The following is a 57,671-nucleotide window of genomic DNA, read 5'->3' on the forward strand; positions in this document are numbered from 1 at the left end:
AACAACGTCGTCATGTACTAATGTGGCAGTATGTAGTAATTCGATTAGAGCTGCTCCTCTGTAAGTTTGGTCTTGAACTTCACCAGTTGCACCTGCGGTAAGAAACACCATAATTGGACGCATCTGTTTACCTTTGCTTTTCACAATATAGCTCATAATTCTATCAAGAAGTGCCACATCAGATTTCATATACTGACGGAACTTCTTTTCAAATTTGAGCATATGCTCTTGCACAGGACGCTGGAAGTCGTGTATTTTTTTTGACATATCCTCTATCTTGCTATCGGAACGTAGGCTACTTTTTTCGTTTCGAAGAAATCTTCTTCAAACATATCCGACATATCCATTAGCTTATATTTTTTCTTGTTAAGCTTTGAGAATTCTTCCGTTAGATCACCACCTTTTAAGCAGATAATTCCATTATTCCACTCATGACCTTGTTGGTGAGAAACCTTTGTTCTAACCCAACGATATAAAACGTCGATTCTAGTTACTGCTCTAGAAACTACAAAATCATATTCGCCATCCACTTTTTCTGCTCTTACCTGTTCTGCTACAACATTAGTTAACCCAACTGCTTTTGCAATTTCGTTCACTACGTTGATTTTTTTCCCAATAGAATCAACAAGGTGGAATTTCACTTTTGGGAACATAATCGCTAAAGGTATACCAGGGAAACCTCCACCAGTACCTACATCCAAAATTTCACTTCCTGGCTTAAATTGGATCACATTTGCAATACTTAATGAATGTAGTATGTGACGTTCATATAAGTTTTCAATGTCTTTTCTAGAAATTACATTTACTTTCTCATTCCACTCCGCATATAAATCTTGAAGTTGTGAGAATTGATGTTTTTGTACATCTGTTAAATCTGGAAAATACTTTAATAAGATATCAATATTAGCCATTCTATGAAGTATCTTTTTTTCTGCCTTAGTGATTACTTTTATTACTAAATATTTAAGGAAGATGTTTTCACATCTCTTTTTCTCAAATATCTTCCAAAACTAATATTTTTAACTGATGTACCCCTAACTTTTTCCAATTCCTTTAAATACATTTTCTATTTTTTTCAGATTAAGGATCATATTCTTCCTATTTTCCTTGAAATAATACTACAATGTCAGATTCTTCTTAGAATATCTACTCAAATCTAATTTTACTTCTTTCCGTTACAATGTCACTTTGATTAATCATATTTTCGTTCGAGTTCTCCATATATTCCTATTCTTATAAAATTAGATTTTTTTCATTTTTAGTGTTTTCATTACGTCTACCTGTACATTTAGAATGAACAAAAAAAGACGGAGTGGTGTAATAAGGGCAAACAATTACTCGAATTAATGACCTATTGTATATGACCAACTTTACCACAGATATAAATAGCAGAACAGGAGTAATGACTATCAGAATGCGTGGATTTTTCCAACCAACAAAATTCACTGAGTTCTTAGAAGAGTCTTTAAAAAGTGTACAATCCAAAAAACCTAAAATTGTTGTCTTAGACGCAAGGTTTATTGAATCAGGTTGGATGAGTTCTAACCCTTGGATTGTAAGCTGGTTCCTACCAAAACTTGACCTTTTAAAAGTAAAAAACTTTGGAATTATCATTGAAGATGAATGTGACCCTTTTACCCGTTTCTCTGTAATTAACTTAGAAAATCTATTAGAAAACGAACCAAGTATAGCATTAAAAATATTTGAAACACCAGAGGAAGCAACTGTTTGGCAGAGAAATGCATCGAAGGTTGCATAAAAAGAAATTGAGTCATTAATAATTTTGGGTGGTTTGTTCACAGTTGCAAAAAACAGCTGTAAGGGATCTTCGGTCGGAGATCCCATTTTTTTTGTCTATTTTTGGCTACTCAACCATCTATCAAAATCAAACAAATGAAGAGTACGCCTACTGAAAAACTGATATTAGGAATTGACCCCGGAACGCAAGAAATGGGATATGGACTTATATTGGCTAAGGGTTCAAAACTTAGTTTGGTACAGTATGGTGTAATCCACTTGAAAAAATATGCTAACCATGCGATAAAACTTAGAAAAATCCATGAACGCATCATTAGTATTCTTGATGAATATGCACCTGATGAAGTAGCATTAGAAGCTCCTTTTGTTGGTCAGAATATTCAATCTGCTTTAAAACTTGGTAGAGCTCAAGGAGTTGCCATGTCGGCAGCACTTATTCGAGATATTCCTATTACAGAGTATGCTCCTAAAAAAGTAAAAGCTGCTGTAACCGGAAATGGCAATGCCTCTAAAGAACAAGTAGCCAATATGCTTATGAGTATGTTGAAATTTAAGATAGATGACAATACACTACTAGATGCTACTGATGCATTAGGTGTAGCCGTCTGCCATGCGTATCAAAAAGGAAACAATATCAATAAAGCAAAATCTTGGAATGCTTTTTTAAAGGAAAACCCCAATCGAATCTCAAAAATAAAAAAGCCCCGATAAATCAACTTATCGAGGCCTTTGCTTTATACGTTTAATATTTCATCGATGGATGAAAAATCTATTGTTGTTGACCTTGGTCTTGTAGGTTTAAAACCAATAACAAGAATATCATCCGTCTGTTTGTGTTCTGCACCCATCCATTCATCAATTTTCATGGCAATCAATGACTTTTGCTCATACATCGGTTTTTTAGCAATATCAGTCATAAGGTTTCTAAACGATTTCTTGTAGAATTTACGTCCTTCTTCTCCCCCAAACTGATCTTGGTAACCATCTGAAGACATATAGAATGAAAGAATTTCAGGAGAATTATTAAGATCAATCACATGTTCTTTAAAAGGTTCATATTGTTTCTTTTTGAACATATGACCTCCGATAGATTGTTTGTTTCCATCGATGGTCTCAATCGTATTTCCTTCTTCAGATTCTTTCACAACATATAGAGGGTGATGTGCTCCAGCAAACTTCAACTCGTTTGTTCTCTTATTGATGACACACATACCGATATCCATGCCGTCCTTATTATTCACCCTATCCTGTTTCAAGACAATACGAATACGAACATGTAACTCATCCAACAATTTGCCAGGTGAAACTATTTCTTGTGTATTGATAAGGTTTGATAGGATTTCCCTACCTAAGATCGACATAAAAGCACCAGGCACTCCATGCCCTGTACAGTCTGCTACAGCCATATAAGTAAGATCTCCTTTTTCTTCAAACCAATAAAAATCACCACTTACAATATCTTTAGGTCTATAGAAAACAAAAGCATCGTCAAACCTAGATCGTATTAAAGATATATTGGGTAATAAGGCCTGTTGGATTCTTTTGGCATATTGAATACTACTTGTTTGTTGTTGATTTTTCACCTCTAACTCTTCAAGAGCACCTTCAAGCAATGCATTTTTCTCCATTAATTGATTCCTGTGATCATGAAGCTGAACGGTCTTTCTATCCACCAATTCTTCCATATTCTGATAGTTAATTGCCGTATCTAATGCATTTACTGCATATACTACAATACTACCCAACATATTGATCTGTACATCTGAAAATGCATTAACATCTTCGCTATGCACTGCTAAAACACCAATTTTACTTGAAGAAGAAATCAAAGGAAGATAAATTAATGAGCTAATTTTTTCAGTCGTTAATACTGGTAAGAAGTGTTTCAACTCATTAGAGTTCATATAATCATTCGAAATGATCGGTTCCTGACGTTCGAAACACTGTACTCCTAAATGTGTAGATTCTGAAAGATTTCTTGAAAAAGCCATCTTCTCACCACTTGCACTAAAGCCTTGATAATGCATAATACCATCTTGATGAATACCAATTAGGAAAGAGCTAAAATCGAGTGTATTCAGTAAAGAGTGATAGAACTCTTGAATAATACCTTCTACTTTCAAGTGTCTACTTAATTTAGAGCCAATCTGACGAATCTGATCAATCTTTTCGTATGTCTCCGTAAGTTCAACTTGCTGTTCCTCTATCTCATTTCTTCTTTCATTCATTTTATTAATCATGAAATTGAAATCATCTGATAGATCACCTAATTCGTCTTTAGTTTTAATAGTATATAGCTCTCCTTGGAAGTCTTCTTCTACAATTTTTTGTATAGATTTCGAAAGTAAATTAATTGGCTTTCCTAATCTGCTTAATAAATAGAAAAGTAATAGTGCATTTACTGTTAGGATCGTTAGAGCAAAAGAGATTAAGACAACAATGTTTAACCTTTTCCAATATTGATCATATTCTTTAATCACTTCATTGATATTCACTAACTGATCTTCTACTCTAGCTAACTGATCGTTCAGGTTATCTTTAATTCCTGTTTTACCATAAAAACCTAGCTGTTCATCCAATGATACTAATTTCAGGAAATTCGTTTTGTATTTCTCCAAAGCACCAATAATGAATACTTTTCCATATTTATCTCTAACAGTTCTATTGATATCACTTTTTAAATCGTCAAGAACATCTACTAATTTAGATACATAACGCTTATCCTTTCTTAGAATATAATCTTTCTCATGTCTTCTTAGTGATAGAATCTTTACTTGATCTAAATCATACCCTGAATTCATAACACTATAAATAGATCTACGCATTTCACCTTCCGTACCATAACTTTTGAAGCCTCGCTCCAATTGCACATGGATCAAAGTATCGAAACTTTCTCTGTAAACAGCTAATGATTTCTCTAATTCTCTAAGGCTGGGAATGATGTCTGCATCTTGCACATAAGAATTCACATACATCTTCTCTAATCTTTCGTCAATTGCTTTAAGTGCTTCTTTATGACTAGTGATGTACCTGTTTTTTTTAGACTCATAAAATTTAGGGTTAATCGTCTCTGTCAATAAAAATGACTTTTGATCCGATTTTACCTCTTGAATTTTAGAAGTCATCCAACTTAAATCCGTTGATACTTGCTCTGCATTGATTGTAATATTTCTAATTGAAGCATACACTACAAACAATAAAAAGATAATAACAATGTTTGCCGCAAAAGACCAAATCAGTCTAGTTTTGATACTTTTGGCTTGTCGTTTTTGAGGAGTGAGTTTCATATAGCTAGTATGATTTATAATACTGGGATATACCCTTTATGTGCAATGATCTGCTGCCCTTTATCTGATAAAGCGAAATTGACAAAGTCTTGTACTTTTCGTTTATCAGAACCTCTGTAATAGAGGTACAGTGGTCTAGAAAGTGGATATTGCTTATTTAATGCATTTCTAAAAGATGGATAGACAAAATTTGATGGCTGGGAACTGATAGACAGCGGTTGTACCACTTCTTCTACATAGGCGATACCACAATACCCAATGGCCCCTCGAATTTTGCTAACTTTATCAACAACACCTGCATTGGAGTGAACCTCTTTTACATCGGCAGGTGATTTTTCTGATTGAATAACAACTGATGTCATAAACCCATAACTTCCTGAGTATTGATCTCTCGTTACCACTTGTATAGGTAAATCCTCTCCTCCTAATTCTGACCAATTTTTAATTTCTCCAGTAAAGATCCCTTTCAACTGTTTCATCGTTAATTTGTTGATCGGATTGGAAGGGTGAACAATAATAGACAGAGCATCGTAAGCGATTACTTTTTCTATCAATTGATCATAATTATTCTCTATATCAGTTTTCTCATTTGATCTTACTTTTCTAGATGATAGGGCAAACTCTGCTTGATATTCATCAAGACCTTTAAACCCTAATGAACTACCACCACCTTCAACCTCTAGTACTTGCTCTTCTGGAGTACCATAGTTGCTCGCTAAAGCTGCCATTAATGGAAGCATTGTATCACTGCCTAAACCATTTAAAGTATCCTTCTGTGCTATTGTAAATTGAATATTTAGGAGTAATAAGATAATCGTAGTAATGAATTGACGAGATAATTTAAGATTCATTGTCTTAGTATAGTTTGTTGTTCATCACAAAAATGGGCTATAAATATTAAGTTAATAAGAAGGAAAGTTTACGTTTTATTGATGTTTTCAGTACACTAATTGCACTATTGGAAGATAAAAAAGTAAAAATTTTAGCTAAAAACGGTATTTTTGTTACTTTAAGACGTGTAATTACATTAATTCAATATTAACAGAAATGAAATCTCTTTGGGTTTGGTTGTTTAAACTTTTTGGGTGGAAGATCGATGGGACGGTTCCTGAGGATGTAAAAAAATGTGTAGTAGTAGTGGGGCCTCATACCAGTTTTTGGGATTTTTTAGTGGGTGTTCCAGCAAGAGAGCTTCTAGGTTTTGAATCGAAATTCTTTATCAAAAGCTCTTTATGTGTTGGGCCATTAGGATGGTTTCTATTAAAATTAGGAGCAATTCCTGTTCACAGAAAAAAAGGCAATACAAGATTGGTTGATTTGGCAATTGAAGAGTATAATAAAAGAGATGAGTTAATTATTGCTGTAACACCAGAAGGCACTCGCTCTTATAATCCAAAATGGAGAACAGGGTTTTATCACATTGCAAATGGAGCAAAGGTTCCGATTGTTATGGCAGGCATGTGCTTTAAGACGAAGAGAGTGGTTATTGGTGAACGTTTCATACCGACGGGTAATGTGGATGATGACATAGTAAGAATCAAACGCTTCTTCTATAACTTTGTAGGAAAACACCCAGAAAAAGGAATTAGAAAAGAAGAAATCGAATAGTAAAAAGGTTGCATACTCTTAGAATATGCAACCTTCTTTATTTTTAGTTAGATGTCTTAGACTCTTCTTCCTCAATAACATTGTAAGGATAATAAATATCATCTGGATCGTTTGGATCATCTCTAAAGTCAAACTCCTCATCTGGAGTTGGGTCTTCTTCTTGACAAGATGAGACAAAAGTGAATGTCATGATCAATAATAATAACTTAAAAATGAATTTCATCGGTAGTTTAAAATTAGTATTCGTATAAATCTTTATCTATAGACACACTTCTGAAACATTGTGACATTACACTTAACAACCTATACAATTCATTAAGGTATTTAAAGAGAATAAAATCAAATAAAAAAGCCATCCTGTGTAGACAGAATGGCTTGATATATCCTTAGAAAAGAAGTTTTACTTTGCGTAAAGCTTCTCTCTTAATTCTTTAATTTGTTCTGAATTGATGTACTCATCATAAGGCATATGACGGTCGATAATACCATTTGGAGTTAATTCAATTACTCTATTACAAACGGTATGGATTACCTCGTGGTCATGTGATGACATTAAGATATTTCCAGGGAACTTCATCAATGAGTTGTTCAACGCTTGAATCGACTCTAAGTCCAAGTGGTTGGTAGGTGAATCTAAGATCAAGCAGTTGGCATCTGACAACATCATTTTCGACATCATACAACGCATCTTTTCACCACCTGATAATACAGATGACTGCTTGAAAATCTCTTCACCTGAGAATAGCATTTTACCTAAGTAACCTCTGATAAATGCTTCTGAAGTATCGTGAGAATATTGACCTAACCAATCTACTAAGTTTAAGTCATTTTCGAAGAATTCACCATGCTCTAAAGGTAAATAAGCCGTAGTGATTGTAACACCCCACTTAAATTCACCTTCATAATCTGTGTCATTCTCGTTTAAGATTTCAAATAAAGCCGTCATCGCTCTAGGGTCTCTAGAAATGAAAACGATTTTATCATCTTTCTGCATATTGAATTCAACATCCTTGAAAACTACGTCGCCATCAATTGACTTCGTTAAGCCTTCTACTTCTAAGATGTTATTACCTGCTTGTCTTTCTGGAGTGAAGATAATACCAGGGTATTTTCTTGATGAAGGCTGAATTTCTTCAACGTTCAATTTCTCCAACATCTTCTTACGAGAAGTTGTTTGCTTTGATTTAGCGGCGTTAGCTGAGAAACGAGCAATGAATTCTTTCAATTCTTTGATTTTCTCTTCAGCTTTCTTGTTTTGTTGTGCTTGCTGACGCGATGCTAATTGAGATGACTGGTACCAGAATGAGTAGTTACCAGAGAACAATGAAATCTTTTGGAAGTCAATATCTACTATCTGAGTACAGATCGAATCCAAGAAGTGACGGTCATGGGAAATTACCAATACCGTTCTGTCAAAGTTCGCTAAGTAATCCTCTAACCATGAGATTGTCTCTTGGTCCAAGTCGTTGGTAGGCTCATCAAGTAATAAGTTATCTGGCTTACCAAATAATGCTTGTGCTAAAAGAACACGTACTTTTTGCTTACCACTAAGGTTTGACATTGTTTGGTAATGCAAGTCCTCTGAGATAAACAAGCCACTTAATAAGTTGGCTGCATCAGATTCTGCGTTCCAACCATCAAGATCTTCGAATCTTTCTGTTAATTCAGAAATACGAATACCATCTTGCTCATTGAAATCCTCTTTTGCATAGAGTGTCTCCTGCTCTTTTTTGATATCCCATAATTCATCATGACCCATCATAACAGTATCCAACACTGTACAATCATCAAATTCGTGGTGATCTTGTTTTAAAACAGAAAGTCTTTCACCTTTACCAATAGATACACTTCCTCTAGTAGGATCTTGTGCACCATATAGAGTTTTCATGAAAGTCGACTTACCTGCTCCATTGGCACCGATAATACCGTAACAGTTACCTTCAGTAAATTTAAGATTGACATCTTGGAATAAAACACGTTTACCAAATTGAACGCCTAAGTTTGATACTGTAATCATTATATAATTATGAGATATTCAAATATTGGTGCAAAAGTATGTTTTTGTCCTTTGGTTTAAAAATTTGAGGTACAAATACTTTTGAATAAAATGTAATTATTTTTTTTAGCCAATAAATTCAGACTGACAATATTAGGTAAAAACGACCCCTTCAAAAGAATATAATTCTTAGTATAATCCTTATTAATAATAGACTAAACTAAGATTATTCATGTAGATTATGTTATCTGTAACCCTTTTAAAATATAAATTTTATAAGGTTTTGAAGTGGTAAACTTGGGTTAATCAATTTCAAACACCTAAATTGCCATATGAATGAGCAAATTGAAGTATTAATAAAAAAGTACAAAGACCTTTCTAAAGAGTCTGAGCATGAAGCTGCCGCAAAAATTACTAAAGAATTTGTCTCTGGTAAATATAGAGAAAGAGTAATTGAAGCTGCTTTTGAGATGTTAGCCGAAAGTGATAAATATGATGAAGACCATCCCCTCGGTGGTTACTATTATGTAATTTACGAGATGCTACACGCTGGTGCTTATTTATTAGCTAAAGAAGATAAAAGTTAAGAAAAAGATGGATCAAGAAAAAAAACCTGAAAATCAGATTAATATTGAACTTAGCGACGAAGTTGCTGAAGGTACTTACGCAAATCTAGCCATGATCGCACACTCAAACAGTGAGTTCGTGATTGACTTTATTCGTATGATGCCAGGTCTTCCAAAAGCTAAGGTTAAATCTAGAATTATTCTTACTCCTGAACATGCTAAAAGATTATATATGGCATTACAGGATAATCTAAAGAAATATGAAGCACAGTTTGGCCCAATAGGTAAAACTGAAGAAGCTCCTAAGTTTCCAATGAATTTTGGTTTAAGTAACCAAGATCCTCAATAAATAAAAAAGGGACATCCATTTTAAGGTGTCCCTTTTTTATTAACTCACTGGCAAACCATTTTTTACTGGTTTATCTGTGGTGAGTAATATAACATCCTGTCCGTCTCCTAAAGCCCCCAATAACAATACTTCAGACATAATACTTGCAATTTGCTTTGGAGGAAAGTTAACCACTCCTATTACTTGTTTCCCAATTATATCCTTTGGTTCATATAAGGCTCGAATCTGAGCTGATGTTTTTTTAATTCCTATTTCTGGCCCAAAATCTACTTTAATTTTCAGGGCAGGCTTTTTTACCTCTTCGAACACTTCGGCTTCAATGATTGTCCCTACTCTCATGTCTACCTTTGAGAAATCATTCCAATCAATCATTATTTCCTTATTATTTTTTTGATGGAACCGTCTTCATTTAATTTTGCTTCCACCTTGTTTAAAACTTTAGCTCCATAAGTATTTACCTCTCGGTACTCCATACTGACTTGAAGGTATTTTCCCTTTTCAAATACTGTTGTTTCAATATGTTCAAAAGAAGCTGGATCGTTCATAGAAGTCTTAAATTCATCAACAAAGGCGATAATTGAACCATCATCATCTAATAGGTTGACAATTTTTTCTTTCTGATTTATTTGCTCTGATAATTCAGCGACCATTTTACGGTTAAACTTCTCATCAACCTCAGCAATTTTATCTCTAGCATCATCAAATTCCTTTTGATCGATCAGGTTTTCTACTTCCTCGAGTTTTAATTCGTTTTCAAGAAGGTAGATTTTATCTTCTAATTGTTGTCTTTTCTTTTTGTTGTAAGTAGAATCAATTTTAGCAAAATAGACCTTAGATTTATCAAGGTTCCTTTCTTTTAGGTAAGTTTTCGTTTTGGTTACATTTTTTTCGATAAGAGCTTTGTCAAGTTTACTTCTTATCCCTGCCACTTCGTTGGGTTTATAATCTGCCGATACTAAATTTAGGTATTCTTTACAGGCACCATACCATTCTTTGGACAAACATACTTTCGCTTGTACCATTGCGGTTTCGTTCAACTGATTTGTTAGTATAACAACACTATCTTGTTTGAAATCACTTGATATAACATTGAGCTGAAGTTTTGCTTGTTGTAAACTTTCAATCTTACCTTGCTTGATAAATTTTTGGATACTTACAAATCGATCCTCATCAAATTGAAGCGTATTTTTTATCTCACCAGCAAAGAAAAAATACCCAAATATCCCTATTAGTATAAGAAATGAAACTAGAAAAAGTCTAATAATGAACTTAACCATTGATTTGTTCTTTTAGTATTAAAATTGATGCATGTTTTTAGTTTTCTGTAATATACATCTTTCAAAATACTTTAGACAAATGGATTTTTTAAAATCACACCTTGCTACATTTTTAATGATCAAAGTCACTGTTTAACTTATTTTAACTTTTAATAAAATCAATAAAAATGTCATCAAATTTAATTTTACAAATATTAAGTTATGACAAATAATATTATTGAAGACAAGATAAAGTATCTGTATATTTATATTATTTCTTTAAATTTTCATATTATTAGCCAAATTTTCTTAAAAATTCAAAAACTACCCATAACACTGATCACGCCTTTACTGTATGAATAATTCGACCTTAAACTTTGGAAGTTCCAATAAATTCCCCTTATATTTATAACATAAAGCAGCAATAAGAAATAGTTTTTGGGTTATTAAAGGAATTAAAAAGTTATCCGCGATGTGGATAACTTTTTTTGTTTTTACTCAAATGTGATCTTGTGTAAGTTCAATGCTGAGGCTGGTGCTACATACCCCAACTGAGTTTTATCTTCTGATGGTTCTAATGCTTTTTTGATATCCTCTAAAGTTAACTCTCCTTTTCCTAACATAAACAAAGTCCCTATCATAAGCCTTACTTGGTTTCTCATAAAACCCTTTCCATGTACATAGAAGATATAGCTCTTTTCAGGAAAGAAAGAGGCTGTAATATGAAGGTTTTCTTTTATCTCACAATAATCAATCGTTCTTTCCAGACTAACCCCTTCTTTGGGATGCTTACAAAATCTTCCAAAATAATGAGTCCCTTCATATAACTTTGCTCCCTCTTTCATTAATTCTAAATCTAGATCATGTTGAATACTCACCATGTAGGGAGCACAAAAGGGATGGATTTTTTCATTAAAAGTGAATAAGTATTGGTACTCTTTTGTTTTTGGGTCTTGAATGATATTAAACTTATCATCCACTTTTTTTATAGATAATGCTCTGATATCCTGAGGTAGATTATGGTTGAATAATGTAAAAAACTCTTCTTCATCTAACTCTTTCCATACGAACAGCTCAAATGCAGAATGATTAGCAGAAACATAGGTGTCAGTTCTGGATGTTCCCAAAGTTTTAAATTTTACTTCTCCACCCAATACAAAATTAATGGTCTTATTAATCATGCCTTGAACCGTTTTGAAGCCAGGCTGGATCATCCACCCATGAAACCTGTAACCAACATACTGAACCTCAATTAAATAATTATGTCTCTTATTTTTCATTATTTTTTTGATTTTTGATGACCAAAATTATCAGAATTATTTCACATAGCATGGTATCTTAAACAAACTATTTAAAATCATTAACCAACTAAAAAACTAATCAATCGTTCAATAGTATAAACCTTATATTTTTAATTCACTATGATTACTATAACTGATGGAAATTTTGACAGACTATGGGAAATTTATACTTCCTCTTTCCCACTTGATGAACAGCGTTCACAAAAAGATATTCTCCAACTGATATCTCATGGTCAACTTCAATTTAAGGGAATCGAAATTGACAATAATATTGTAGGTCTCATTGCCTTTAGAGTATTAGATAAATTCGTGTATATAGAATACTTAGCGATTGCTGAAGAAGCTCGAGGAAATGGTTTTGGAAAGAAGATCATGAGCTACTTTACACAGATGTACAAACATTACTGTATTATTCTTGAAGTTGAAGCTCCAAGCAATGAATTACAAAAGAAGCGTATCTCTTTTTATGAGCAATGTGACTTTCATTATAATGCTACTCATTTTGTCCAACCTCCACTTCAAAAGAATGGACGGGAAGTAGACATGAGGTTAATGTCTTGGCCTATTAAAATCGAAGATACGGGGTTTGATATGGTAAAAGAAACCCTACTAAATAGTGTCTACAACTTAGTAGCAGAATGATCCTACCATTAAAGTTGTTCCTTTTTGATCTTGAAGTTCTAAGTGATATCTGTTGTTGGCGTCAACACTTTCAGAACGTAAAACCTTAACTCCTCTATTTGGTAGTTTAACAGGTTTAATAAATTTGATACTAATATCAGATATCATTTTCCCTTCTTTAGTTTGAAGGAGTTCGTAAGTCTTAGCCAATTGTCCAAAGCCATGTAAAATTGTGCTTTTAAATGGTGTTGCCTTAGCGATAACATCCACCCAATGTAATGGATTCAGATCCCCTGTAAGTACGCCAAAATTAAACCCATCATTTTTGGCTACACTCCACTCTCCTACTTCAATTAAATTCTTTTCTACTTCTTCCCTTTTCGTTTTTTTCTTTTCTCGTTTGCCAATAATAAAAGCCGTATATAAATGTACTTCCAAAGCGATTGAAGACGAATCAACACCAGCTACCAATTTCTGATGTACCCTTGCTCTTCCATTGTCTTCTTTTATATCTACAATCTCCGTTCTAGCAAAAATGGGTTGGTTATCTTTTAACTCACCTAATACCTTTATATCTACACCTTGGTTAATCACTTTTGCCAATTTATAAGGAGTTTTTTCTAATAAGCTTAATCCAAAAGGCAAAGCATATTGGCTAAATATATGCGGAGGCAATATTCCTTCATAATTTCCGACAGTACCTCCACTCCAAGTAATATAACTCTCAATAAGTTTCTTTGATGGAGGATTTAGCAATGTTTCTTGTGGCAATAAATCATGTTTCTTGCTACTAGCTAAGAATGGTAATATTGTTTGTAAAAATGTTTTACCCACAATTTTCAACATCGGCTTCTGTTGAAGTAATAATGATTTATCGACTTTCATAGAGTTTTTTTTTCGTAAATATAAAAAAAGCATATGCTGAAAAACAACATATGCTTATCTATCCGACATCTATATAGTATTACAGAAGACTCTCCCAGCCTCCTGCATTATACACTTCTTTTACTCCAGCTGCTTCAATTAATGCCTTTGCCACTCCTGCTCTACCTCCAGAAAGACAACAAACAATTAGTGGTGAACCTAAATTTTTTACTTCATCCATTCTTCTTTGTACATCATTAACGGGTATATTGACTGCACCTTCTATATGTCCTTCATTAAACTCTGCCTCCGATCTTACGTCTAATAACGGCGTACCGTTATTCACTAACTCTCTATAATTCATGTTTTTATATATTTAAATAATATACTTCAAAGATAATTGAATGCTTTTTCATTGAGTGTAACAATTATCACATTGACAAAATTCCATTTTCATTTATTGATAAGTATTTACTTTCATAAACAGAAACATTGTTACCCTATTTATACTTTTGTGTGACTTATCGCATTTATCATTCACTCATTAAAAGTTTACAACCTTTTTTATTCTTTATGATTAAACGACTTATTCCTAGCTTCATTTTGGTAACACTGTACTATTTTAATGGTATAGCAAACGCACAAATCATCAATAAAACGTCAGAAAATATTAATAAAATAAAAACTGACTCTTCTTCATCTTTAATCGAAATTCAAAAAGAAGTTTATCCTTACCGATTCCCTATTTGGGGACAAAAAGTATATGATAGAGGTTATTCACTCCCATTGCCAATTGGTTTTAGTGCAGGTTACGTGAATAGCTCTATGGGTATGCACATTACCGATCTTGATGTTGGCTTTAAACCTGTCAATGAATTTCAACAAGATGAAAATGGGCAACCTATTTTAGATAAAGATGGCAACCCAAAAAAAGCACCTTATTTTGGTAAAAACCTTCCACAAGAAACTGTTGATAACATTGTAAAAGGTCCTATTTTAGATCAACTAAAAAATGATGTTACATTAGCTACAGCTACTGGTATGAACTATAGAATGGATATGTATATCCTTCCATTTATGAATGTTTACGGTATGGTGTCTGATGTAAAATGTACTACAGCCATTGGTTTAGGTGATATCTCTACAGAAACTTTCGATGCTCTTGCTTTTGGTGGTGGTGTAACGATGGCCTATGGATTTAAAGGATGGTTTGGTACTGTTGACGTGAACTACTCAACTACGGAAACAGATTTACTAGAATCGAACGTAATAGTAAGCACATACTCAGTAAGAGTTGGTAAAAGAATTCCATTAAACCACGGAAAACAAAGCATTGCTTTTTATGTGGGTGCAATGAATAGAAATTTTGTATCTGATGAACCAAGCCCAGGTTATATCCACTTAAGTTCTGTGTTGCCTGGAGATAAAATTCCTGATGAAATACCATTAGGTCCAATTAATGACGGTATAGAAAATAAGATTGCAGAATTATATGATGGACTTCCAATGCCTATAAAGAGAAAAATTGAAAAAGAACTTGGGCGAGTACCAGATGGATCTCAACTCAATAACTTCTTAAATGAAACTGTATCAAAAGAATTTAAAGACAGAATTAATAATACGGCTGTTGAATACAGTATCAAAAAAGAATTAATACAAGCTTGGACTGTACAATGTGGCTTTAGTCTGGAAATCAATAAACATTTTGCTATTAGAGGTGAATATGGTATTGCAGACAATAATAAGTTTCTGATGACAGGTATTAATTACAGGTTTGGTATCAAAAAATAATTAATAAATGTGAGAGCCTCTATTCTAGTAGAGGCTTTTATTTTTAGTAAAAGTTTAATTCTTTAAATTGATTGGTAAAATAACCTAGTAGTTACCATGACAGAAAAAGAAAAAATGATATCTGGTGAACTGTATAATGCAGATGACACCACCTTAGTTCAAGATCGTAAAAGAGCAAAAACATTATGTAAACAATACAATGACTCTCCTATAGATTTGAATGCTAAGATTTTAGAAGAATTATTTCAACAAGATCAATTGAATGTCAATGTTGAAGCTCCATTTAGATGTGATTATGGTTATAATATTACTGTTGGCGATAATTTCTACAGCAATTTTAACCTAACAATTTTAGATGTTGCTCCTGTAACAATTGGAGATAATGTTTTTATTGCACCAAATGTATTAATCGCTACAGCAGGACATCCTATCGATCCAATACAAAGAACTAGAGGAGATGAATTTGGAAAACCTATTACTATTGGGAATAGAGTATGGATTGGTGGAAATGTTGTAATACTACCAGGCGTATCCATTGGAGAAAATGTTACCATTGGTGCCGGAAGTGTTGTTACAAAAGATATCCCTGCCAATACTGTTGCAGTGGGAAACCCTTGTAAAGTAATTAAGCATATATAAATAAAAATAGCCCAAGACTTACGTTTTGGGCTATTTTTATTTATTTCTAATTGCACTTATTGAAGTGCAGTCGTTAAATCTTCAACAGAAGGTGCAAATGAATATCCACCCGTAACAGCTTCAGAGTAATTCATAATCTGATCTGAAACTCCATCTTCGGTATTACCCAACATTCTATCTAGTTGAATATCTACTCTGAATGGATCACATGCATACGAAATAAAGAACAAACCTCTTTCTTTAGCATTACCATAAGGGAAAGATCGTCTCCATATTTTCATAGCCACCCCATCATGTTTGGCGTCTGTTCTAGATACATGAGAATCTTTTGGCATATCATCGCCTTCCAACTCTATAGAATCTGGCTTCGTTCTACCAATAATTTTCTCTTGAACAGCTTGAGGAAGGTCATTAAATTTAGCCAGATTATGAATCCATTTCTGATGAAATACATAACTCCCTCCTGCTCCTATTTCTCCATCTGCGATTAATGCTGCAAGATACTTCTTTTCTTCTTTTGGATTAGCAGAACCATCAACAAAGCCTGTCAAGTCTCTATGATCTTTATAAATAAATCCATTTTCCGAGATTGCTACTTCAGCCACTTTCGCTACTGCTTCCTGGATGTGGATCGTTTGGTCTAGTACTAATGCAGTATCATTACCGATAATTCTAAAATAAAGATCTGTTTGTGTAGCAGGCATGCTGTATCCATTTTTTCCTTGTAGAGTAGCAAAATCCTTTAACTGAGCTGGTTTAATTGCTGGATTTAGTGTTTCCCAAAGCTTTTTACCAAATGAAACTACAATATCAATATCATTAGATGTTTTCTCTAATGCTTTTTTTATTGATGTCTTTAATTCTTGTACATTACTCCAATCAGTGATTGTGAATTCTGTTACATTAAAGGTATTTGTTGTTTCATTAAAAATTGCCTTTTGATAATTACTCATGGGGTAGTAGTTTTATTATTTTGATTGATGACTATTTTAACGTATTAGTCTTAGAACAGGTTAAAGATATCATACAATTATTGTAAATAAGATGACATATATCTCTAATCATTGAAACAGACAAAGACAATATGCTAATACTTAATATATTAGAAACGTTATTCTTTATCTAATAAATGAAAAGGGAAACCAATAAAGGTGAACACTCATTCATCATTTTTTGTTTACACAATACTATTTCCTATATTAAGATCCGTTAGCAGACAGGCGTAAAATCTGTCTAACTTCAATTCAATATTTACTTACAACTATAACTAATGACGAAAATATTGTATGGTCTTTTCATATGGCCAATAACTATACTTCCATTCAGTGTACTGTACAAAATATCAGACTTCTTATATTTTGTTCTTTATAAACTGATTGGATATAGAACTACTGTAGTAAGAACGAATTTAAATAATTCTTTTCCCGAAAAAAGCGATGAAGAAATTAAGGAAATTGAATCAAAATTCTACCGACACCTATGTGATCTTATATGTGAAAGCTTTAAGATGTTCAATATCTCTGAAAAGGAGTTGTTAGAAAGATGTGTATATGATGATATGGACTTGATCAATAAGTACAAGGATAGAAACCTATGTATCATTGGTCATCATTATAATAACTTTGAGTATGCTGCAACTTCAGCTACGGCTAGTGTTGGTAGACAGATTTCATGTTTGTTTTCTAAATTGAGTAATGAATTCTTCAATGAGAAGATTACAACTTCTCGTTCTCAATTTGGTATGAATATGATCCAAAAGGATTACGCAAAATCATTTTTTGAGTCGAAACATGAGAAGCCTATTGGATTAATTTTCGGAGCAGATCAATCTCCAACTTACAGTAAGAAAGTAATTTGGACTAATTTTCTAAATCAAGAAACTGCATGTTTCTTTGGACCAGAAAAGTATGCCAAGGAGAATGATATGGTTGTTATTTTCACTAAGATTACCAAAGTAAAAAGAGGTTATTATCGACTGAACTTTGAGTTGGTAACAGATCAGCCTTTACAAGAAGAGCATGGTTTTATTACAGAAAAACATACTCGAATGTTAGAGAAAGAAATTAAGAAGCGTCCAGAATACTGGCTTTGGACTCACAAAAGATGGAAAAGAACTCGTGAGAAACATGAGGAATTCGTTCCAGCAACAGCATAAAGAAAAAGGGGATGATATTTCATTATATCATCCCCTTTTTATATCTAATTTTTTGCTTTTCTATTGTAATACTTGGAAGTGGATAGCCTCTCCACCACCAGCATTCATTTGAATTAGCATTGTCTCATTCGAGGTCACATTCTTCTCAACAATCTCATAATTCTTAGGATTATTAAGATAAGTTGTTCCTTGAGCATCAGTATAAATAATTGCTTTATACACCTTATTTGGTTCTAAGAAATCTAAATTAATACTTACTGCTCTACCTTTTTCATCTGTGGCAGCTCCAATAAACCACTCATCACCTGTTCTTCTTGCAGTGATCGCATATTCGCCAATTTCACCTGCTAACATCTTACTTTCATCCCAGTCTGCTGTAGATGATGATAAGAATTTAAATGCATCAAGGTGCTTTTCGTAGTTCTCTACTAAATCAGATGCCATTTGCAATGGTGAATAAAGAATAATTGATAATGCCATTTGTTTCACTAAAGTAGTATGAACTCTCGCTTCGTTCATGATCTCAGCAGTAGTATTCCAAGCCACTCTATTTGGTGAGTTCTCGTATTTCACATCAAAAATACCTGGAGTATAATCTAAAGGCCCACCTAACATTCTAGTAAATGGCAAAATTAATGTATGATTTGGAGGGTTACCATCTGACCAACCGTTCCATTCCATACCTCTTACACCTTCTCTAGTCATCATATTTGGCCAAGTTCTTCTAATTCCTGTAGGCTTTATAGGTTCATGAGCATCCAACATAATTTTATGCTTTGCCGCTTCTTCTACCACCTTTCTATAATGATTCACCATAAACTGACCATGATGGTGTTCTCCTCTTGGGAAAATCCCTCCTGCATAGCCTGTTTTTAGAGCATTAATACCTAGTTTTTCATACAGGTTAAACGCTTCATCCATATACTTTTCGTAAGATGGAATATCACCACCAGTCTCATTATGCATTATAAGAGCTACATTATTATCATTTGCGTATTTTGCAACCGCTTCTAAATCGTAACCTTTAGCTGGAGTGATGTGGTCAAAAGCATCCTTCTCTCCCCACTTGTCCCATCCTGAGTTCCAACCTTCAACAACTACACCACCAATATTATGCTTTGCGGCGAAATCAATGTATTTCTTTGCTTCTTCAGTAGTTGCTCCTTGTCTTGGGCCTTCTTTCCATTCTTTAGTACCAATATGAAATTCCCACCAAATACCTAAATACTGCATAGGCTTAATCCAAGATGTATCTTCGATCTTATTCGGCTCGTTAAGGTTGATGATCATATTCGAATTGACAAGATCACTAGCTTGACGTCCTACCTGAATTGTTCTCCAAGGCGTTTTACTCGGTGCAGTTGTTCTTACTTTATCGCCATTTGCCCAAGGTACTAATGCCGATTCATAAGTATATTTTTTGTCATCAGACAGCTTAAGTGTCATACCAGCATAATCGGTTAAAGCTGCTTCATGTAAACTAATAAAATAGTTTTCCTTCGTTTGGAAAGTTACAGGCGTTGCCACCCAACTTGCAGAATCTACATCTGTATGGTTGTAAAGCTTTTCGTAAGTATCATAATCAGCCCAAATCCACCAAGTATCATGGTTATTTGATAACTGGAATTGTGTTTTTTCATCCATAATAACAAATTCCTTCAGGTTATCTTGTTCTGGGAATTCATATCGGAATCCTACACCATTATTAAATACTCTAAAAACTAAGTTCATTTTACGTTTTAAACCATCTTTCTCCCTTAAGTTTACTGTAAGTTCATTATGATGATCTAATACCTTTTTATTTTCACCCCATGGTTGCTCCCATGTTTGGTTCATTGTATTTCTAATCTCACCCACAATTTCAAAATTGTTGATCATTGCTGGTTGATCTTTTAACTCAAAACCTAAATATGATTTTTTGATGATAGGTTCACCTGCCCAAGTAACCGAATACCAAGGAGCCCCTTTATCATCTACCGATACTTCTACGATTAACTTTTCATCTGGAGAATTGGCCACCATATAATTTGGTGTACATGAGAAAGATAAAATTGATAATAATAGAAAAACAAATAGTTTTATAATCTTCATTTTAATTAAGTATAATATCCTAATGAGTTAGGTTGGTTTTTGTTTATTGTAATTCTACAAATACAGGTAAGTGGTCTGAAGGAAATTTCTGACCTCTAGCTTCTGTAATGTGTGCATATCGTAACACTTTAAAATATCCATAAGTGAAAATGAAATCAATATGGGTATCTAAAGGACTATTGTAATCAAAAGCTTCCCAGGTTCCTATTGGACCTAACGGATTTGTTAGACTGATTTGTCTGGTGTTTTGATAATATTCATTGAGAATCTGAACAGGCTTATCTTGAGGTTGAGTATTAAAATCTCCCATTAAAATAACTGGGTATTTACCATTTTGTGATAACTCCTGTGATTTCTTAATTAATAGCTTTGATGATTCTACTCTTGCTTCCTGACCTATATGATCATAATGTGTATTCATCACCACCACTGTTCTTTTTGTACTTTTATGTTTAAGAATGGCCCATGTGCATATTCTTGGTAATGCCGCATCCCATCCTGTTGATGGTTTTTCAGGTGTTTCTGACAACCAAAAAGTACCAGAATTCAACATTTTATATTGTTGAGTATCAAAAAAGATTGCTGAAAATTCTCCTCCACTTTTACCGTCTTTTCTACCCACTCCAATTTGTGTCATGTGTGGTAGACCTTTCTTTAAGTCTTCTAATTGATCTGGTAATACCTCCTGTGTTCCAAGAATTGACACTTGGTAAAATTTGATCATATCCACTACCCAATCTTTTCGGTTTGGCCAAGCGTTATCACCATCTGATGGAGTATTTAAACGGATGTTGTAAGACATCACATTCATACTATTATGCTGTGCTATGGAGGTGAAGTTGGATAAGATAAACAAGGTTAATAATGCGAGTATTTTTCTCATAATCTGAATAGCGATCTTTTAGGATTTCTTTTTGTATAACAAAGGTATTTTATTTTCCTCCTTAGAAAGATGATGTAAATATCTCAGCCGTGTTAAACTCTGTTATATTGCCATAAAACGATGTAAAGGAGTAAAATACCTTTGACCAATACTTTACTCCATTACTCTTAATTTACTTCTTCAAAGCTTCCCAATGAGGATCTTTCATTCCTCCTAAATCAAAGATGGCAAAACCTTTTGCTCCTCCTTTTTTAGCTAAAACCAATGCTTTTTCAAGATCTTCTTGTTTAGGCAATGCTGGAAGGAAAAGACCAGTGTATAATGGTTCTTTATATCTAGATTTCAGATCTTTTACTCCTTGTTCTGTAGCGAACTTAATCCAGTCGATCGGCTCTTCATAGAAATTATTGTAAATCATTGGGAATACCATATCTAATTTAAAGTCATCCCATGATTGTCTACATATTTTTCTTGCCAATTCAGGATAAGGAAAGACAGCAGCAGACAATAATTTTCCTTCTTTATGTACCGCATCATAGATTCTATCTACCAAATGTGTCACAGAGTCATATCTAAACTGACGCCAATCTGCAGATTGTGTAGGGTCTTTCATATCATAGATATCTTCACCGTATTCCGCTAGAAACTTATCTCTACATGTCTGGCAGTAACAGAAATCATATTCAGGGTACTCTTTATCCTGAACGATACCATATAAAGGTTGTAGAGATGAAGCTAAAATCACATCAGAATAACGAACATAATCTAAATGTACTCCTTTTACTCCTTCAATTTGGGCTAATTCTTTTGCTTGTTTGATAATATGATCTTGAACAGGTACTTGCGAAGGACATACCCATTGGTAATAATCAACATATGGATGGTACTCATGACAAGACCTTCCATCGCCACTGACTGTATACCACTCTGGGTGCTTTTGTGCTTCTTTATCACCGTTTCTATTCAAAGTCCACATCCAAGCATGCATTTCAATATCTCTTTTTTTCAATAAAGGATACATCCTCTCAAATGTTTCTTTGGTGCCTCCCAATAGAACAGCTTCTATATTAATTTCTTTAAGTTGATCTAGTTTTTCTTCCCATTGTGCATCACTCCAATCATCATGAGCATGTAGCCACATCCACCTTTTGGGTAATTTTATATTTTCCCCAATGGCCGGAAGCCCTAACATTACTCCTGTTGTTGTTAATCCAGCTAGTTTTAAAAATTCTCTTTTTTTCATATCAAGTGCTTAAGTAATAATTCTTTATTTAATCTATGGGTGAGTAATTACTTCACCATAACTATCGTATCTTACCATTAATGTCTTCTTCTCCTGAGGTATTTCTAGAGAAACAATATACCCACCAGGGATTTTAGTTATTACAGGAATAACTTCTGTTCCCTTGTAGAGAAATGGAGTCTTCCACCCCAATTGATCTAAACTATAGGCATACTCTCTATATTTCAGCCAATAGTTCTTTTGTGCTCTATAAATATCAAAAAGTTGACGGTATAACCTCTCACTTTCTGTCTCAGAAACATCAATATCTTTTTTATCCCCAACTTTATTTTCTGTGAATTGGATGTATCCCCATTGTTCTGGCATATGCATGGCTATTTCTCCCTGTGGAGACCATACCCAATTGTATTCGGGAAAAGAATTACCTGTATTAGGGTCGATCTTCTTTGTATACTTCCCATCAACTACTTCATGTTGCCATTCTACTCTAGAGAAGTTAATTCTCCACCTTCTACCTTCTTCAGGATAAATCAGTACTGGTTTTTCCTGTGCTAAGACTGCCCATGGGAAGGCTATTTCCAAGGTCCATTTATCATCAATATCAGAAGGATCATTAATTGTCCCATACAACTTCACCGCAGACTTGAGTCCTTCAATATGCCAAGCATTCATGTAGGACCCACCATCTCTGTATGGTTTAGTCATCATTAAATCCCAGACTGTATTAAGCAGATTCATCTCGAATTCATAATATTGATGAGAATTTGGGTTCGGATTAATAAATACCTCGAAATCATTATCTTGATATATCACGGCATCTCTTTCTTCAATCGTACTCCATAAGTGGGGTTCTATCAATTCTGCTGCGATATAAAGATAATCTTTGTCCCAAAGCATTTTCATTTTTGTTTCAAAAAGAGGTGCAGGTTGTTTATCCCCTTCAATATCAACAAACAGTTTACTCCATTCTGCTTTTTCCCAATCTTCCTCATCTAAAACTCCATCCACCTCAATTGGCTCTGAAGTTGAATAACATAAATAACTTTCAGGTGTAGGATAAACCTGAGCAAAAGTAAAAAGTGGAAGAATGACTAATTGTATAATTAAGAAAGGTGTTCTCATCTTCTTATTGAAAGCATTTTAATCGAAGAAGTATCATGAAGATACCTCTCCGAAAAAATTTAATTTATAATAATTCTGGGTGCTGTTGATAAACCTTATAGACTAGTTCTCCAAACAAAGTATTTGTCCAGGCGAACCAAGATCTAGTAAATTTCTTAGGATCATTTTTATGGAAAGATTCATGCATAAAGCCTGTATCTGCATGTGTTGCTTTTAATTGTTCTAAGCACCACTTCACCTCAGTTGCATCTGTTGAGGTTAACCCTTTTTGAATGATCGACATTGGCCAAACATAATCCAACCCAACATGTGGACCACCAATACCTTCAAATTTTCCTTTAAAGAAGTACGGGTTATCTTCACTCCAAACAAACTTACGCGTGGCCTGATATAATGGATCTTCTACATCCATACAATCTAAATAAGGCATTGATAATAAACTAGGCACATTGGCATCGTCCATAAAATATTGGTTACCAAAACCATCTACTTCAAAAGCTAATATCTTACCATATTCTAAATGATCTTTAGTAGCATATTTTTTTAATGCTTCTGACACTTCATCTGCTAATGCTGCACACTCTTTTGCAAAAGAAGAGTCTCCAATTACATTCGTATAAATATCTTCTAGTTGTCTTAAAGACGCAACTGCAAAGTAATTCGATGGGATCAAGAATGGTAATAAAGTTGAATCATCTGAAGGTCTAAACGCTGATACAATCAAACCACATGGTTTTAAAGATGCTCCAGCACCCCAATTGGCCATGGTATCTTCATACTTCTGTGTTTTTCTTGAGAAAGTGTAAGGTCCCACACCATCTTTTCTCTGTTGTTCTTTAAAAGTCTTTAAGATAAGTTTTGATGCTGTTTTCCATTGATCATCAAAAATAGAAGTATCGCCCGTTTTTTTCCAATATCCATTGGCTAGCCTTACTGCATAACATAATGAATCGATTTCCCACTTTCTTTCATGAGTACCTGGTTTCATATCTGTTATATCAGAATCAGCCCAATGTGATTTTACAGTTTCATCTTTTTCAAAAGCATTGGCATATGGATCAAGTAAGATGCAAGCCGATTGGCGATTCACCAATCCCTTGATCATTAACTTCAACTCATCGTCCTCATTAGCTAAAGGTAGATAAGGCCACACTTGTGCTGTAGAATCTCTAAGCCACATAGCAGGAATATCACCTGTGATGACAAAGGTATCTGGCCTTCCATTTTCGATACTGAACTCAATGGTTGTATCTAATGTATTAGGATAGCAATTCTGGAACATCCATCTTAATTCAGGATCAGAAATTTTCTTTGCTACCTTTTTTATTACTTTCTCCACTGCCTCCGATGTAAATTTTCTTTCATTTAACGGAAGTCTATTGGATACATATTTATCTTTTAATAACTCAGATGCTAAAGCACCTGAACCTGTCATAGTTAAACCTGACGCTACTAATCCAGTTGTCTTTAAAAAACTTCTTCTTTTCATGGTTCTAGTTTTCTAAATTATTTAAACACTTGATCTGTAACTGACTTTTAATATCAGCTGCTGTTAATTTAGTTCTACTTACTTTAATCACTTTCTCTACTCCGGCATCTAAGTGAAAGTAGTTATCAGAGAAATGTGCAATTACATTTCCATTTAAAGTGAGAGCTACACTTTCAGCAAAAACATCTGATGATAACTTAATCGTTACCTCTCCATTAATATCTTCTACTGATGATATAATGCTTGCTTTTGGTAATTGTTGATTTTTGGGCTTCACAAAGAAAGCATAATTAAGTGCTTTTACTTCTTTGTTTTCACCTACGGATTTCAACAATAAATAATGAGTTTTCTTATCATTCGAAGAGAATTTCTTCCCAAAGAAATCTTTCAACGATTGATGAACAATCTCAGTACTTGAATTCTTTTTAACAGAAAAATCTACTGATTTCGAAGAGATTAACCCTTTTTTAAAATCCCTTAACTCTACAATTAATTTAGAAGTATCTCCTTTCCAATGATCATTGACAAAATCAACTTTCAATGAATCGTTCTCAACATCTGTAACAATAATTTGTGGCTCAAAAGATCGCTTTACAGTATAATGTAGAGCCTTCCACTCTCCATAATAATCTATTGACGACCATGAAGCAGCTGGCCAACAATCATCTAATTGCCAGTACAATGTCCCCATACAATATGGCATATTACTTCTGTGAGCTTCAAAGCCCTGACGCATACCGTCTGCTTGTAGTAACTGCCCTACATAAACAAAGTCTTCAAAGTTTTCTGGTACTTTAAAGTCACGTTCCATATATACTTTAATCAAGCCGTTACCAGTGTAACTTTTTTGATGGGTATTCATCACTTCTGTTTCTAACCCCCAGTCTTCTTCTACAGTAAATTTCTTAATTGATTCAAAAGATGGGAATGATTGGAACCCATATTCACTCATAAATCGAGGAACATATTCTTTAAAGCTTTCGAAAGGATATTTACCATGCCACACCCCCCAGAAGTGATTATCTCCAATAGAAAAATCTTCTATTTTACCCCAATTTGATATTGGAGATGAAGGATAATAGAATCGGCCTTTATCTAATGAATTGACCATTTTAGGAAGTAATTCATCAAATAACTTTTTATAATCCTCTTGTAATTTATCTTGAACGTCTTGACTCCATTTGTAACTATCTTGCCAACCCCAATTATCCCAGGCAACACCAACTTCATTATTACCACACCATAATGCTAATGAAGGTCTATTTCTTAATCTTTTGATATTGTATGAAGCTTCTTCTTTAACCTTACGAAGGAAATCTTTATCTCCTGGATACATTGTACAAGCAAACATAAAGTCTTGCCATACCAATAATCCCTTTTCATCACATTGGTCGTAGAAATAGTCACTTTCATAAATACCTCCACCCCAAATACGCACCATGTTCATATGTGCTTGCGTCATGCTTTCAATCATCCAATCATAACGATCCTTTGTAACAGAAGGTAAAAAGCTATCTTGTGGGATATAATTTACCCCTTTCATAAACACTGGCTCGCCATTAACTTTCACATAGAAACTTTCCCCTAGACTATCTGGTTCATTGACTAACTCTACAGTTCTAAATCCAATTTTATTCAATTTTTCATCTACTAACTGTCCTTCCACCATTACTTGAGCTGTAATGTTATAACGGCGTTGTTCACCTAAGCCATTCGGCCACCATTTTTCTGGATTTGATACTTCTGCATCTAAGAAAACTTTATTGATCCCTTTTGATAATTGGATTGATCTAGCTTCTCCCGAAAATGTTGTTTCCTCTGATGACAATCTAACTTTAGCTTCAGTATCTACTTCTGAATACACCTCAATACTTGCAGATAAAGTCGCCTTTTCGTCTGTTAATGATTGCTGAACGATATGGACATCATTAATTTTTGCATTGTTCCATATCACCAAATTGATGTCTCTCCAAATACCTGATGTCACAAACCTTGGACCCCAATCCCAACCAAATGAATAGGGAGCTTTACGTGAATAAATACTGAACTTTTCTGCTCTTGCATCATTATCTGCTGGGTATTCAAAGCCAGCTTGATCGCGTAAGGGTTTTGTGACTTTGATAGGAGAATGAAAATACACTTCAAGTATATTCCCTTTTTGCTTAAGTAAACGAGTTACTTCTTTTTCATACCCCACAAACATATTGTCTGAAGAAAGAATTTTTTCTCCATTTAATGTTACATCTGCATAAGTATCTAAGCCATCAAACTTTAATGAAAATTGTTGTTTATCTAGGTTTACAGGAAGATCGAACTTGGTCTTGTATACCCAATCTTCTTCCTCAATCCATTGTAAATCTTTTTCATTTTGTCTGTAAAAAGGATCTTCAATAAGTTTGTTTGCCAATAAATCAGTATGTACCACACCAGGTACTGTAGCTTTATACCACTTACTTTTGGAAGCTTGTTTAAATTCCCAATTTTCTTGAATGGGGTATTGTTGTTTAGTGGTTGTGTTTCTTTCCCAGTTCTCAGTACAACTGAACAATCCAAGGAATACAACTAGTGATAGATAGTAAGTCTTTATGTTCATGATTTTTGATAGAAAACTGCCCATAACATATTGTCATGGGCATATTTATATTACTCTAGCTCACCAAACAAATAAGTAGAAACAAACCAGAAGTTTTGTTCATCTTCTTTAAGTTTCTGTGCTGTTGGAATATTCACTGTAATTTCATGTTCACCAGTAATCTTTTCCATAGGGAAAATCATTGGTGGAACGTCAGAACCAGGACACCAATTTGATCTTGAAAGATCTGATGAAGCTTCTGGCTCTTCAATTTTTTTAGTCTTATATTTTTTAGCTTCCCAATCGATGTAATCTACATTTCTAGTTTTTAACCAAACCCCAGATGTTGGATTAAATCTTCTAAAAGAAGCACAATCTGTTCTCCAAGGAGTAAACTTAAATAATTCCTCTCCATCTAACTTTATTATATTCTCCGTCGGTACGAACTCATCTCCACCACTATGGCCTCCATGACCTGTAGTAATGTAACCTAAGTTTACAGATTTTGCGTTTTTAGGAATGCTCACTTTAGCTCCAATATCTGCTCTTTGGAATTTATCACAACCTCTTTGAGGTGGAATATATCTCACAGAGTTCAATACCGGTGCGATCCAGCGTTTTTTTGCTGGTTCATAGGCATTCTCCGATTCATCAAATCTTAATTTCACATCAACATTATAACCTTCTTTTGTCCAAGTATCGATATGAACACCAACATATACTTCACCTTCTAACAATGGCAAAAGATGCGTAATGTCTTGCTTCCATTTTGCTTTCTTGGCCCAACCATCAATGTATACAGGCATTCTATTAGGGTACTTCACTGTATCTTCAGAATAGAAGCCTACTCCAAAAGGTGTCATGAAACGCATCAGTTCAACTGCGGGTTGATATTCACCCTCAGCCACCATACCTGGGAAGTTATCTGTCTTTTCTGCATCTTCAGAATGCTGTAATGTAAATTGACCTTGAACAACACTCAACATATTTACACCATTCACTGGCATTACAAAAACAGACCCGGCCTTATCCCAACGGTCTCCTGCAGATGTTTCCTCAACGATAATACTCACCTTCGTCTCTCTCTCAAATTTGGGAATACTTATTTTACGGAGCATAATTCTCCCAGATTCGATATAAAAAGGTTGAGTATCGCTTACATTAATACCATCTTTTGTAAGGTTAGGATCAAAATACAGATGTTCGTTGTCAAATACATGATAAGTCTTATCGCCGATACTTGCGATTTCTTTTGGTCCACACCCGATCACTAAGATGGCCAAAATTAAAGAGGAAATAATGTTGTTTTTCATGATCATTCGTACGATGTTTTTTTGCTAATTGTATAATAAAATCAGGCAGGTAATTGACTCTTTAATGCTACAACGGTATCCATAGAAGTAACACTCCTTTGATACTCAGCATCAAGGTTTTCCTTGCTCATTGCTACTTTGTCGTTTTTAAACTGCATCAAACTGTTGATAGTCATGGATGCACTTGAATGCACTGCATGTACATTCGACTTTTCTATTATTTCTTTGACATTGGAAGGTAAAACACCACTCCCTGCCATTATTTCAATTCTTCCATTAGATTGATCAACCAATGTTTTTAAAGTACTCACCCCTTCAAGTGCTGTCATTTTTTGTCCTGATGTTAGTACTCTATCTACACCTAATGCAATCAAATCTTCTAAAGCTTCTTTTGTGTCTCTTGCCATATCAAAAGCTCTATGGAAAGTTACTCCCATAGGTTTTGCTGCCTCAACTAAGGGTCTACACCTATCAACATCAATTCTTCCTTCTGCAGTAAGTGCTCCAATCACTACACCGTCCATACCTAGCTTCTTTGCCATTCTCACATCTTCAAGCATTTCTTCAAATTCTAAATCTGTGAAAAGGAAGTCACCACCTCTTGGTCGTATAATGGGAAAGATATCAATAGTCACTTTTTTTCTAGCCGTAATCATGCAGCCTTTGCTTGGAGTTGTTCCTCCTTCAAGTCTTCCTCCACAAAGTTCTACACGATCTGCTCCACCCTTTTCAGCGGCTATAGCAGAGTCTACCGTATAAGCACAAATTTCTAAAGTCGTTTTCATAATTGGTTGGGCAGGACTACTCCTGCCCTTCTTTTTTCATCCTCGTTTTACTAGATATTAATAGCAATGTTTGATGGTGGAGGTGTATTTATTCCTAAAGTTTTATTTGGAGTTTCTGACATTTCAAAAACTAATTGCCCACCATTCATTATCTCTTCGTGTGTGATATATAATCTATCCAATTTTTCACCATTCAATGTGATCGATTGGATGTATTTATTCTTCTCTGAAACGTTATTTGCAGTTACTGTAAATGTTTTACCATTTGATGTGTTTATGGTTGCTTCTTCAAAAATTGGAGAACCAACTACGTATAATCCTTGAGCTGGGTTTACAGGGTAAAAACCAAGTGCACTAAATACATACCAAGCTGAAATCTGTCCACAATCTTCATTTCCTGCAATACCCTCAGGTGTATTATCGTATTGGGTATCCATAATTTCTCTTACTTTCTCCTGTGTTTTCCAAGGCTCACCGGCATAATTATACAAATACGCTATATGGTGTGATGGCTCGTTACCATGAGCATATTGACCGATTAAACCAGTAATATCAGGAGATACATTCGCACCTGTCAATTCAGATGATGCAGTAAACAACTCATCTAATTTTTTAAGGAAAGCCTCTTTAGAAGGATACAAATCAATTAACCCTTGAACATCCTGTAATACAAACCATGAATGTTGATAAGCATTTCCCTCCGTGTAATCTGTATTTTCTCTATGATTTGCCTCAGCAGGATCAAACGGCAATCTATATTTACCTTTTGTAGATAACCCTCTCATAAATTCCGTTTCTTTATCAAACAACGGTTTGTATGCTTCAGAACGCTTCATGTATTTCATATAGGTTTTCTCATCACCTACTTTTTTAGCTACTTGTGCGATACACCAATCATCATAAGCATATTCTAATGTCTTAGTCACTGATTCATTTCCTTTATCAGAAGGGATAAAACCATATTTTTTATACGCTTGAAGATCTCTTTCATCTTGCATTGAAGTTTTCACCATCGCTTCTAATACTCTATTCGGATCAACCCCTTTGATGTTTTTCAAAACAGCATCTGCTAACACAGGCATAGCATGATATCCAGTCATACAATTTGTTTCATTACCTGCTAAAGCCCATACAGGTAATAAACCTGTCTCGTCAAAGTGAGCTAACATTGAATTAATGAAATCAGCATTTCTTTTTTCTGATTCTACAATCGTCGCTAATGGATGAACCGCTCTAAAAGTATCCCATAAAGAGAATGTACTGTAATAAGTAAACCCGTCCGCATGATGTAATTTATGGTCTGCTCCTTTATATTCTCCCATAGCATCTGAGTGAGTCACAGGAGCAATTTTAGTATGATATAAAGCAGTATAGAAGATCTCTCTTTCCTTCTTATTTTTGGTTGTTACCTTAATTTGACTTAAAGCATTTTCCCAAATATCAGACGCAGCTCTCACTTTTTGATCAAAATCGTAAGCTTTTGCTTCTTGATTGATTGCTGCTGCTGCTCCTTCTAAAGATGCTGAAGAAATACCCACAGCTGCATTCACTTGTTGTTGATTATCAACTTTATCAAAAATTATTTGAGCTACTAAACGTTCTCCTCTTTTTTGAACTTCAATATTTTTGATTTTTGAAGAGAACTTCATCTCAAAATACACTCTCTGATCTTCTGCCCATCCACTTGAAAGACGATAACCTTTTATTGTATTTTCGTTTTTCTTTTCTAATGCTGATTTCTGAACTCCATCCCAATTGACTGCAAAACCTAAGTTAATTACAACTGACGGTTCTTTAATACTTTCTGGATAAGTCCAACGATGAAAACCTGTATGTAAACCTGTAGTTACTTCTGCTTGTATACCACTATTTTGTAATAGCACTGAATAGTAACCCGGCTTGGCAGTTTCCTGATCGTGAGAATATTTTTCTGTGTATCCTAATTGGTTTCTATCTTGGATATTGGCGTCTAATCTATATTTCTTATCTGTTGGTAAAATCAAGATATCATTAAGGTCTCCTATTCCTGTTCCGCTTAAGTGTTGATGACCAAAACCAATAATTAATGAATCGGAAATATGGTATCCTGATACCCAATCCCATCCACTTACTCCATTTACAGGACTACATTGTACTCCCCCATATGGTAAAGTGGCACCAGGAAATGTATGACCATGTTCTCCCGTACCTATGAATGGATCAACATAATCCACTAAACGTTCGGTATTTTTAGTCTCATTTATGGTTTGAGAAGTTTTTGTACACGCTATATTCACAATACCAGCGGCCAGTATTAGTGACATTCTTTTTAAGTAGTAATTGATAGACACTGTGTTAATAATTTTAGATCGTTGTTAATACACTAGTTAAGTGTTTTTTCTACAGCAAAAATAAGAAATATCAGTCATTATCACGCATTAAAACACGCATAAACATGCATATCAAGTCATAACTTTTGTAAATACAGTGAAAAATCAAATAATTCTTCTTTCAAACCGAGTGAAAACAGTATAATCTAATTGAAAAAGAAAAAGCGTAAAGACTCAATTACAAGACTTTACGCTTTCAATACTTTTTTATTAATTACTTTGGTTACTATACCACTGTTTAATTGCAATAAAATTGGTCGATTCTCCTACCCCGCCTCTTTGTCTCTGCATTGCCTCATTAGCATTTGCAGCATTAACATTTAGCTCTCTATTTGGATAAGGAAATCTACTTGGTCTAACCCAATTGGTTACGCCACCTCTATGTAATGGAACTTCTTGTATTCCATCTTGTACTACTGATGGGTCTACAAGTGGGTCTGATGGGTATTTAGGCAAATCATAATCTCTATCAGCTTCAGGAATCACATAGTCTACAATCGATGGTAAATGTGTTCTATTCCATAGAGCAAATGAGTTATAACCATCACCAAGTAATGAAATCCATTGCTCATAAACCACCACATCTCTTCTTGCATCATTATCTGCTGCTGCATTATATCTTGCAACTGCAGCGGTCACATAATCTGTTACGGCTGCTGTGTGGTCATAATTTGTATCTGTTTGTCTTTTATACAATTCAACAAACATTGATTCATAATCTGCCCCTGGAAAATCCAGAGAATTATATTTTGACATTGCGAATTCAACAGCTCTTTGGAATGCACTTGCATCTGCTACTCCATAAGAAGGAATTGTTGATGCTTCAGCGATCATAAACTGAACTTCATCTGCACCAATAACAATACTCGGAGATAATTGATTAAAAGTGGCAGGATTCAATCCAGCAAGGGTAATAAACTGCCCATCATTATTAAACTGATAAGGATCATCATCAGGGGCATCCTCAGCTAAATTTTGATTCACCCAGTAAGCTGCTTGCTGAGCTCCATTTTTTTCAACATTAAAGAAAACTCCTCTATTTCCATCTCCATTATCTCCAAGACGTACACCTCTATAATGTGCTTTTACAAAAGTACCTTCATCTCCTGCTTTTAGGAAGGGATTAAAGTTAGTGTATTGAGTTGTATCAGACATTGCTTTGCTAATACCTCCTGTATAGTCCAAATGAGAAACGACTCTAAACATTCTTGGATCTTGATTGTCTTGCATTGATTTTAAAGCCAACTCTGATAAATAGGTATATGAGAAACCACCTACTTGACCTTCAACAGCTATTCCGGTACCATTAACATGCTCACCCCAAGGTCCACCATCAGAAACGTGTCTAACATATACCGCCTCGGACCAATTAGAAATATATCCACCACTATGGCTATAACCATCATTAAAAACAGTTGCTCCAGTTGATGGATCAGCTTCAGACATCATCAAGCCAATCTTCATTAATAATGAGTTGGCAAGTTTCACATATTTCGATGGGCCGCTGATTCCTGCATCATAAAGATCGTATGTGATAATATCTCCTGTACTTGCATTACTTAATACATCTCTGGCAGATTGTAAATCTGAAACCATTGCTTTTAAAGCATCTTCCTGTGCATCATATTTTGGGTAATAAACAAACTCTGAGAAACCTTTACCTGCTTCAGAATAGGGTATATCTCCATAAATTTGTGTGGCTCTTAATAAGTTTACCACTTTTATGATTGTAAATTGTGCTACTTGTGCCGTTTTACCTTCATTAGTTAATCGATCCACAGCATCTGTTATATTTCTAGTTACATCTCCATAGATTAAATCAAAAGTTGGTGATGTATGACTATCATCAATAGCAAAACCCTGACCTGTAGTATATAGACAAGCTGTATTTTGAGCTATTGGTCCTGATGTAATAATATTTCCCCTCCATGCTTCGGCTCCATTAGAGAACATCTTTAATTGAGAGAAAGTCATTAGGTGTTGTACATCGAGGTTATTTGAAGTCCAAGGATTGGTATTCATCTCCTCAAACTTTTCGGTACATCCTATCAAGGAAAGAGTAGCGACAGCAGTACCTAATATATATCTTTTTAAGTTCATTTTAATCAAATTTGAGATTAGAAGTTAGCACTTAATTTCACTCCATAAGTTCTTGGAATAGTAAGGTTTGACACCTCAATACCCTGCCCATTTCTTGATGTAAATGAGCTTTCAGGGTCAATATTATCTGTATTTTTCCACAGATAAACCAAGTTAAACGCATGTCCTGTAATAGAAAGGTTTCTAATAGGAGTGTTACCGATAAGATTGTCAGAGAATTTATAAGTAAGAGTAATCTCTCTTAGTTTAATAAATGATGCATCATAAATAAAGAACTCGCTAATTCCTGCAATTGATGGATAATAAAGTTCAGGGTCTACTGAATTTGTATAAGGTGTAGAAGTACCTTGATCATCAACATTTACTAGATTACCAGGATTCCAACCTGTTCCACTATAATAATCATCTCTTCCTGTTAGAGTTTCTTCATGCTTACCTAATGAATACATTGAAGCTTCAGTGTTAGAGTAAATATCACCACCGAATTTACCATCAATTAGGAAAGAGAAAGATAGATTTTTATAATTTAAAGTATTTCTCCAACCTGCCATCCAAGGTTGAACTCCATTACCAATGATATGATTACCATCTTGCTTTTGGACTCTTCCAGCATCATCAACTACTAAATTACCATCAGCATCTCGTAGGGCTTTAGAACCTACAATAGCACCATATGGCTGCCCTGGAATTGCCTGTACTGATACTCCACCAATACTAATCAATTGGAAGAAATCAACACCTTCTGTCAAAGAGACTACTTCATTTTGGTTGTAAGCAGCGTTAATATTCATCTCCCAAGAGAAGTCATCCTTTTGAATTGGTGTATAGTTGAACATAAACTCCCAACCACTATTATCAATCTGACCCGCATTAATAATTGCTCGTTCATAACCAGAACCTTTAGAGATATCAACCCCTAGAATCTGATCCACTGCAGATGATTTATAGTATGCTACATCAAAACCAAAACGGTCTTCAAAGAATCTTAGGTCTAAACCTATTTCATACGATGTTTGTATTGATGGCTTCAATGTTCTATTTGGAATATTATTCCCTTCTACTCTACCTATATTAATTCCATTATGATTCCAGTTATCCAATGAATATTGAAGTGCCAAACTATACGGATCAGTATCTGACCCAACTTGTGCCCATGATGCCCTTAGTTTACCAAATGACATCCACTCTGGAGTATCCCAGTCCATATCTGAGAAAATCCAAGAAGCACTTACTGATGGGTAGAAAAATGAATTGTTATTGATAGGAAGTGTAGATGACCAGTCATTTCTAGCAGAGACATCTAGGAATAAATAACCTTTGTAACCAATAGATGCTGTACCATAGATGGAAGCGATTGCTCTTTCATATGTCGAATAATCTGAAAACAGTTGAGAACCTGCTTTTGGATTTTGGAAATCAACAGAGTTAAAGTTTGATGAACCAACATCTGAATATTGTCTAATATCATGCATGTATGATCCACCAAAATTGGCTGTAATATCAAAATTATTGACTTGCTTATTGAACATCAATAAGAAATCTGAATTGTTCTCCATTGAAAGGTTTGTTCTCTGGAATGCTCTACCTTGTTCGTAGAAAGGTGTATACAATGGTTGTAAAACATCTTGACGTAAAGCATTGTAGTCAACCCCTGTCCTAGCTAATAGCTTTAGATAATCCGTAAACTCGAAAGTTAAGCTTACCATACCAGTCACCCTATTCAACTCATCTTGATTGACTACCTCATTCATAGTCCAGTAAGGGTTAGTCTCCTTATCGTTATAACCTTTTGGTCTTCCATCTGCCGTTTTATAATCTTTCAACCAATTATGATCAATCGTAGTAGGCAAGGCAACCATCATTCCCATATAGTTATTCACAGAATTACCCATTTCCATTCTGTTGAATGCTTTCTGGTTGACATAGGTAATTTTTGAGTCTAATGATAAAATCTTTAATAATTTAGTAGAACCTCTTAGGTTAAACGTATTCCTTTTGTACGTTGAGTTATCCACCATCCCTTTATTATCCATATTGGAATACGAAAAACGGATGTTTGAATTTTCATTGGCTCTATATATACCAACATTGGTATTCCAAGTCACACCAGTTTTAAAGAAATCCCTATAATTATCAAAAGCAGAAACTACTCTTTCTACCCCATCATAATAAGCTGAAGAACGCTGTCCTGTGATTTTAGGACCCCACATTGAAGTTTGAGCTTTAGGGTTAGTAGGCTCGTTACCTAACGTACCCATTGCATATTGTTTTTGATCTTTTGGTGTGATACCCACCATATCAAAAGTAACACCTGTATTAAAATCTAAACCTGCTCGGTCACTTCCTTTACCTGATTTTGTGGTAATAAGTACTACACCATTGATCGCTCTCGATCCGTAAAGTGCTGTGGCTGAACCTCCTTTCAACACTGACATTGATTCGATGTCTTCAGGATTTATCGATGAAAGTCCATCACCAGTATTTACATCTCCATTGTCAGCACTATCACCACCATCTTTTAATGTTTCATTTGATATCGGTACTCCATCAACAACATATAAAGGTTGGTTATTCCCGCTCAAGACTGCATTACCACGGATTACCACCCTAGAGGATGTCCCTGCTCCAGACACTGGAGCAACCTGCACACCAGCTACTTTTCCAGAAAGAGAGTTCATTACATTTGAAGTAGATCCAGCGTCACCCAATTGCTCAGAATCAACTTCTGACATGGCATACCCTAATGATCTTTCCGATCGTTCGATACCTAATGCCGTCACAACAACCTCTTCTAATTCTTCAGCATCAACATCTAATTTTACTGATATATTGGTAGAGTTTGTGACATCCACTTCTTTAGAAGCATATCCAATAAATGAGAAAACCAACGCATTTTGTCCGTCTTCTAAATTAATATTGAAATTACCATCTAAATCTGTAACTGTACCCGAAGAAGTTCCTTTAATTAGTACATTCACTCCTGGAAGAGGAGCATCGTCTGTAGCATCTTTCACAGTACCCGATACTGTTCGGCCCTGTGCATAAATGTTATTAAGCATTAGAAAGAGAGCACTTAATAACAAGAGTAAGTGTTTTTTCATGATGTAGAAAAATGAATAGTTTTTGGATTTTGAAAAACTTTTTAACCCAGATAAGAACAACAATTAATATTGTTGACTCAAATGGTTATTGGCATCCTCAAATCAATGGTTATTACCAGTTCCAACAAAAGAGATAGTAAAGTTTATTTAATAGACAGAGGAGCCAACTGAATGACGAGAAAGATCTATAGTTTCATTTTTGAGCTTTCACCTAGTTACAGGCTTTTATTCTTAAAATGGCTTTATTTAATATAATATCAATACCTATTCAAATAGGTGTAAGTGAAATAAATTATATGTTATACGATAATAATTTTTGGGTTAGATAATTTAATTTGGTAACTAATATAGCCTTTTTTCTTAAATAATTTCCATTCCTAAGTCCTTAAATGGCTTTAATATTGGTTCGTTGGTATCTAATTCTGTAATAAGTACATTTACTTTATCTACAGAAACACATAAAAATGGTTGTGCAGTGTTTAATTTATCAGATGTAGCCACTGAAACTACTTTGTTTGCCGCCTTGCTCATTGCATTTTTCACTTCCACTTCTTCCCTATCGATATCCGTAATTCCTCTTGAAGTATCTAAACTACGGGTACCTAAAAAGCACACATCTGCTTTAATTTCTTTCAGCTCATTCATCACAGAATAGCCTACAGTAACTAATGCGTTTGGTAAGATTTTACCACCTAAGAAATAGACATCAACAAATCGGTGTCCTACCAATGAGGATGCAATAGGAAGACAATTGGTGATAATGGTTCCTTTAAAATCTTTCGGTAATTTTTTTACTAACTCTAGGTTAGTCGTACCACCATCAATAAGAATCACAAAATCATCGTTCAGCATTGAGATTGCTTTTTCAGCAATGATTTCCTTTTTTGCTTTGCTGTACACCTCACGGTCCTCATAGCTAAAAGGAATATAAGAAGAAACTTCAGAATGTTCTTCTAAGTTAATTTCATTTTGATGCTTCACAGCACCACCATGAACTCTACGAATTGAGCCAAGATCTGATAATTCTCTCAAATCTCTACGAACAGTATCCTCAGAAACATTTAAACGTTGACTAAGCTCAGATGAAAGTACTTTGTTATTCTTTCTGATCTCTGCCAAGATATATTGATGTCTCTCTTCTTTTAACATAATGATTTAAAATTAATATGTGATATGGTCTATGCTCTTTAACAAACATACACGAACACGCACAAACACGCAAAAATTCAATATCTAAATTTACGAACAAATGCTAACGATTGAAACATTTATTATTTTCTTTATATTTCCTTAGATATGTCCAACAAAAAAGCCTTAAACGGTATTTCATTTAAGGCTTTTTGCTGAAGTCTATGAGAGTTTATGCAGATGCATGCACATTTTCCTCCAAATATGTTTTCACTTGTTCCATTAGCCACATTGGTGTAGAAGTTGCTCCTGAGATACCTACATTATCCTCGGGATTGATCCATGATAAGTCGATTTCATCTTCATTTTCTACAAAGTAGCTTCTTGGGTTGTGTTTTAGACAAACGTTATACAATGCTCTACCATTTGAAGATTTTTTACCACTAACAAAAATGATCACATCATTCTCACCAGAGAACTTAACCATCTGTGGTTCTCTGTTGGATACTTGTCTACAAATACTATCGTTCGCATTGAACTCGTCTTTATGTTTCTCTTCCCCTTGAGCTGCATCAATTCTTTTTTCAATTTCAGCCTTCAGTTCATAAAAACCTTTAGTACTTTTTGTTGTCTGAGAAAATAGAGTTACTGGTTTATTAAAGTCCACTTTCTCTAAATCCTCAATTGAAGATACAATAATACAATTATCACCTGTTTGGCCTGTCAAACCAATTACCTCAGCATGACCTGGCTTTCCATAGATTACTAACTGTCCTTCTTGTTCTTCTGATTTATCATAAGCATTCTTTACTCTGTTCTGTAGTTTTAAAACGACAGGGCAAGATGCATCAATTAATTCGATATTATTTTCAATGGCGATTCTATACGTTTCTGGTGGCTCGCCATGAGCTCTGATTAAGACTTTACAATCACGTAAATCTTTAAGATCTTCTTTATCGATAACAATCAGACCTTTTTCTCTTAACCTTTTTACTTCCATGCTATTATGAACGATATCACCCAAACAATATAACTTGCCTGACTCGTCCATCTCCTCTTCTGCCATTTGAATAGCAAACTCAACCCCAAAGCAATATCCAGATTTCTGATCGATTGTAACTTCCATTATTTTTTAGTGCGTTTGGTATTTTTAATACAATACAAAAGTACATTTTATTATGAAAATGTAGCAACAGTATCTACTACAACATTTGCCTATATATAATTGTTATATCTCTTTTTTAGCAAATTGGTCTATTTTCTTAAGATCACCCCGGTTCACCTCCTTTAATTCATAAGAATTAGGTGCCAAAACATGTACTAAATATTCCATTGCTTTTTCTGGAAATGCCGTATCACCACAGGTATAAAAATCTACAGACACAAAATTATGTTCTGGCCATGTATGTACAGCAAAATGACTTTCTTGAATTACAACAACTCCTGAAACACCATGAGGAGAAAAATGATGAAAAACAGATTGTACAATGGTAGTATTAGCAGTAATCGCTGCCGCCTCCATAATCTCCTTCATTTTCTGAGGATCATTTAAAGCACCATGGTCACATGAATACAATTCACCTAAAAGTTGTTTCCCTAGAAAAATTTCCTCTCCTTTATAAAAACTCATATAACAATAAACAAAAATTGTCTGTATGTTCAGATATCTTCTACTTTTATTTGTCTGCGGGATTTTTAGTTGTTCTACCTCATCAAGTTCTGAGATCAATTTAGTTAAAACAGAAACCCTCCAAGCTCCAACTTTAAACAAAAGCATCGATAATATTATACACGCTATAGTTGATAAAAAGTTGGCACAAAGCAAATATCTTAAAGAGATTCAACCTTGGCCTGACTCTTCGTTTGTAGAATTAGACCGATTGGACAGCCTTTTTGTACTTGATATTCGATATGCAACAACTAATAACTTTACTAAAACAGTATTGTATGATTGCCCAAAAGCAATGCTTCGTAAAGTGGTCGCCTTACAATTAGTAAAGGTACAACAAGAACTCATTAAAAAAGGTTATAGAATTAAATTATTTGATTGCTACCGACCTTTATCTGTACAATGGAAAATGTGGAAAGTATATCCAGATAGAAGATATGTAGCAGACCCAAGAATTGGATCATGGCATAACCGAGGTCTTGCTGTTGACTTAACGCTTTGTGATCTTGATGGCAACCAAATCGAAATGGGTACACCCTACGATTACTTTGGCAAGAAAGCGTGGCCTGCTTACGAAAATTTATCTAAAGATGTATTACATCACAGAAAATTATTAGCTAAAACTATGTGGAAGTATGGATTTGGCCCTACAAGTACTGAATGGTGGCATTATTCTTACCAATCCGTTCGTTTTGGTGTCTCTAATTTTCCTTTTAGCTGTCAAAAAAATTAAATTTCACTTAAAAAATTACTGTAATATACTTATTAACAAAGTTTTACCCTATATTGAAAATATGATTTATGGACATCATTGATGGCCTTGAATTACAAATCCATTTAATCGAAATTTTAATATGTTTATTCTAGTAACGTAACTGATTTGTATTAATCTAAGTGATGGATTTAACGTCCTAAATGAATAGTTTTCTTACAACCCATGCTTTCAACATGATAATATTTAAAAATGACGCGGCCGTTGTACAATGGGACATTGCGACTGACAGCATTGTTTGCCATTGGAAAAACCAGTTAAACAGTCAACCAATTCAAGAAGTTGTACAAGCAATTATTGAATTACAAGAAGCCAACGGTATTTCATTTTATATTTCAGACCGATCAGAACTAGATTTCTTATGGTCCGGTTACAATGAGTGGTATGCCTTTGATTTATTACAGTTTGACCTGAAAAAAGAGTTTCACACAACTTTAGTTTTAGATCCTAATAACCAATTAAATCAGAAGTTATTAAGATCTTGTGATGAAATTGCCTCATTACCATCTATGAATCATATTCAAACTTTCCGACAGAGGAAAAACCTGGATATGTTCCTTGAACAACAACATTTAAATAAGATCTAAAACAAAAAAGCCATGTAACAATTTTTGCTACATGGCTTTTTTATCAATTAGGACTAGTGATTAGTTCGCTTTACCTAACATTTTATTTTTAAGTTTCTTATCCGCTGGCTTATTTCCTAACCAAATACCGAATAAAACTTTTTGGAATTCTTCGTTCTTGATTGTCGTTAACTCTTTGCCATTTTTGTAAGCTTTTAGAATAGTTCCTTTGTCTACAAATTGGAATTTATCACCTACTTCTACTTCATCTGAAAATACTGCGATAAAACTATCGATTTCTGATTGTAATGAAGAAGTATCTCCATTCATTGAGTTTTTGAATCCTTCTTTGATTGTCTCTTCCATTTTCTCTTTAGAAATTAGGCTAGAGATAATGTCCAATTGGATCATCTTATTGTCAGTGTTATAAAGCACTTCGTTAGCATCTGTCGATTTCTTCGGTAAGTATAAACTACCTACATATAATGAAAGGAAATACTTAGAACGTACCCCTGCTCCATTAAGGTCAAGAGATAAACCATTGATCTCAACTTTGTTTTCTAGAGTTACATCTGAAACCGTAGTAGTTTGTGCGTTTACTGAAATGATTGAGGCAATCATTACTATGATAGTATATAGTACTTTCTTCATGCTTATATTTAGTAAATAAAATAAATAGGAGTTGTAATCTTCATTAAAATGTTCTTTAAATTCAATTACAACCTTTAATTATAATAATAATTTATGAATACACATTCACAATAAGTGAATTTTTATGCTCGAATATTGTCTTTATCTGCAAATTTAATCTCAACCCAGTAAATAAATCTAGCAAGTAAACGATAATACAGTGCTAAAAACAATAGAGCAAACATTCCCCAAAGGACAACAATATTAAACCAGAAGGTATTGTAAAATCCCCCCATAAAATACTTCTTCGGAGCAAAGAAGTGAGTTCTAAAATCTAGGAAGTTTTCGTTCTCTGTTGGGTAATTATATATAGGATAAATTTGCTGAATTAATTTATGTCCATACTCAACAATTCTTTTCTCTGTAAGTACATTGGTCACAAATTCAGAAATTCTATCATTGGTATATACATCTTTATAATGCAAATACTTTTCTTTACCATAAGTTTTTAAAAGCTCCTGAATTTTTGCTTCTTTTCTTTTTTTCCAATAGATGTACACCATATTGTAATGCTGTCTAGCATCTTTGAAAGTTGAATACAACTGACTGACTATTGCCTTAGAAAACTTTTCAGTATTACTATTCAATACAATGGGTTCCATCTCAAGTTCTCCCCAATCAACCGTATTTAATACTTCATTTCTGATTAATTCAACATTATCAATATAAGTCTCCGTAGAAACCTTTATATCATCAGGATCATTTAGATAGATTTTCACTTCTTCCAACTTACTAATAAGCGTTGGGTAATAATATGTTCTTAAGTAATCTGCCTTATAGATTTCTGTATCCAACTCGAAGAAGTTTCTTTCATACCTATTCCCCGAAAATTGCTCCACCATTAACCCTTCAAAAGCCCATCTAGAAGCCATAAACTCTCCTACTAAAGGAACTGTTCCGTTCGTATTTTTAAAGATTGGATTAATATTCTCATACTGTACAACCACACCTCCTAATAACAACTGTGGTATAAGTAAAATCGGAATCAAGATATAAACTGTTACTACCGATTTAAATGCACTTGAGACATTAAGACCTATCATGTTGGCAACACAGGCTGTCGAAAACAACATCAAGAAATACTCTAAATACAAGCCTTGGATTCCCATAATTGTATTACCAATCAATACAAAAACCAAAATTTGTATCGCTGACATCCCTGATAAAATGGCTACTTTAGAATATAGGTATGCTTGATTACTCAACGAAAGATAAACTTCCCGTTTCCGTATCTTTCTATCTTTTATGAGTTCTTCGGCACTTATCATAAGACCTAAGAAAAGAGCAACAATAACTGCCATAAAAATATAAGATGGCATATTCATGTTCTCTCTAAAAATATATTCCGCCCTTCTTTTCAACTCATCGAAATGATAGAAATACACGATCAGAGACAACATCAAAGCCAAGAATGGTGCTTGAATCAAGTTCACCATCATATATTGCTTATTGTTGAACTTTGTATTTAAGTCTCTTAGGACAAAGATTTTGAACTGTTTCAGTTTTGAAGGGATCTCCAGTACATTCTTCGGTTTTGTAGTGACCGTTTCTATCACTGGAATATCAATACTCTCTTTATATTTCTCGGACCAGAATTCTGGTTTCCACTTTCTTTTTCTTGTACGACGACCATATTCGTCTAATACTTTCGATTCGATGATCTCAAAGACCTGTTCTGAATCAACATTACCACATTTCTGACATTCACTTTCTGTATCGGCGTAATTGGCCTCACCTTTAAAATAAGAGACTGCAGTAATAGGGTTACCATAATACACCGGATAACCACCAACATCCAAGACCAATAACTTATCAAACATTTTATAGATGTCGGATGAGGGCTGATGAATTACGACAAAGATCAACTTTCCACTATAGGTCAGTTGTCTCAATAAGTCAATTACATTTTCCGAATCTTGTGATGATAAACCAGATGTTGGTTCATCAACAAATAGAATAGACGGCTCTCTAAGTAATTCAAGGCCTATATTCAGACGCTTCCTCTGCCCTCCACTGATGGTTTTTTCAAGCGGATTCCCCACTTTAAGGTCCTTCACACTATACAAACCGAGATTTTCAATGGTTCGCATAATGATCTTATCTACTTCCTCAGGGGTAGATTTTGCAAAACTAAGTTTAGCTGCAAAGTAAAGGTTTTCATAAACGGTCAATTCCTCAATCAACAAATCATCTTGAGGGACATAACCTATAACACCTTTTACTTGCTCAGGTTTTTTATGGATATCAATGCCATTGATTAATACTTCACCATTCTTTGGTTTATTTGTTCCATTAAGAACATTTAAAAGAGTTGATTTTCCGGAACCACTAGCTCCCATCAGCGCTACCATATTTCCCCCTTCTTCATTAATATTAATATCATGAAGACCTTGTTTCTTCCCGAAGAAGTAATCTATATTTTTTGCTTCAAATGAGATAGGATCACCAGTTTCACTGCCAACAAAAACAGCTGAAATTTCAGAGTGATACAAATTGGCTCCCAATTGACCATTGATTCGAATTACACCACCAACATCAAGAGGGTAACACCTATCGAGTTCCATTCTTTCCCCATTCAGTACATAAGCATGAGTCTCTTTTGTGGTTTTCACAAAGTACATTCTAGCCAATGGCATATAAAGTACAGAAAGAGGAATATTGATATTTGCTTTATATAGGTGTCTTTTCCCTCCATACCCCTCTTTGGAATTGGAGATCGTAAGACAGTTTTTAATTTGCGCTAACTCCGTAATATCGTTAGTCGTTAAGAATTGCTGCATTCTGTTCAGCCTATCAAACTCAATATTGAAAGCGTCACAAATGATCCTCATAATACGTTGTTCCTCCTCAGAGAAGACGTCGTTTACATAGGCCAATTCTAATAATTCTATTACCGTTACAATTCTTTGACGTAGTGTTAGTTCAGCTGCGGCATCATGTGCAATTTCTCTAAGCATTGCATCATCTGTATTTATCCTTGCCTGTCTCTCAAAGATTTCAACATACTTATTGATGTTGCTTTCGTGTAGGGTATATTTAAGGTATTCTTCTAAAATCTCTAAGGCTTCATCAATAGAGCCATCTGCACAAGCCATTATCGCAAACAGCTGTGTCAGAGATTTTAATACTTTTTCGTTCATAAATTAGAAACTTTGTCACAATACTAGTCTGCAACTAATATCTGAGTAATTGTAGTATATGTAAATTACCGGTCACATATCAATAATTATTGACTTGTGATGAAAGATTGTTAGAGTAAAGAAACAAAAAAAGTCCTGTGTTTCAAACACAGGACCTTGAATATATTGTGATAATCTAAGATTACATATTTACAGTTTGTGATCTTAATTTCTCAACAGCAGATGTAATACCGCTTAAATCTTCAGCTGTTAATTGGTAACCACCTTTATTAGATGATAACTTCTCAGCAAAGTTTAATGCTTTGTATTGATCTTGTAATTTTTTGAATTCATCAAAATAGATCTTAGCATTTTCATTTCCGTCTTTTAATGGAGTAAGAATAGAAACGATAGCGTCTACAGAAGCTTCTTGCTTAGCAATAGCAGTCATTAAGTCTACTAATACAGCATTTCTAGCTTCAGCAGGAAGATCCTTTGGAGCATTTTTCACTAAACCACAAGATACGTGTAATGCTTCAAGAGTTGAACCTGTAATGATCAACGCTGCAACATCGTATTGAGAGTTTGTGTTTAAGAATGCTTTTACTTTACCTTCAGAGTCAGAAATTACTTTCAACATTGCATCTTTATCAGATAAAGCTGCTTCAAGTTTTTCACTTACATCTTTACCCATTGCTTGTGAAACACCTAACTTATCTGATAACTGCTTAGCAGTTGTGAAGTAATCAATGGCTTCTTGTGATTTATTAGAAGCTGAAAGGTATGCGATATCAGAAATATAAACACCAAAGTTTAAAGCTGATGCTGCTTCTGATAATGTATATGATTTTACTTTATCTTTTGAGTTCAGTAAAGATGCATCGAATTCAGCACCGCTTCTTTCTAATAATACTGGAATAGAAGTTGGGTCTGGAGCATTATTTAAGATGATATTAAAATCTGCAGAAGCCGCTTTTTGTGCTGCGATTTCCTTTTTTGCTTCTTCTTTTTTTGACGAATCAGAAGCACCGCCACATGCCACCATTGTAGTAGCTAAACCACATGCCAACGCGATCTTTCCAACCTGCTTTAATTGAGCACTAAAAGTCATAATCTAATTTTTCGATTAGGTTTCTAAAAAATTTCAGACCAAAAATAATTGTAAATATTATATATCAAAAAAAATAGGAAAGATTTTAGGTAATATTATATAAATATTAGGAAGGCGGGATTAATTCTTACAGAATATTTCAACCTAATAAATTAGAAAATTCTTTACCTTTGAGGTTATGGATAAAGAAAATGAATTAGGATTTTTATCACAGATGTTCGATACACTATACCTCTTCCCTGAAGAATTAGAGGATATAGAAATTCCTGAAGAAGAGTTAGATCAACTAAACACAACAGGAGATGAACAAGAGATAAAGGAGAAGGAAACATCACCTACTCCTGTTGTTGCTACACCTATCAAAAAGGCAATTAAGAAACAATTACCTACTGATTATTATGGTGAGAATAAGCGACATATCACTATTTTCATTGAGCATAGCGGTGTGGATATATTTAGAAGTAAAGAATTTCAACTTCTATTAAAAATAATTGGTGCACTACAGTTAACACTACAAGAAGTAGCTGTTATCAATGTTTTAGAACAAAAAGACAACCTTCCTAAATTAACAGAAAAGTTGTCTCCTCAATATTATTTATATTTTATCAATAAGAACGAGAGTCCACTATCCAGTGAGTCTGTACCTAAATATGTCCCTACAGAGATTGATGGAAAACCTGCGGTTGCGGCCGATAGTTTAACCAAGCTTCTTTTGGATGTAGAGAAAAAGAGAGACTTATGGATGGCTCTAAAAACCTTATTTGAAATTTAGATCATCAATAAACGCCATACTCCGGTAATAAATACAAGTATTAACCCTGCCGGAGTAAGGTATTTCCAACAAAGGGACATCAGCTGATCCACTCTTAATCTAGGATAAGACCAACGAATCCACATTTGTACAAAAACAAGAAAGATGGTTTTACTCATTAACCATACAAATCCCCAAAGATAACCTGACATTTCTCCCGCTACACCAGTAGTCCAATCTGCTAATTTTACGGGACCTATATTAATAAACGGTGTATTCCAAGAACCTAAAAATAATACCGTTGCGAACACACAGCCCAGTAGCATTACACCATATTCTGCCAACATCATAAAAGCAAAACGCATCCCTGAGTATTCGGTATGATAACCTGCAATAATTTCTGATTCAGCCTCTGGTAAATCAAAAGGTGCTCTATTCGCTTCCGCTAGAGATGAAATATAGAATATCACGAAGGCTACCAATAAGAACGGGCTCCTGAAAATATTCCAATTCAGAAAACCTCCAAGTCCTGTTACATCAATACCCAAGGCTTTTATTCCAAAAAGATAATTTGTATCTGGAGATAGGATTCCCTGTTGAAGAGAAATCACTTCTGTATTTAAAGTCTGTGCAGTCATTACCACACACAATACAGCTAAGCCTAACGGCACCTCATAAGAGACCATCTGTGCGGCAGAACGCATTGCTCCATACAATGAGTATTTGTTATTTGAAGACCAACCTGCAGCTATAATTCCTAAAACTTCTAGAGATAAAATTGCGAGAATGTAAAATACACCTACGTTAGAATCTGACCCATAAATACCATTGGTAAAAGGCATTACAGCAAATGCTGAGAATACAGGCATAAAAATTAAGATGGGTGCAACTTTAAATATTGGCTTATCTGCAACTTTCGGAATTACATCCTCTTTCATCATTAGCTTAAGGATATCTGCCAATGTTTGTAATAGACCTTTTGGTCCAACATTTACAGGCCCCATTCTATCCTGCATCCATGCAGATACTTTACGTTCTGCATAAACTCCAACAAGAGCAAATACTAAAATGAAAGGAAGATAAAAAATAAGTGCTAGCATAGTTTCTTTTCAAAAATGAGGTGGCAATTTAATCAATCCTCAACATTATCCCTAAAAGAAAAAGAAAAGTGATAATAAATAGAGGGTTTTAATGAAGATTTAAAAAAGTAAAGACATATTCTTTTGTTCAAACATACTTTTTGATATTTTGCATATATACCTCAACAATTTGAAGGTACATCATTCTATTTCAAGATTCTATTTATCAAATTATCAAACCTCAGTAATTGATTTTACTGATTTTTTCATGAGATTCAACTTACAAAGCCACTTTTTACTCACTATTCTTCTTGGTTGGTTGTTTTCATTTCAAGTCACTTTTGCTCAAGAGTTTTTCATTAAAGGGCAAGTGATCGATGCAAAAACAAACGATCCTATTCCTTATGCCAGTGTGTTTATTGAAGGAACCACGAATGGTTCTCTCACCGATATTAATGGTTTGTTCACCATTAAAGTAAAAGACGTTTCAGCGAACAATACTATAGTTGCAAAATTTACTGGATATGAATTATGCAAAAAGAAAATTGCCAAAGGAGGAAAAGAGAAAAAAATCATACTAAAACTCAAAGAGTCTGCAACAGAATTAGAAGAAGTAGTTATTAAGTCAAGAAAATGGGAAAACCCTGCCTGGGCAATCTTAAGAAATGTACAAAAGTATAAAAATAGAAATGATGTAAGAGACTTAAAGGCTTATCAATATGGCAGTTATACAAAGACTGATATTTGGGTAGGCAATGTCAATGAAAATTTCAAAAAGAAGAAAGTTGTTAAAGACATTCTAGATTCATATAAAACATTTGAGCCGATCAAAGATAAAAACGGAAAACCCATTATCCCTATCTTCTCCTCTGAAACCCTTTCTGATGTTTATTATATAAGGAATCCAGATGCAAAAACTGAAGTCATCAAAAAATCGAGGATTCAAAGTTTAGGCCCGGATGATGATGAAATGGTATCACAAATTGTTGGGTCGTCGTTCGTCGATTTTAATTTATATCAAAATTCCTTCTCCTTTTTGAATAAACAATTCATTTCTCCTATCACTTCAGAGTGGAGAAATTATTATGATTATACCCTTCAACCTAAAAAAGTAGAAGTTCAAGGAGTACAATGTCATAAGATAGAATTTGAACCAAGAAGAGAAGAAGATTTAGCATTTAAAGGAGCCATATTTATTGCAGATTCAACACATAACTACGCTTTAGTGAAAATGGATGCTATTCTTGGGAAAGGAGCGAATATCAACTTTATCGACAGTGTACATATTGATCAAGAGTATTTACCTGTTGCTTATGATGACAGTAAATTAGCCTGGCTACCACAACAACAAAACTTTATCATTTCAATTGGTAAAATAGCTGACCGCTGGGCAAAAGTAAAACTGAAGATCAAAATCAATAATCAAGATTTTATCGTTAATCAGCCCAAATCTAGAATATTTTATGAACAACCTACGTCCTTAGACCCTGATGCACTTATTGAGACTAAAGATGAGGCTTACTGGCAACAGCACAGACCCAACCAACTTTCCAATGAAGAAAGTCAAGTCTACGCAATGATCGACTCAGCAGAAGCTACACCTCGAGTAAAACTAATCTCTTCTGTCGGAGATATGATTGGCTCTGGGCACAAGAAATTTGGACCAATAGAACTTGGACCTATTCCTTTTCTATATGCATATAATAGTGTTGAGAAGCATCGTTTTCAATTGGGGTTTCAAACGAATAATGAGTTCAGTAAAAAGGTGGCTTTTAGTGGTTTTGTAGGATATGGAGCAAAAGACAAAGCTTGGAAATATGGAGCAACAGCTCGCTTTATATTGAACCGAGATTCATGGAGTATTTTAGGTGTCTCTTATTATAATGATCTAAGGAGAGTAAGTGTCAATCAGGCTAATTTTAATAGTAGACCTTTGTTTATTGCTGCCTTACGATGGGGGGATATGCGCTATCCCTACATGGAAAAAAATGCATCGATATGGTATGAGAGAGACCTTACTAGAGGCTTGAATATTGTTGGAAAATTCAGTCACAGAATAATCGACCCATTATTCCCTTATAAGTTAGACGGCTCCTTTGAGAATAATATGCCGGAATACGATCGACTCACAGGAAGTGAAATATATATTAAGCTAACTTACGGCCTAGGACATAGGTATGTGGCCAATCGATCTCATCACAGAAAATTAGTGGCGCAAGATCGTAGACCAAGACTTACTTTCGATTACACTACAGGAATTCCTGATTTATTCGGTAGTAATTATTCTTACCATCAAATACGAGTAGGTATCGACCAAAAAGTAACTTTAGGTAAGTTTGGCAATACTGCTTACTTCCTTACCGGCGGATACATCCCTACAAAAGCACCATTTCCATTTTTAGCTATGCCTTTTGGTAATAACGTCCCTATTCTTTATAACAAATTTGCTTTCAACCTTATGGATCTAGGTGAATTTGTTGGCGACAAATGGGCCTCACTACAGCTAATGCACCGTTTTGAAGGAAACATATTAAACAGGATTCCATTAATTAAGAAACTTGGGTGGAGAACTGTAGGAATTTGTAATATCATGTATGGTGAATTAAGCAGTCAAAATGCAAACCAAGCGGTCCAACCTCAATTACTTGAGGGGGAAACCTACGATCCGAACAGACAGGCAAAAGCTTTAAATTCAAATACACCATATGTGGAAATAGGAACAGGTGTAGAAAATATTTTTAAAGTATTAAGAGTCTATACTATTTGGAGAACTACCTATCACACACCTTCATCTAGAAACTTTGGTGTATACTGTGCTTTTGGTCTTTCATTTTAATGGTTGATTTCTTTATTGAAAGAGATATATTTGCAACAAAAAAAGAACTATGAAAATTAGAGTTGGACAAGGTTACGATGTACACCGTCAAGGTGAAGGTGAAGAATTATGGCTAGGAGGTATCAAGTTTGATCATACTCACGGATTAATTGGACATTCTGATGCCGATGTTCTTATCCATGCAATTTGTGATGCTGTCCTTGGCGCTGCAAATATGAGAGACATTGGGTATCATTTTGCAGACACTGACCCTCAATTTAAAGGTATTGACAGCAAAATTCTTTTAAAAGATGTCATGGAAATTGTCAGAAAAGAAGGTTGGGAATTGGGAAATGTTGATTGTACCATCGTTGCAGAGAAACCAAAAATAAACCCTCACATACCTGCCATGAAGAAATGTATGGCAGAAGTGATGAATGTTGATGAAGAAGATATTTCGATTAAAGCAACTACCTCAGAAAAAATGGGGTTTGTAGGAAGAGAAGAAGGAATGGCTGTTCATGCAGTTGCATTAATCACAAAAAGCTAATAAAAAAGGAGTAAGCGACAAATCAGCTTACTCCTTTTTTATTATGTGTTCAACCCAAGTTCTTTTAACAGTAAGGAAGCATTAAACTTCTCACAAACACCTTCTTTCAATTTATAGTCGAACTCAAATTCATTATGAGAATAATCAAAATCAAAATGATAATTCTTTGTAAATACTGCATTCCCATTTTTCTCAAAATCGGATAACTGTAAATCATGCGTGGCTACTATAATATTGGCTTCCGCATTGGCTTGCAATTTTTCCAATAATGCAAAAGATCCTTTTAATTTATCTATAGAATTAGTACCCCGAAGCATTTCATCCACTAAGAATAGATGCGGCTCATTAGTTTCAATTGCTTCAATAATAAGTTTTATTCTTTCCAGTTCTGCTTTAAAAGTTGATTCACTCAAATGTAAAGAATCTGCTATTCTCATAGAGGTAATAAGTTTCACCCTCTTACCCACTTTAAACGATGAAGCACAAACTGCACTTCCTGCAAATGCCAATAGTAAATTGATACCAACAACTCTAATGAAAGTACTTTTCCCCGACATATTCGATCCTGTAATAATCGATACTCTATTGTTCGTATCAAGCTTATATGAGTTTTTCACTCCTCCATCAAATTCTCCATTTGCACCCTGAAAAATCAACGGGTGACCCATATTCTCTCCATCAAGAATTATATCTTCTTCAACAAAAACTGGTTTTGTCCAATTAGGATGATTACGTTCTAGAATCGCTAAACTATTATAGGCTTCTAACTCACCAATAATATGAAATAATTTCTCGAATAGGTCAGGGTTCTTTTTAAACCACTTTCTAATTCTTCCTACAACAAAAATATCAAACGGTATAATTGAATACAGTACAACTAAACCCATCATGTTTTTTCTGATATCCAATTGTTGAATTAAAGTAGAGAGCTTCAAAATAGGCTTGGAGAAGTGTTGAGACGAAATATCTTTGATCCCCTCTTGAAGTAGAGAACTCTTAAAACTAGTCGTACCCAATAAATCAGTCACTTTTGCAAGACGTTCTAAAGCTGTAGCACTACTATTTAGATGATGCATAAATTCAGCTACATCACCGCCTACTCTACCCATCACTAAAAAGTTTAAAAGGATAATAGTAGCTGTTAAACCCATTGTCCAATCGGCTGAATTGAGAAAGCCAAAAATGATGACACCCCATAGAAATGGAACTAATGAGGCATATATCTTATAGATCCCCTCCTGCTTAATTTTAAACTCACCTAATAAATCACTATCGATATTGAAATTTGATTTCTGCTTTTGTTCACCAAATAGGAATAACTGAAGTTTCTCTGAAAAAGAAACATTATCGCTCAGCTCTTTTACGGCCTCTTGCCTATCTATAATTGTTTGTGATGGTACTTGATAAGCATTTTCATCAAAGAAAGAATTCAACTGATTCTTCCCCCAATGTGTTGATGTTCTATTAATGAAGTGAAATAATGACTGTGATCCATAAAGATCCATATCATGTGCGAACAACTGGTTTACTTGTTTTAAGTCTTCACCATCATCGTACAAGTTCGCTCCTCCTCCCAAAACAGCAATCTCATTTTCAAGTAATAACTGTTTAATTTTAAGCTCTTCTAAATTTTGTTGTACAGTAGAATGTTTTCTAACAATGAGAAAAAAGAGAGCTAATCCAAGGATTATTGCGGGGAATATAAATTGATTAAAGTTACCATATAACAATACACAGCAGACGATAACTCCAATAATTGTGATTAATCGTAGTAGTGAGAATTTGTTTGATATACTTTCCTTATCCTTAATATCTTCTAAAATCAACTGTAATTGTTGATTATAATTCTGAATCATGATTATTTAATAGGTTAACACACAAGGGAAGATGGCTGTAAAGGTATAAAAAAAGCACAATGAATAAACATTGTGCTTAAAATTTCTTTTAAGTAATCAATTACTAAATACAAGGTATTAGTAATGCTGCTTCAATAATTTTAATACCTGCTTCTAGTTCAGTTTTAACACTATCTGCAGCTGCTGCATCGTCTGGGTAAGAAATTTCTACAGCCTCTTCAATACAACTTTGATTAGAGTTGTAGAAATCTACCAATTCTTGGAAAACTGCCTTCTCATCTTCACAAGAAGTATCCTCAGGAAGTTCTTCAATTTTAGTAGAAATTTCTAGTAGTCCAGTTGCTGTGTCTTCAGCGTTACATGGCTCAGCTTCGTCATCAGAACATGAAGTGAATACAAATAGTCCGATTAAGAAAGAAAAAAGTACCTTTTTCATTAAAAAATTTAGTTAGGGTCGAAAAATATAAATAATGAAATCAATTTTAAATTTCATTAACACAATGATAATAAAAAGTCTTAACATCAACAAATCATTCAACCAAACTGCTTATTAACCAATAAAAACATTTTTCACATTTATTTAGTTGACCTCAACATCAATTTATACGTTACTTTGTTGTATAGAATCTCACTACACAATTTATATACTTGAAATTACAGTTATCATATAAGAAAATCATACGACCTCTATTAACAATTTGGGTCGCTCTCCACACACTAAATTACAGTGTGGACATTGATGCTGTATTGGTTTCACAGGCGAACTACTCTCCGGAAACCCTAATTGTTCAAGATGATAAAATTGAAAGCTTTGTAGAATTAATCTGTCAGATCATTTTTGAAGACAACTTCAGTGATTTTAATGACAACCCATTCTCCCAGAATGAGTCAAAGAGTTTCTCCCCAATAGTTTGCTTATCCTATCCTGTATTTGATATTATCCATGAAGGTATCGAAAGAGAATTTCATGAATCAATAACTCATACATTTTACTTAGATAAAAACTACCCTACCCCAATTAAGGACATAGTTCCTCCCCCTCCACGTATGAGCTAATTTTTCATCACTAGTACTATACTATTGATGATATCATTTCACTGTATAAGAATACTAGTTAAATCAGCTCATATATATTCAAATGAAATTATTTTACAGTGTTCTCTTAGGATGCTTCTTTATTGTTGCAAATAACAATTTATTGATTGCTCAAGAAGATTTCCAACAAGAAGAAGAGGAACACGAGACAAAATTCAAACAGCAACCAGGCCTTGCAAAAGCAGCTTCAAAAGTGTTTTTCTCTGAGAAACCTTGGAGTGTTTCAGGTTTTGGTGAGGTGTCATTCGTCAATAGAAATGACGTTCCAATAGGAATGGAAGATGACATCGAGCTTTCTTATAACAACCTATACAGGTTCTCTACATTCTTTGGATACAGATTTACAGACAAGATTATCTGGAACTCTGAGATTTTAGTAGAATATCTTACAGACCCTAATGGAAATAGCCATTTCGAATTTATTGTTGAAGCTTTTATGGATTTTTCTATTCATAAATCATTCAATCTTAGAACTGGTATATATCCATTAAGTATTGGCTACATCAACAATAATGACGAACCCGTAATGTTTGCATCAGTAAATAGATCTGATGTTGAACGAATGATTGTCCCTTCTACTTGGATGGGTATGGGTGTTAGTTTTTATGGTCTTATTTCTCCAAGTTTCAACTATACTTTTGGTGTTTCACAGGGCTTAGATGGCAGTTCGTTCCTTAGTGGTACATGGATTCGCCAAGGTAGGGAACCTCGTTTTGATGGAAATTCTTTCACTACTTATTCCATCAACCCTCAAATCAATTATGTAGGATTAAAAGATTGGACATTAAGTGCTTCTGCGTTTATTGGACAAACTGGTAACAATCAGGAAATCACTGATTACAATGGCAACAAGAGAATAGCTAATTCTGTTGCTCAATTATATACCGCCTATGTAAAACACACAAAAAAGAATTGGGAATTTATGGCCTTAGCCTCAACTGGGTATATGTCAGGTACAGAAGATCTGTACTATCTGACTGCTCAAGAAAATGGAGGTGTAGGTCAAGTAATTGCCAACCAAAATATCGGTTATCTGGTCGAAGGAAGTTTTGACCTGTTATCATTATTCAATAACCGTAGCTTCCTTCGAAAGAAGAATGCATTAATAGATCCACACGATGTTAAAATCCCATTATTTGTTCGATATGAATATATCAACACTCATAAGAACTATAATGAAAAACTACTAATGGCTGATACTAACGCCAACATGGTTCACTTTAACTCTGACATCATAACTGTGGGAGTGAACTTTAAACCAAGGGAAGAGATTGCTTTTAAAATCGATTATCAATTTAGAAATAATCGAGCAACCGGCCCTTACGCCGCGAAAGAAGACAACTTACTAGAACTAGGAATTGGCTTCATTTTCTGATCTTTAACAACTTTAACGAAACTAAAAACCAATGGAAGAACCTCTGTATGTTTACAGAGGTTTCTTTTTTTAATTCACAAAATTTTTGAAATGCATAATTGTTTCTCTAATTTCAAAAAGACATTTCAAATCTCAATTAATGAAAAAATTACTCTTTCTTTTATTATTCTCTTTTACATTTAGTCTTCAACAATCAATAGCTCAAAGCTTTAGTACAGGTGGTGGAGGCAGTGCGGAAAGATCTGATAAGAACTTCCAATTTATGCCAGTGCCATATATCAATTATGATAGAACTTTGGGTCTTTCTGTTGGTGCACTTCCTATGGCCATGTATAACTTGAGTAAAACAGATACTATATCTCCCTCCTCAATTTCAGGTGCACTTGGGCTTTACACTACGAATAAGTCTTGGTTTACTTTAGGGTTTTCAAAATTTTACTTTGCTGAAGATAGATATAGAGTAACTGTTGCCGGAGGTGTTGGAGATTTCAATTATCAAACCTATGTAGGTTTTCCTTTAAATGGATTTCTTCAATATGCCACAGGGGTTAATTTCATTAAGGGTGAGATCCAACGAAAAGTAATCAAAAACCTATACGCAGGTGTAAATTATATGTATACAGATTTTGAGAATTCTTTTGATATTGCACCTGATACCACAAGTACCGTTCAATTACAAACCCTTGGGTTTATAATATCCTATGACCATAGAGATGATGTCTACTACCCTACCAAAGGTGAAATAGGTAATGTAAATATTGATGTAAGCCCTGAGTTTTTAGGGAATGATCAACCTAATACGAAAATCACTATTGATTTTAATAAATACTTCGCCTTTAAAAACGGTCGAGATATTTTGGCTACTCGAATGTATGTCGGTTTTGGAGTCGGTGATCTCACCTTCAACCAACAATTTATCGTCGGACAAAGTGATATTAGAGGCTATACTCAGGCTAAATACAGAGGTAATGCTATGTATAACATTCAAGTAGAATACCGTTGGAATTTCCATAAGAAAATGGCTGTCAATTTCTTTGCGGGGTTGGCAACTGTTTCAGGTGCTAACGACAGTTCTCAGAATGGTATTTTGTTGCCCGGTGTAGGTGTTGGCTATAGATATAATGTATTTCCTAAAAATCATATGAATGTAGGCTTAGACGCTGCTGTGGGTAGAGATGATTGGGGTATATATTTCAGAATAGGCGAAGCATTTTAATCTTAATCACTATTGATTCTCCTTAAAAGATGGTATCTTATTATCATATATTTGATTTTCATTTAAACCTCTGTCCAAGTACTACGTTTATTAACCAGATACTACACTTTAGAAATGAATTAATATGTGGGAAACATTTGATATACAATCACTCTTTTTTGGATTAATTGCGGGATTGATCGTTGCAGGACTTGTTCAAGTCAAAGATTGGATCAAACAATCTGGAATGAAGAAAGAAATCAAACGTCTCAAAGCACATTTACATGACAAGTTGGAAATCGATGCTGAAGCTATTTCAAGTAAAAAAGGTGAAATAGAACGTTTGAAAAGAGAAAACGAAAATTTAAGAGTGACCAATAAAGCTTTATTAAACAAGCCAGGTCGCCAGGAAATGATGAGTTTCCATGTTTACCAGTCTGCCATTGATAAACTAAATAGTAATATGATGGGATTTGGCCCAGCATGGCAGGATGCATTAAGAGATGCTAAAGAAGAAGTAAAAGAAATCGAAGAAGGAAATAAATCATTTATGAAAAAAGTATTACCAAAGGGATTATTTGGTGGTACTACCTACGAACTTGGAGAAGGAGATCAATAGATCTCCTTTTTTTGTAACACAA

50 protein-coding genes (1 of these 50 only partly in view) are annotated in these 57,671 nt (G+C 34.4%); 18 read left to right on the forward strand and 32 right to left on the reverse strand.

The genetic code is table 11. From position 1 onward, the window contains the following. Nucleotides 1-267 carry the beginning of a polyprenyl synthetase family protein gene (locus tag QL232_RS20590; protein WP_281615591.1) on the reverse strand. Its footprint begins 708 nt before the window's first position, so the window shows 267 of its 975 coding nt (coding positions 1-267); it begins with the start codon at nt 265-267; its stop codon lies off the left edge, out of view. A gap of 5 nt (nt 268-272) precedes the next feature. After that, the gene (gene rsmG, locus QL232_RS20595) at nt 273-911 is read right to left on the reverse strand and encodes a 16S rRNA (guanine(527)-N(7))-methyltransferase RsmG (RefSeq protein WP_168884852.1); all 639 of its coding nucleotides are present in this window, start codon (nt 909-911) and stop codon (nt 273-275) included. Nucleotides 912-1,360: 449 nt separating this feature from the next. Here rsmG and QL232_RS20600 point away from each other — a divergent pair, with 449 nt between their 5' ends. Both QL232_RS20600 and ruvC read left to right on the forward strand, forming a co-directional pair. Continuing rightward, complete coding sequence (locus tag QL232_RS20600; RefSeq protein ID WP_168884853.1) at nt 1,361-1,759, forward strand: hypothetical protein; 399 nt, start codon at nt 1,361-1,363, stop codon at nt 1,757-1,759. A 134-nt stretch (nt 1,760-1,893) separates the two neighbouring features. Then, nucleotides 1,894-2,469 carry a crossover junction endodeoxyribonuclease RuvC gene (gene ruvC / locus QL232_RS20605; RefSeq protein ID WP_168884854.1) on the forward strand — a complete coding sequence of 192 codons (576 nt, stop codon included), beginning with the start codon at nt 1,894-1,896 and terminating at the stop codon, nt 2,467-2,469. Nucleotides 2,470-2,492: 23 nt separating this feature from the next. Here the strand turns inward: ruvC and QL232_RS20610 are convergent, their stop codons facing one another. Together QL232_RS20610 and QL232_RS20615 are read right to left on the reverse strand one after the other, a co-directional pair. Next, entirely contained in the window at nt 2,493-5,045 is a 2,553-nt protein-coding gene (locus tag QL232_RS20610; protein WP_281615592.1) for a SpoIIE family protein phosphatase, read from the reverse strand. Between the two features lie 14 nt (nt 5,046-5,059). Then, nucleotides 5,060-5,896: a PstS family phosphate ABC transporter substrate-binding protein gene (locus tag QL232_RS20615; protein WP_281615593.1), complete on the reverse strand. Its 837-nt coding sequence runs from the start codon at nt 5,894-5,896 to the stop codon at nt 5,060-5,062. Between the two features lie 196 nt (nt 5,897-6,092). On the opposite strand from QL232_RS20615, the gene QL232_RS20620 reads away from it, so the two are divergent. Further along, entirely contained in the window at nt 6,093-6,653 is a 561-nt protein-coding gene (locus QL232_RS20620; RefSeq protein ID WP_281615594.1) for a 1-acyl-sn-glycerol-3-phosphate acyltransferase, read from the forward strand. A gap of 43 nt (nt 6,654-6,696) precedes the next feature. Here the strand turns inward: QL232_RS20620 and QL232_RS20625 are convergent, their stop codons facing one another. Together QL232_RS20625 and QL232_RS20630 are read right to left on the reverse strand one after the other, a co-directional pair. After that, nucleotides 6,697-6,876, reverse strand: coding sequence for a hypothetical protein (locus QL232_RS20625; protein ID WP_168884858.1), 180 nt, complete (start codon nt 6,874-6,876; stop codon nt 6,697-6,699). 177 nt (nt 6,877-7,053) lie between these two features. Continuing rightward, nucleotides 7,054-8,670 carry an ATP-binding cassette domain-containing protein gene (locus QL232_RS20630; protein WP_168884859.1) on the reverse strand — a complete coding sequence of 539 codons (1,617 nt, stop codon included), beginning with the start codon at nt 8,668-8,670 and terminating at the stop codon, nt 7,054-7,056. A 311-nt stretch (nt 8,671-8,981) separates the two neighbouring features. On the opposite strand from QL232_RS20630, the gene QL232_RS20635 reads away from it, so the two are divergent. Together QL232_RS20635 and QL232_RS20640 are read left to right on the forward strand one after the other, a co-directional pair. Beyond that, entirely contained in the window at nt 8,982-9,236 is a 255-nt protein-coding gene (locus QL232_RS20635; protein WP_168884860.1) for a hypothetical protein, read from the forward strand. Nucleotides 9,237-9,243: 7 nt separating this feature from the next. After that, complete coding sequence (locus tag QL232_RS20640) at nt 9,244-9,564, forward strand: DUF3467 domain-containing protein (RefSeq protein WP_168884861.1); 321 nt, start codon at nt 9,244-9,246, stop codon at nt 9,562-9,564. A gap of 39 nt (nt 9,565-9,603) precedes the next feature. Here the strand turns inward: QL232_RS20640 and QL232_RS20645 are convergent, their stop codons facing one another. The 3 genes from QL232_RS20645 to QL232_RS20655 all read right to left on the reverse strand — a co-directional run bounded on the left by QL232_RS20645 (nt 9,604) and on the right by QL232_RS20655 (nt 12,100). Further along, on the reverse strand, nt 9,604-9,936 hold the full coding sequence (locus QL232_RS20645) for a tRNA-binding protein (protein ID WP_281615595.1): 333 nt from the start codon (nt 9,934-9,936) through the stop codon (nt 9,604-9,606). Further along, a complete protein-coding gene (locus tag QL232_RS20650; RefSeq protein WP_281615596.1) occupies nt 9,936-10,841 on the reverse strand; it encodes a hypothetical protein in 906 nt (301 codons plus the stop codon). The genes QL232_RS20645 and QL232_RS20650 overlap by 1 nt, the downstream gene beginning before the upstream one ends. Before the next feature lie 473 nt (nt 10,842-11,314). Beyond that, nucleotides 11,315-12,100 (reverse strand): tRNA pseudouridine(38-40) synthase TruA, encoded by a 786-nt coding sequence (locus tag QL232_RS20655; RefSeq protein ID WP_281615597.1) that lies wholly within the window; start codon nt 12,098-12,100, stop codon nt 11,315-11,317. A 141-nt stretch (nt 12,101-12,241) separates the two neighbouring features. On the opposite strand from QL232_RS20655, the gene QL232_RS20660 reads away from it, so the two are divergent. Then, complete coding sequence (locus QL232_RS20660) at nt 12,242-12,763, forward strand: GNAT family N-acetyltransferase (RefSeq protein ID WP_168884865.1); 522 nt, start codon at nt 12,242-12,244, stop codon at nt 12,761-12,763. On the opposite strand, the gene QL232_RS20665 is transcribed toward QL232_RS20660, so the two are convergent. After that, nucleotides 12,749-13,627 carry a MaoC/PaaZ C-terminal domain-containing protein gene (locus QL232_RS20665; protein WP_281615598.1) on the reverse strand — a complete coding sequence of 293 codons (879 nt, stop codon included), beginning with the start codon at nt 13,625-13,627 and terminating at the stop codon, nt 12,749-12,751. The two genes, QL232_RS20660 and QL232_RS20665, sit on opposite strands and share 15 nt — an antisense overlap. A 79-nt stretch (nt 13,628-13,706) precedes the next feature. After that, a complete protein-coding gene (locus QL232_RS20670; RefSeq protein WP_281615599.1) occupies nt 13,707-13,970 on the reverse strand; it encodes a rhodanese-like domain-containing protein in 264 nt (87 codons plus the stop codon). 209 nt (nt 13,971-14,179) lie between these two features. On the opposite strand from QL232_RS20670, the gene QL232_RS20675 reads away from it, so the two are divergent. Next, a complete protein-coding gene (locus QL232_RS20675; RefSeq protein ID WP_281615600.1) occupies nt 14,180-15,397 on the forward strand; it encodes a hypothetical protein in 1,218 nt (405 codons plus the stop codon). A gap of 96 nt (nt 15,398-15,493) precedes the next feature. Next, nucleotides 15,494-16,036, forward strand: a complete 543-nt coding sequence (locus tag QL232_RS20680; protein ID WP_281615601.1) for a sugar O-acetyltransferase — start codon at nt 15,494-15,496, stop codon at nt 16,034-16,036. A gap of 56 nt (nt 16,037-16,092) precedes the next feature. On the opposite strand, the gene QL232_RS20685 is transcribed toward QL232_RS20680, so the two are convergent. After that, on the reverse strand, nt 16,093-16,989 hold the full coding sequence (locus QL232_RS20685) for a Dyp-type peroxidase (RefSeq protein WP_281615602.1): 897 nt from the start codon (nt 16,987-16,989) through the stop codon (nt 16,093-16,095). 317 nt (nt 16,990-17,306) lie between these two features. On the opposite strand from QL232_RS20685, the gene QL232_RS20690 reads away from it, so the two are divergent. After that, the gene (locus QL232_RS20690; protein ID WP_281615603.1) at nt 17,307-18,191 is read left to right on the forward strand and encodes a hypothetical protein; all 885 of its coding nucleotides are present in this window, start codon (nt 17,307-17,309) and stop codon (nt 18,189-18,191) included. 60 nt (nt 18,192-18,251) lie between these two features. Here QL232_RS20690 and QL232_RS20695 read toward each other — a convergent pair whose 3' ends face one another. The 14 genes from QL232_RS20695 to speD all read right to left on the reverse strand — a co-directional run bounded on the left by QL232_RS20695 (nt 18,252) and on the right by speD (nt 40,017). Continuing rightward, nucleotides 18,252-20,282 carry a glycoside hydrolase family 97 protein gene (locus QL232_RS20695; RefSeq protein ID WP_281615604.1) on the reverse strand — a complete coding sequence of 677 codons (2,031 nt, stop codon included), beginning with the start codon at nt 20,280-20,282 and terminating at the stop codon, nt 18,252-18,254. 43 nt (nt 20,283-20,325) lie between these two features. Further along, nucleotides 20,326-21,165, reverse strand: coding sequence for an endonuclease/exonuclease/phosphatase family protein (locus QL232_RS20700; protein ID WP_281615605.1), 840 nt, complete (start codon nt 21,163-21,165; stop codon nt 20,326-20,328). Nucleotides 21,166-21,337: 172 nt separating this feature from the next. Then, on the reverse strand, nt 21,338-22,408 hold the full coding sequence (locus QL232_RS20705; protein ID WP_281615606.1) for a putative glycoside hydrolase: 1,071 nt from the start codon (nt 22,406-22,408) through the stop codon (nt 21,338-21,340). 33 nt (nt 22,409-22,441) lie between these two features. Further along, nucleotides 22,442-23,530 (reverse strand): carbohydrate-binding family 9-like protein, encoded by a 1,089-nt coding sequence (locus tag QL232_RS20710; protein ID WP_281615607.1) that lies wholly within the window; start codon nt 23,528-23,530, stop codon nt 22,442-22,444. Between the two features lie 64 nt (nt 23,531-23,594). Next, nucleotides 23,595-25,019: a glycoside hydrolase family 125 protein gene (locus QL232_RS20715; protein ID WP_281615608.1), complete on the reverse strand. Its 1,425-nt coding sequence runs from the start codon at nt 25,017-25,019 to the stop codon at nt 23,595-23,597. Nucleotides 25,020-25,023: 4 nt separating this feature from the next. After that, entirely contained in the window at nt 25,024-27,612 is a 2,589-nt protein-coding gene (locus tag QL232_RS20720) for a glycoside hydrolase family 2 protein (protein WP_281615609.1), read from the reverse strand. Nucleotides 27,613-27,662: 50 nt separating this feature from the next. Beyond that, the gene (locus QL232_RS20725) at nt 27,663-28,904 is read right to left on the reverse strand and encodes a PNGase F N-terminal domain-containing protein (RefSeq protein WP_281615610.1); all 1,242 of its coding nucleotides are present in this window, start codon (nt 28,902-28,904) and stop codon (nt 27,663-27,665) included. Between the two features lie 41 nt (nt 28,905-28,945). Then, entirely contained in the window at nt 28,946-29,689 is a 744-nt protein-coding gene (locus QL232_RS20730) for a copper homeostasis protein CutC (RefSeq protein WP_168884877.1), read from the reverse strand. A gap of 50 nt (nt 29,690-29,739) precedes the next feature. Next, the gene (locus QL232_RS20735) at nt 29,740-31,992 is read right to left on the reverse strand and encodes a GH92 family glycosyl hydrolase (RefSeq protein ID WP_281615611.1); all 2,253 of its coding nucleotides are present in this window, start codon (nt 31,990-31,992) and stop codon (nt 29,740-29,742) included. 276 nt (nt 31,993-32,268) lie between these two features. Continuing rightward, entirely contained in the window at nt 32,269-34,158 is a 1,890-nt protein-coding gene (locus QL232_RS20740; protein ID WP_281615612.1) for a SusD/RagB family nutrient-binding outer membrane lipoprotein, read from the reverse strand. Nucleotides 34,159-34,175: 17 nt separating this feature from the next. Further along, a complete protein-coding gene (locus tag QL232_RS20745; RefSeq protein WP_281615613.1) occupies nt 34,176-37,259 on the reverse strand; it encodes a SusC/RagA family TonB-linked outer membrane protein in 3,084 nt (1,027 codons plus the stop codon). 360 nt (nt 37,260-37,619) lie between these two features. Then, nucleotides 37,620-38,408 carry a DeoR/GlpR family DNA-binding transcription regulator gene (locus QL232_RS20750; protein ID WP_168884881.1) on the reverse strand — a complete coding sequence of 263 codons (789 nt, stop codon included), beginning with the start codon at nt 38,406-38,408 and terminating at the stop codon, nt 37,620-37,622. A gap of 211 nt (nt 38,409-38,619) precedes the next feature. After that, on the reverse strand, nt 38,620-39,513 hold the full coding sequence (locus QL232_RS20755) for a 4-hydroxy-3-methylbut-2-enyl diphosphate reductase (protein ID WP_168884882.1): 894 nt from the start codon (nt 39,511-39,513) through the stop codon (nt 38,620-38,622). A gap of 102 nt (nt 39,514-39,615) precedes the next feature. Beyond that, the gene (gene speD / locus QL232_RS20760) at nt 39,616-40,017 is read right to left on the reverse strand and encodes an adenosylmethionine decarboxylase (protein ID WP_281615614.1); all 402 of its coding nucleotides are present in this window, start codon (nt 40,015-40,017) and stop codon (nt 39,616-39,618) included. 25 nt (nt 40,018-40,042) lie between these two features. Here speD and QL232_RS20765 point away from each other — a divergent pair, with 25 nt between their 5' ends. Together QL232_RS20765 and QL232_RS20770 are read left to right on the forward strand one after the other, a co-directional pair. After that, nucleotides 40,043-40,789 (forward strand): M15 family metallopeptidase, encoded by a 747-nt coding sequence (locus tag QL232_RS20765; protein ID WP_281615615.1) that lies wholly within the window; start codon nt 40,043-40,045, stop codon nt 40,787-40,789. 215 nt (nt 40,790-41,004) lie between these two features. Beyond that, complete coding sequence (locus QL232_RS20770; RefSeq protein WP_281615616.1) at nt 41,005-41,415, forward strand: hypothetical protein; 411 nt, start codon at nt 41,005-41,007, stop codon at nt 41,413-41,415. A 60-nt stretch (nt 41,416-41,475) separates the two neighbouring features. Here the strand turns inward: QL232_RS20770 and QL232_RS20775 are convergent, their stop codons facing one another. From QL232_RS20775 to QL232_RS20785, 3 genes are all read right to left on the reverse strand, one after another. Beyond that, nucleotides 41,476-42,045 carry a chalcone isomerase family protein gene (locus tag QL232_RS20775; RefSeq protein ID WP_168884886.1) on the reverse strand — a complete coding sequence of 190 codons (570 nt, stop codon included), beginning with the start codon at nt 42,043-42,045 and terminating at the stop codon, nt 41,476-41,478. A gap of 122 nt (nt 42,046-42,167) precedes the next feature. Further along, nucleotides 42,168-45,224, reverse strand: coding sequence for an ATP-binding cassette domain-containing protein (locus QL232_RS20780; protein ID WP_281615617.1), 3,057 nt, complete (start codon nt 45,222-45,224; stop codon nt 42,168-42,170). 181 nt (nt 45,225-45,405) lie between these two features. Next, on the reverse strand, nt 45,406-46,314 hold the full coding sequence (locus tag QL232_RS20785; protein WP_168884888.1) for a hypothetical protein: 909 nt from the start codon (nt 46,312-46,314) through the stop codon (nt 45,406-45,408). A 178-nt stretch (nt 46,315-46,492) separates the two neighbouring features. Here QL232_RS20785 and QL232_RS20790 point away from each other — a divergent pair, with 178 nt between their 5' ends. Then, complete coding sequence (locus QL232_RS20790) at nt 46,493-47,086, forward strand: hypothetical protein (protein WP_281615618.1); 594 nt, start codon at nt 46,493-46,495, stop codon at nt 47,084-47,086. Here the strand turns inward: QL232_RS20790 and QL232_RS20795 are convergent. Further along, on the reverse strand, nt 47,083-48,165 hold the full coding sequence (locus QL232_RS20795) for a complex I subunit 1 family protein (RefSeq protein WP_168884890.1): 1,083 nt from the start codon (nt 48,163-48,165) through the stop codon (nt 47,083-47,085). The two genes, QL232_RS20790 and QL232_RS20795, sit on opposite strands and share 4 nt — an antisense overlap. A gap of 247 nt (nt 48,166-48,412) precedes the next feature. On the opposite strand from QL232_RS20795, the gene QL232_RS20800 reads away from it, so the two are divergent. Both QL232_RS20800 and ispF read left to right on the forward strand, forming a co-directional pair. Continuing rightward, nucleotides 48,413-50,980: a DUF5686 and carboxypeptidase-like regulatory domain-containing protein gene (locus QL232_RS20800; RefSeq protein ID WP_281615619.1), complete on the forward strand. Its 2,568-nt coding sequence runs from the start codon at nt 48,413-48,415 to the stop codon at nt 50,978-50,980. Between the two features lie 49 nt (nt 50,981-51,029). Beyond that, nucleotides 51,030-51,509: a 2-C-methyl-D-erythritol 2,4-cyclodiphosphate synthase gene (gene ispF, locus QL232_RS20805; protein WP_168884892.1), complete on the forward strand. Its 480-nt coding sequence runs from the start codon at nt 51,030-51,032 to the stop codon at nt 51,507-51,509. 41 nt (nt 51,510-51,550) lie between these two features. On the opposite strand, the gene QL232_RS20810 is transcribed toward ispF, so the two are convergent. Further along, nucleotides 51,551-53,365: a hypothetical protein gene (locus QL232_RS20810; protein ID WP_281615620.1), complete on the reverse strand. Its 1,815-nt coding sequence runs from the start codon at nt 53,363-53,365 to the stop codon at nt 51,551-51,553. 103 nt (nt 53,366-53,468) lie between these two features. Beyond that, complete coding sequence (locus tag QL232_RS20815) at nt 53,469-53,801, reverse strand: hypothetical protein (RefSeq protein WP_281615621.1); 333 nt, start codon at nt 53,799-53,801, stop codon at nt 53,469-53,471. Between the two features lie 212 nt (nt 53,802-54,013). Between QL232_RS20815 and QL232_RS20820 the strand changes: the two genes are divergently transcribed. From QL232_RS20820 to QL232_RS20835, 4 genes are all read left to right on the forward strand, one after another. Next, a complete protein-coding gene (locus QL232_RS20820; protein WP_168884895.1) occupies nt 54,014-54,421 on the forward strand; it encodes a hypothetical protein in 408 nt (135 codons plus the stop codon). 82 nt (nt 54,422-54,503) lie between these two features. Beyond that, nucleotides 54,504-55,835: a hypothetical protein gene (locus QL232_RS20825; RefSeq protein ID WP_281615622.1), complete on the forward strand. Its 1,332-nt coding sequence runs from the start codon at nt 54,504-54,506 to the stop codon at nt 55,833-55,835. A 139-nt stretch (nt 55,836-55,974) separates the two neighbouring features. Further along, on the forward strand, nt 55,975-57,051 hold the full coding sequence (locus QL232_RS20830) for a BamA/TamA family outer membrane protein (RefSeq protein WP_281615623.1): 1,077 nt from the start codon (nt 55,975-55,977) through the stop codon (nt 57,049-57,051). Nucleotides 57,052-57,175: 124 nt separating this feature from the next. Next, the gene (locus tag QL232_RS20835) at nt 57,176-57,649 is read left to right on the forward strand and encodes a hypothetical protein (RefSeq protein ID WP_168884898.1); all 474 of its coding nucleotides are present in this window, start codon (nt 57,176-57,178) and stop codon (nt 57,647-57,649) included. Nucleotides 57,650-57,671 lie beyond the last annotated feature (22 nt).

The sequence above is a fragment of the Flammeovirga sp. SubArs3 genome (genome assembly GCF_947387565.1).
GTDB lineage: Bacteria > Bacteroidota > Bacteroidia > Cytophagales > Flammeovirgaceae > Flammeovirga > Flammeovirga agarivorans.

What these genes read in the sequence shown, in the direction of transcription:
- rsmG (WP_168884852.1), bottom strand. Translation starts at nt 911, where the DNA reads ATGGCTAATATTGATATCTTATTAAAGTATTTTCCAGATTTAACAGAT.
- QL232_RS20600 (WP_168884853.1), top strand. Translation starts at nt 1,361, where the DNA reads ATGACCAACTTTACCACAGATATAAATAGCAGAACAGGAGTAATGACT.
- ruvC (WP_168884854.1), top strand. Translation starts at nt 1,894, where the DNA reads ATGAAGAGTACGCCTACTGAAAAACTGATATTAGGAATTGACCCCGGA.
- QL232_RS20610 (WP_281615592.1), bottom strand. Translation starts at nt 5,045, where the DNA reads ATGAAACTCACTCCTCAAAAACGACAAGCCAAAAGTATCAAAACTAGA.
- QL232_RS20615 (WP_281615593.1), bottom strand. Translation starts at nt 5,896, where the DNA reads ATGAATCTTAAATTATCTCGTCAATTCATTACTACGATTATCTTATTA.
- QL232_RS20620 (WP_281615594.1), top strand. Translation starts at nt 6,093, where the DNA reads ATGAAATCTCTTTGGGTTTGGTTGTTTAAACTTTTTGGGTGGAAGATC.
- QL232_RS20625 (WP_168884858.1), bottom strand. Translation starts at nt 6,876, where the DNA reads ATGAAATTCATTTTTAAGTTATTATTATTGATCATGACATTCACTTTT.
- QL232_RS20630 (WP_168884859.1), bottom strand. Translation starts at nt 8,670, where the DNA reads ATGATTACAGTATCAAACTTAGGCGTTCAATTTGGTAAACGTGTTTTA.
- QL232_RS20635 (WP_168884860.1), top strand. Translation starts at nt 8,982, where the DNA reads ATGAATGAGCAAATTGAAGTATTAATAAAAAAGTACAAAGACCTTTCT.
- QL232_RS20640 (WP_168884861.1), top strand. Translation starts at nt 9,244, where the DNA reads ATGGATCAAGAAAAAAAACCTGAAAATCAGATTAATATTGAACTTAGC.
- QL232_RS20645 (WP_281615595.1), bottom strand. Translation starts at nt 9,936, where the DNA reads ATGATTGATTGGAATGATTTCTCAAAGGTAGACATGAGAGTAGGGACA.
- QL232_RS20650 (WP_281615596.1), bottom strand. Translation starts at nt 10,841, where the DNA reads ATGGTTAAGTTCATTATTAGACTTTTTCTAGTTTCATTTCTTATACTA.
- QL232_RS20655 (WP_281615597.1), bottom strand. Translation starts at nt 12,100, where the DNA reads ATGAAAAATAAGAGACATAATTATTTAATTGAGGTTCAGTATGTTGGT.
- QL232_RS20660 (WP_168884865.1), top strand. Translation starts at nt 12,242, where the DNA reads ATGATTACTATAACTGATGGAAATTTTGACAGACTATGGGAAATTTAT.
- QL232_RS20665 (WP_281615598.1), bottom strand. Translation starts at nt 13,627, where the DNA reads ATGAAAGTCGATAAATCATTATTACTTCAACAGAAGCCGATGTTGAAA.
- QL232_RS20670 (WP_281615599.1), bottom strand. Translation starts at nt 13,970, where the DNA reads ATGAATTATAGAGAGTTAGTGAATAACGGTACGCCGTTATTAGACGTA.
- QL232_RS20675 (WP_281615600.1), top strand. Translation starts at nt 14,180, where the DNA reads ATGATTAAACGACTTATTCCTAGCTTCATTTTGGTAACACTGTACTAT.
- QL232_RS20680 (WP_281615601.1), top strand. Translation starts at nt 15,494, where the DNA reads ATGACAGAAAAAGAAAAAATGATATCTGGTGAACTGTATAATGCAGAT.
- QL232_RS20685 (WP_281615602.1), bottom strand. Translation starts at nt 16,989, where the DNA reads ATGAGTAATTATCAAAAGGCAATTTTTAATGAAACAACAAATACCTTT.
- QL232_RS20690 (WP_281615603.1), top strand. Translation starts at nt 17,307, where the DNA reads ATGACGAAAATATTGTATGGTCTTTTCATATGGCCAATAACTATACTT.
- QL232_RS20695 (WP_281615604.1), bottom strand. Translation starts at nt 20,282, where the DNA reads ATGAAGATTATAAAACTATTTGTTTTTCTATTATTATCAATTTTATCT.
- QL232_RS20700 (WP_281615605.1), bottom strand. Translation starts at nt 21,165, where the DNA reads ATGAGAAAAATACTCGCATTATTAACCTTGTTTATCTTATCCAACTTC.
- QL232_RS20705 (WP_281615606.1), bottom strand. Translation starts at nt 22,408, where the DNA reads ATGAAAAAAAGAGAATTTTTAAAACTAGCTGGATTAACAACAACAGGA.
- QL232_RS20710 (WP_281615607.1), bottom strand. Translation starts at nt 23,530, where the DNA reads ATGAGAACACCTTTCTTAATTATACAATTAGTCATTCTTCCACTTTTT.
- QL232_RS20715 (WP_281615608.1), bottom strand. Translation starts at nt 25,019, where the DNA reads ATGAAAAGAAGAAGTTTTTTAAAGACAACTGGATTAGTAGCGTCAGGT.
- QL232_RS20720 (WP_281615609.1), bottom strand. Translation starts at nt 27,612, where the DNA reads ATGAACATAAAGACTTACTATCTATCACTAGTTGTATTCCTTGGATTG.
- QL232_RS20725 (WP_281615610.1), bottom strand. Translation starts at nt 28,904, where the DNA reads ATGAAAAACAACATTATTTCCTCTTTAATTTTGGCCATCTTAGTGATC.
- QL232_RS20730 (WP_168884877.1), bottom strand. Translation starts at nt 29,689, where the DNA reads ATGAAAACGACTTTAGAAATTTGTGCTTATACGGTAGACTCTGCTATA.
- QL232_RS20735 (WP_281615611.1), bottom strand. Translation starts at nt 31,992, where the DNA reads ATGTCACTAATACTGGCCGCTGGTATTGTGAATATAGCGTGTACAAAA.
- QL232_RS20740 (WP_281615612.1), bottom strand. Translation starts at nt 34,158, where the DNA reads ATGAACTTAAAAAGATATATATTAGGTACTGCTGTCGCTACTCTTTCC.
- QL232_RS20745 (WP_281615613.1), bottom strand. Translation starts at nt 37,259, where the DNA reads ATGAAAAAACACTTACTCTTGTTATTAAGTGCTCTCTTTCTAATGCTT.
- QL232_RS20750 (WP_168884881.1), bottom strand. Translation starts at nt 38,408, where the DNA reads ATGTTAAAAGAAGAGAGACATCAATATATCTTGGCAGAGATCAGAAAG.
- QL232_RS20755 (WP_168884882.1), bottom strand. Translation starts at nt 39,513, where the DNA reads ATGGAAGTTACAATCGATCAGAAATCTGGATATTGCTTTGGGGTTGAG.
- speD (WP_281615614.1), bottom strand. Translation starts at nt 40,017, where the DNA reads ATGAGTTTTTATAAAGGAGAGGAAATTTTTCTAGGGAAACAACTTTTA.
- QL232_RS20765 (WP_281615615.1), top strand. Translation starts at nt 40,043, where the DNA reads ATGTTCAGATATCTTCTACTTTTATTTGTCTGCGGGATTTTTAGTTGT.
- QL232_RS20770 (WP_281615616.1), top strand. Translation starts at nt 41,005, where the DNA reads ATGATAATATTTAAAAATGACGCGGCCGTTGTACAATGGGACATTGCG.
- QL232_RS20775 (WP_168884886.1), bottom strand. Translation starts at nt 42,045, where the DNA reads ATGAAGAAAGTACTATATACTATCATAGTAATGATTGCCTCAATCATT.
- QL232_RS20780 (WP_281615617.1), bottom strand. Translation starts at nt 45,224, where the DNA reads ATGAACGAAAAAGTATTAAAATCTCTGACACAGCTGTTTGCGATAATG.
- QL232_RS20785 (WP_168884888.1), bottom strand. Translation starts at nt 46,314, where the DNA reads ATGACTTTTAGTGCTCAATTAAAGCAGGTTGGAAAGATCGCGTTGGCA.
- QL232_RS20790 (WP_281615618.1), top strand. Translation starts at nt 46,493, where the DNA reads ATGGATAAAGAAAATGAATTAGGATTTTTATCACAGATGTTCGATACA.
- QL232_RS20795 (WP_168884890.1), bottom strand. Translation starts at nt 48,165, where the DNA reads ATGCTAGCACTTATTTTTTATCTTCCTTTCATTTTAGTATTTGCTCTT.
- QL232_RS20800 (WP_281615619.1), top strand. Translation starts at nt 48,413, where the DNA reads ATGAGATTCAACTTACAAAGCCACTTTTTACTCACTATTCTTCTTGGT.
- ispF (WP_168884892.1), top strand. Translation starts at nt 51,030, where the DNA reads ATGAAAATTAGAGTTGGACAAGGTTACGATGTACACCGTCAAGGTGAA.
- QL232_RS20810 (WP_281615620.1), bottom strand. Translation starts at nt 53,365, where the DNA reads ATGATTCAGAATTATAATCAACAATTACAGTTGATTTTAGAAGATATT.
- QL232_RS20815 (WP_281615621.1), bottom strand. Translation starts at nt 53,801, where the DNA reads ATGAAAAAGGTACTTTTTTCTTTCTTAATCGGACTATTTGTATTCACT.
- QL232_RS20825 (WP_281615622.1), top strand. Translation starts at nt 54,504, where the DNA reads ATGAAATTATTTTACAGTGTTCTCTTAGGATGCTTCTTTATTGTTGCA.
- QL232_RS20830 (WP_281615623.1), top strand. Translation starts at nt 55,975, where the DNA reads ATGAAAAAATTACTCTTTCTTTTATTATTCTCTTTTACATTTAGTCTT.
- QL232_RS20835 (WP_168884898.1), top strand. Translation starts at nt 57,176, where the DNA reads ATGTGGGAAACATTTGATATACAATCACTCTTTTTTGGATTAATTGCG.